This window comes from Streptomyces composti (genome assembly GCF_012034205.1).
GTDB lineage: Bacteria > Actinomycetota > Actinomycetes > Streptomycetales > Streptomycetaceae > Streptomyces > Streptomyces composti.
In genome coordinates this window covers 113,586-166,826 of the sequence record NZ_JAATEM010000016.1, presented here as the reverse complement: position 1 = coordinate 166,826, position 53,241 = coordinate 113,586, and the positions used below count along the sequence as shown (strand labels likewise).

Annotated in this window: 50 protein-coding genes, 3 pseudogenes and 1 riboswitch (1 of these 54 cut by a window edge); of the genes and pseudogenes, 26 read left to right on the top strand and 27 right to left on the bottom strand. The window is 73.3% G+C overall.

Annotated features, from left to right (window positions below):
• Window positions 1–88 precede the first annotated feature (88 nt).
• Window positions 89–766 carry a pentapeptide repeat-containing protein gene (locus tag HCJ93_RS15375; protein WP_167996252.1) on the top strand — a complete coding sequence of 226 codons (678 nt, stop codon included), beginning with the start codon at window positions 89–91 and terminating at the stop codon, window positions 764–766.
• A 24-nt stretch (window positions 767–790) separates the two neighbouring features.
• On the opposite strand, the gene HCJ93_RS15370 is transcribed toward HCJ93_RS15375, so the two are convergent.
• Window positions 791–1,291, bottom strand: coding sequence for a hypothetical protein (locus HCJ93_RS15370; protein WP_167996251.1), 501 nt, complete (start codon window positions 1,289–1,291; stop codon window positions 791–793).
• A gap of 117 nt (window positions 1,292–1,408) precedes the next feature.
• Between HCJ93_RS15370 and HCJ93_RS15365 the strand changes: the two genes are divergently transcribed.
• Entirely contained in the window at window positions 1,409–2,797 is a 1,389-nt protein-coding gene (locus tag HCJ93_RS15365; protein WP_167996250.1) for a M1 family metallopeptidase, read from the top strand.
• A 137-nt stretch (window positions 2,798–2,934) separates the two neighbouring features.
• Here HCJ93_RS15365 and HCJ93_RS15360 read toward each other — a convergent pair whose 3' ends face one another.
• On the bottom strand, window positions 2,935–3,510 hold the full coding sequence (locus HCJ93_RS15360) for a TerD family protein (protein WP_167996249.1): 576 nt from the start codon (window positions 3,508–3,510) through the stop codon (window positions 2,935–2,937).
• A gap of 145 nt (window positions 3,511–3,655) precedes the next feature.
• On the opposite strand from HCJ93_RS15360, the gene arfB reads away from it, so the two are divergent.
• Window positions 3,656–4,126, top strand: coding sequence for an alternative ribosome rescue aminoacyl-tRNA hydrolase ArfB (gene arfB / locus HCJ93_RS15355; protein WP_167996248.1), 471 nt, complete (start codon window positions 3,656–3,658; stop codon window positions 4,124–4,126).
• Between the two features lie 89 nt (window positions 4,127–4,215).
• Here arfB and HCJ93_RS15350 read toward each other — a convergent pair.
• Both HCJ93_RS15350 and HCJ93_RS15345 read right to left on the bottom strand, forming a co-directional pair.
• Window positions 4,216–4,688, bottom strand: a pseudogene (locus HCJ93_RS15350) (GNAT family N-acetyltransferase).
• 79 nt (window positions 4,689–4,767) lie between these two features.
• Window positions 4,768–5,352, bottom strand: coding sequence for a flavin reductase family protein (locus HCJ93_RS15345; RefSeq protein WP_167996247.1), 585 nt, complete (start codon window positions 5,350–5,352; stop codon window positions 4,768–4,770).
• A gap of 351 nt (window positions 5,353–5,703) precedes the next feature.
• On the opposite strand from HCJ93_RS15345, the gene cdgB reads away from it, so the two are divergent.
• Both cdgB and HCJ93_RS15335 read left to right on the top strand, forming a co-directional pair.
• On the top strand, window positions 5,704–7,392 hold the full coding sequence (cdgB, locus tag HCJ93_RS15340; RefSeq protein ID WP_167996246.1) for a diguanylate cyclase CdgB: 1,689 nt from the start codon (window positions 5,704–5,706) through the stop codon (window positions 7,390–7,392).
• Window positions 7,393–7,510: 118 nt separating this feature from the next.
• Window positions 7,511–8,458 (top strand): carbohydrate-binding protein, encoded by a 948-nt coding sequence (locus HCJ93_RS15335; protein WP_167996245.1) that lies wholly within the window; start codon window positions 7,511–7,513, stop codon window positions 8,456–8,458.
• Between the two features lie 80 nt (window positions 8,459–8,538).
• On the opposite strand, the gene HCJ93_RS15330 is transcribed toward HCJ93_RS15335, so the two are convergent.
• The 4 genes from HCJ93_RS15330 to HCJ93_RS15315 form a co-directional block, all read right to left on the bottom strand.
• On the bottom strand, window positions 8,539–8,841 hold the full coding sequence (locus tag HCJ93_RS15330) for a peptidase inhibitor family I36 protein (RefSeq protein ID WP_167996244.1): 303 nt from the start codon (window positions 8,839–8,841) through the stop codon (window positions 8,539–8,541).
• 129 nt (window positions 8,842–8,970) lie between these two features.
• Window positions 8,971–9,900 (bottom strand): 1-phosphofructokinase family hexose kinase, encoded by a 930-nt coding sequence (locus HCJ93_RS15325; RefSeq protein ID WP_167996243.1) that lies wholly within the window; start codon window positions 9,898–9,900, stop codon window positions 8,971–8,973.
• Between the two features lie 120 nt (window positions 9,901–10,020).
• Window positions 10,021–11,166, bottom strand: coding sequence for an N-acetylglucosamine-6-phosphate deacetylase (gene nagA / locus HCJ93_RS15320; RefSeq protein ID WP_167996242.1), 1,146 nt, complete (start codon window positions 11,164–11,166; stop codon window positions 10,021–10,023).
• Window positions 11,166–12,110 (bottom strand): ROK family protein, encoded by a 945-nt coding sequence (locus HCJ93_RS15315; protein WP_167996241.1) that lies wholly within the window; start codon window positions 12,108–12,110, stop codon window positions 11,166–11,168. The genes nagA and HCJ93_RS15315 overlap by 1 nt, the downstream gene beginning before the upstream one ends.
• A gap of 120 nt (window positions 12,111–12,230) precedes the next feature.
• Between HCJ93_RS15315 and HCJ93_RS15310 the strand changes: the two genes are divergently transcribed.
• Together HCJ93_RS15310 and HCJ93_RS15305 are read left to right on the top strand one after the other, a co-directional pair.
• Window positions 12,231–13,493 carry an extracellular solute-binding protein gene (locus HCJ93_RS15310; protein WP_167996240.1) on the top strand — a complete coding sequence of 421 codons (1,263 nt, stop codon included), beginning with the start codon at window positions 12,231–12,233 and terminating at the stop codon, window positions 13,491–13,493.
• An 82-nt stretch (window positions 13,494–13,575) separates the two neighbouring features.
• Entirely contained in the window at window positions 13,576–13,821 is a 246-nt protein-coding gene (locus HCJ93_RS15305) for a DUF3263 domain-containing protein (RefSeq protein ID WP_167996239.1), read from the top strand.
• 45 nt (window positions 13,822–13,866) lie between these two features.
• On the opposite strand, the gene otsB is transcribed toward HCJ93_RS15305, so the two are convergent.
• From otsB to HCJ93_RS15290, 3 genes are all read right to left on the bottom strand, one after another.
• Window positions 13,867–14,745 (bottom strand): trehalose-phosphatase, encoded by an 879-nt coding sequence (otsB, locus tag HCJ93_RS15300; RefSeq protein ID WP_167996238.1) that lies wholly within the window; start codon window positions 14,743–14,745, stop codon window positions 13,867–13,869.
• Window positions 14,742–16,136 carry an alpha,alpha-trehalose-phosphate synthase (UDP-forming) gene (locus HCJ93_RS15295; protein WP_167996237.1) on the bottom strand — a complete coding sequence of 465 codons (1,395 nt, stop codon included), beginning with the start codon at window positions 16,134–16,136 and terminating at the stop codon, window positions 14,742–14,744. The genes otsB and HCJ93_RS15295 overlap by 4 nt, the downstream gene beginning before the upstream one ends.
• 114 nt (window positions 16,137–16,250) lie before the next feature.
• On the bottom strand, window positions 16,251–17,195 hold the full coding sequence (locus HCJ93_RS15290; protein WP_167996236.1) for a glucosyl-3-phosphoglycerate synthase: 945 nt from the start codon (window positions 17,193–17,195) through the stop codon (window positions 16,251–16,253).
• A gap of 136 nt (window positions 17,196–17,331) precedes the next feature.
• A riboswitch (SAM riboswitch) is annotated at window positions 17,332–17,479 on the top strand.
• 18 nt (window positions 17,480–17,497) lie between these two features.
• On the opposite strand from HCJ93_RS15290, the gene thrC reads away from it, so the two are divergent.
• The 4 genes from thrC to groL all read left to right on the top strand — a co-directional run bounded on the left by thrC (window position 17,498) and on the right by groL (window position 21,798).
• Window positions 17,498–18,802, top strand: a complete 1,305-nt coding sequence (thrC, locus tag HCJ93_RS15285; RefSeq protein WP_167996235.1) for a threonine synthase — start codon at window positions 17,498–17,500, stop codon at window positions 18,800–18,802.
• Between the two features lie 90 nt (window positions 18,803–18,892).
• Window positions 18,893–19,168 carry a MoaD/ThiS family protein gene (locus HCJ93_RS15280; RefSeq protein ID WP_167996234.1) on the top strand — a complete coding sequence of 92 codons (276 nt, stop codon included), beginning with the start codon at window positions 18,893–18,895 and terminating at the stop codon, window positions 19,166–19,168.
• A gap of 440 nt (window positions 19,169–19,608) precedes the next feature.
• Complete coding sequence (locus HCJ93_RS15275; protein ID WP_004986573.1) at window positions 19,609–19,812, top strand: cold-shock protein; 204 nt, start codon at window positions 19,609–19,611, stop codon at window positions 19,810–19,812.
• 363 nt (window positions 19,813–20,175) lie between these two features.
• The gene (groL, locus tag HCJ93_RS15270; RefSeq protein WP_167996233.1) at window positions 20,176–21,798 is read left to right on the top strand and encodes a chaperonin GroEL; all 1,623 of its coding nucleotides are present in this window, start codon (window positions 20,176–20,178) and stop codon (window positions 21,796–21,798) included.
• A 104-nt stretch (window positions 21,799–21,902) separates the two neighbouring features.
• Here the strand turns inward: groL and HCJ93_RS15265 are convergent, their stop codons facing one another.
• Complete coding sequence (locus HCJ93_RS15265) at window positions 21,903–22,316, bottom strand: hypothetical protein (RefSeq protein ID WP_167996232.1); 414 nt, start codon at window positions 22,314–22,316, stop codon at window positions 21,903–21,905.
• 196 nt (window positions 22,317–22,512) lie between these two features.
• Here HCJ93_RS15265 and HCJ93_RS15260 point away from each other — a divergent pair, with 196 nt between their 5' ends.
• Window positions 22,513–23,640, top strand: a complete 1,128-nt coding sequence (locus HCJ93_RS15260) for an NADH:flavin oxidoreductase (protein WP_309141410.1) — start codon at window positions 22,513–22,515, stop codon at window positions 23,638–23,640.
• 139 nt (window positions 23,641–23,779) lie between these two features.
• The gene (locus HCJ93_RS15255; protein WP_167996231.1) at window positions 23,780–25,333 is read left to right on the top strand and encodes a carboxylesterase/lipase family protein; all 1,554 of its coding nucleotides are present in this window, start codon (window positions 23,780–23,782) and stop codon (window positions 25,331–25,333) included.
• Window positions 25,334–25,359: 26 nt separating this feature from the next.
• Here HCJ93_RS15255 and HCJ93_RS15250 read toward each other — a convergent pair whose 3' ends face one another.
• On the bottom strand, window positions 25,360–25,929 hold the full coding sequence (locus HCJ93_RS15250; RefSeq protein WP_167996230.1) for a hypothetical protein: 570 nt from the start codon (window positions 25,927–25,929) through the stop codon (window positions 25,360–25,362).
• A 69-nt stretch (window positions 25,930–25,998) separates the two neighbouring features.
• Here HCJ93_RS15250 and HCJ93_RS30180 point away from each other — a divergent pair.
• Together HCJ93_RS30180 and HCJ93_RS15245 are read left to right on the top strand one after the other, a co-directional pair.
• A pseudogene (locus HCJ93_RS30180) lies at window positions 25,999–26,226 on the top strand (MmcQ/YjbR family DNA-binding protein); the annotation flags it as partial.
• A 250-nt stretch (window positions 26,227–26,476) separates the two neighbouring features.
• A complete protein-coding gene (locus HCJ93_RS15245) occupies window positions 26,477–26,587 on the top strand; it encodes a helix-hairpin-helix domain-containing protein (protein ID WP_309141409.1) in 111 nt (36 codons plus the stop codon).
• A gap of 42 nt (window positions 26,588–26,629) precedes the next feature.
• On the opposite strand, the gene murQ is transcribed toward HCJ93_RS15245, so the two are convergent.
• Both murQ and HCJ93_RS15235 read right to left on the bottom strand, forming a co-directional pair.
• The gene (gene murQ, locus HCJ93_RS15240) at window positions 26,630–27,565 is read right to left on the bottom strand and encodes an N-acetylmuramic acid 6-phosphate etherase (RefSeq protein ID WP_167996229.1); all 936 of its coding nucleotides are present in this window, start codon (window positions 27,563–27,565) and stop codon (window positions 26,630–26,632) included.
• A 118-nt stretch (window positions 27,566–27,683) separates the two neighbouring features.
• Window positions 27,684–28,631, bottom strand: a complete 948-nt coding sequence (locus tag HCJ93_RS15235) for a MurR/RpiR family transcriptional regulator (protein WP_167996228.1) — start codon at window positions 28,629–28,631, stop codon at window positions 27,684–27,686.
• A 55-nt stretch (window positions 28,632–28,686) separates the two neighbouring features.
• Here HCJ93_RS15235 and HCJ93_RS15230 point away from each other — a divergent pair, with 55 nt between their 5' ends.
• Together HCJ93_RS15230 and HCJ93_RS15225 are read left to right on the top strand one after the other, a co-directional pair.
• The gene (locus HCJ93_RS15230; RefSeq protein WP_167996227.1) at window positions 28,687–29,118 is read left to right on the top strand and encodes a DUF8819 family protein; all 432 of its coding nucleotides are present in this window, start codon (window positions 28,687–28,689) and stop codon (window positions 29,116–29,118) included.
• Window positions 29,115–29,432, top strand: coding sequence for a DUF4031 domain-containing protein (locus HCJ93_RS15225; protein ID WP_167996226.1), 318 nt, complete (start codon window positions 29,115–29,117; stop codon window positions 29,430–29,432). The genes HCJ93_RS15230 and HCJ93_RS15225 overlap by 4 nt, the downstream gene beginning before the upstream one ends.
• On the opposite strand, the gene HCJ93_RS15220 is transcribed toward HCJ93_RS15225, so the two are convergent.
• Together HCJ93_RS15220 and HCJ93_RS15215 are read right to left on the bottom strand one after the other, a co-directional pair.
• Entirely contained in the window at window positions 29,399–30,481 is a 1,083-nt protein-coding gene (locus tag HCJ93_RS15220) for a GNAT family N-acetyltransferase (RefSeq protein ID WP_206317445.1), read from the bottom strand. The two genes, HCJ93_RS15225 and HCJ93_RS15220, sit on opposite strands and share 34 nt — an antisense overlap.
• A gap of 10 nt (window positions 30,482–30,491) precedes the next feature.
• Window positions 30,492–31,154 carry an HD domain-containing protein gene (locus tag HCJ93_RS15215; RefSeq protein WP_167996225.1) on the bottom strand — a complete coding sequence of 221 codons (663 nt, stop codon included), beginning with the start codon at window positions 31,152–31,154 and terminating at the stop codon, window positions 30,492–30,494.
• 81 nt (window positions 31,155–31,235) lie between these two features.
• On the opposite strand from HCJ93_RS15215, the gene HCJ93_RS15210 reads away from it, so the two are divergent.
• The gene (locus HCJ93_RS15210) at window positions 31,236–31,913 is read left to right on the top strand and encodes a maleylpyruvate isomerase family mycothiol-dependent enzyme (RefSeq protein WP_167996224.1); all 678 of its coding nucleotides are present in this window, start codon (window positions 31,236–31,238) and stop codon (window positions 31,911–31,913) included.
• A 93-nt stretch (window positions 31,914–32,006) separates the two neighbouring features.
• Entirely contained in the window at window positions 32,007–32,696 is a 690-nt protein-coding gene (locus HCJ93_RS15205) for a copper homeostasis protein CutC (protein ID WP_167996223.1), read from the top strand.
• Between the two features lie 151 nt (window positions 32,697–32,847).
• On the opposite strand, the gene HCJ93_RS15200 is transcribed toward HCJ93_RS15205, so the two are convergent.
• Complete coding sequence (locus tag HCJ93_RS15200) at window positions 32,848–34,920, bottom strand: HelD family protein (protein ID WP_167996222.1); 2,073 nt, start codon at window positions 34,918–34,920, stop codon at window positions 32,848–32,850.
• Window positions 34,921–35,213: 293 nt separating this feature from the next.
• Here HCJ93_RS15200 and HCJ93_RS15195 point away from each other — a divergent pair, with 293 nt between their 5' ends.
• Together HCJ93_RS15195 and HCJ93_RS29525 are read left to right on the top strand one after the other, a co-directional pair.
• Window positions 35,214–35,417 (top strand): hypothetical protein, encoded by a 204-nt coding sequence (locus tag HCJ93_RS15195; RefSeq protein WP_206317444.1) that lies wholly within the window; start codon window positions 35,214–35,216, stop codon window positions 35,415–35,417.
• A gap of 244 nt (window positions 35,418–35,661) precedes the next feature.
• Window positions 35,662–35,817 (top strand): hypothetical protein, encoded by a 156-nt coding sequence (locus tag HCJ93_RS29525; RefSeq protein WP_240967617.1) that lies wholly within the window; start codon window positions 35,662–35,664, stop codon window positions 35,815–35,817.
• Between the two features lie 81 nt (window positions 35,818–35,898).
• On the opposite strand, the gene HCJ93_RS15185 is transcribed toward HCJ93_RS29525, so the two are convergent.
• Window positions 35,899–37,542, bottom strand: coding sequence for a DNA repair helicase XPB (locus tag HCJ93_RS15185; RefSeq protein WP_167996220.1), 1,644 nt, complete (start codon window positions 37,540–37,542; stop codon window positions 35,899–35,901).
• A 629-nt stretch (window positions 37,543–38,171) separates the two neighbouring features.
• Window positions 38,172–40,778 carry a helicase C-terminal domain-containing protein gene (locus HCJ93_RS15180; RefSeq protein WP_167996219.1) on the bottom strand — a complete coding sequence of 869 codons (2,607 nt, stop codon included), beginning with the start codon at window positions 40,776–40,778 and terminating at the stop codon, window positions 38,172–38,174.
• A 119-nt stretch (window positions 40,779–40,897) separates the two neighbouring features.
• Here HCJ93_RS15180 and HCJ93_RS15175 point away from each other — a divergent pair, with 119 nt between their 5' ends.
• Together HCJ93_RS15175 and HCJ93_RS15170 are read left to right on the top strand one after the other, a co-directional pair.
• Entirely contained in the window at window positions 40,898–41,974 is a 1,077-nt protein-coding gene (locus HCJ93_RS15175) for a hypothetical protein (protein ID WP_167996218.1), read from the top strand.
• A gap of 89 nt (window positions 41,975–42,063) precedes the next feature.
• Window positions 42,064–42,720: an HAD family hydrolase gene (locus HCJ93_RS15170; RefSeq protein ID WP_167996217.1), complete on the top strand. Its 657-nt coding sequence runs from the start codon at window positions 42,064–42,066 to the stop codon at window positions 42,718–42,720.
• Here HCJ93_RS15170 and HCJ93_RS15165 read toward each other — a convergent pair.
• A complete protein-coding gene (locus tag HCJ93_RS15165) occupies window positions 42,699–42,947 on the bottom strand; it encodes a hypothetical protein (RefSeq protein WP_167996216.1) in 249 nt (82 codons plus the stop codon). The genes HCJ93_RS15170 and HCJ93_RS15165 overlap by 22 nt on opposite strands.
• Before the next feature lie 163 nt (window positions 42,948–43,110).
• Between HCJ93_RS15165 and HCJ93_RS29865 the strand changes: the two genes are divergently transcribed.
• Window positions 43,111–43,491: a cold-shock protein gene (locus HCJ93_RS29865; protein ID WP_167996215.1), complete on the top strand. Its 381-nt coding sequence runs from the start codon at window positions 43,111–43,113 to the stop codon at window positions 43,489–43,491.
• A gap of 28 nt (window positions 43,492–43,519) precedes the next feature.
• Here the strand turns inward: HCJ93_RS29865 and HCJ93_RS15155 are convergent, their stop codons facing one another.
• The 4 genes from HCJ93_RS15155 to HCJ93_RS15140 form a co-directional block, all read right to left on the bottom strand.
• Window positions 43,520–44,383, bottom strand: a complete 864-nt coding sequence (locus HCJ93_RS15155; protein WP_167996214.1) for a 1,4-dihydroxy-6-naphtoate synthase — start codon at window positions 44,381–44,383, stop codon at window positions 43,520–43,522.
• Window positions 44,373–45,122, bottom strand: coding sequence for a futalosine hydrolase (locus HCJ93_RS15150; protein WP_309141408.1), 750 nt, complete (start codon window positions 45,120–45,122; stop codon window positions 44,373–44,375). The genes HCJ93_RS15155 and HCJ93_RS15150 overlap by 11 nt, the downstream gene beginning before the upstream one ends.
• Complete coding sequence (locus tag HCJ93_RS15145) at window positions 45,092–45,565, bottom strand: DUF2771 domain-containing protein (protein WP_206317442.1); 474 nt, start codon at window positions 45,563–45,565, stop codon at window positions 45,092–45,094. Before HCJ93_RS15145 ends, HCJ93_RS15150 begins: the two co-directional genes overlap by 31 nt.
• 64 nt (window positions 45,566–45,629) lie before the next feature.
• Complete coding sequence (locus HCJ93_RS15140) at window positions 45,630–47,039, bottom strand: MFS transporter (protein WP_167996212.1); 1,410 nt, start codon at window positions 47,037–47,039, stop codon at window positions 45,630–45,632.
• 304 nt (window positions 47,040–47,343) lie between these two features.
• Here HCJ93_RS15140 and HCJ93_RS15135 point away from each other — a divergent pair, with 304 nt between their 5' ends.
• A complete protein-coding gene (locus tag HCJ93_RS15135) occupies window positions 47,344–48,264 on the top strand; it encodes a DUF3027 domain-containing protein (RefSeq protein WP_167996211.1) in 921 nt (306 codons plus the stop codon).
• Between the two features lie 29 nt (window positions 48,265–48,293).
• Here HCJ93_RS15135 and HCJ93_RS15130 read toward each other — a convergent pair.
• A pseudogene (locus HCJ93_RS15130) lies at window positions 48,294–49,153 on the bottom strand (hypothetical protein); the annotation flags it as partial.
• Window positions 49,154–49,407: 254 nt separating this feature from the next.
• Here HCJ93_RS15130 and HCJ93_RS15125 point away from each other — a divergent pair.
• A complete protein-coding gene (locus HCJ93_RS15125) occupies window positions 49,408–52,536 on the top strand; it encodes a sacsin N-terminal ATP-binding-like domain-containing protein (protein WP_167996210.1) in 3,129 nt (1,042 codons plus the stop codon).
• Between the two features lie 90 nt (window positions 52,537–52,626).
• Here HCJ93_RS15125 and HCJ93_RS15120 read toward each other — a convergent pair whose 3' ends face one another.
• Window positions 52,627–53,241, bottom strand: the 3' end of a protein-coding gene (locus HCJ93_RS15120; protein ID WP_167996209.1) for an HAD-IC family P-type ATPase. 1,788 nt of this gene lie beyond the right edge of the window; 615 of the gene's 2,403 nt are visible here — the last part of the coding sequence; its start codon lies beyond the right edge, outside the window; its stop codon occupies window positions 52,627–52,629.

Sequence of the window (53,241 nt, the reverse complement as noted above, 5' to 3'; positions counted from 1 at the left end):
TAGGACCGCTCGAGCGCCCCGGAATGTGACATGGGTGGTGAAGTCGCAGGTCACGGGCGTTGTCAGTGGCGGGGTGCAGCATGGGGGCATGGCGAGGAGAGCGGCGGGCGGTACGGGAGTGAAGGGGGCGCGGCGGCCCGAGCTGCGGCTGCCCGCGCTGGAGCGGTTCGAGGGGAGCGGGCTGGAGCCGGACGGGGACTACGACGGGCTGGAGTTCCGGGAGGCGGACCTGTCCGGGCAGGACGGGGGCGGTGCCCGGTTCATGGACTGCGCGCTGACCGGGTGCGCGCTGGACGAGACGCGGCTGTCCCGGGCACGGATCCTGGACTCGGTGCTCGCCGGTGTCCGGGGTGTGGGCACCGGGCTCGCGGAGGCGACCCTGCGCGACGTCGAGCTGACCGACGCGCGCCTCGGCGGCACGCAACTGCACGGCGCGGTGCTGGAGCGGGTGCTGGTCCGGGGCGGGAAGATCGACTTCCTGAATCTGCGCGCGGCCCGGCTGAGAGACGTCGTTTTCGAGGGCTGTGTGCTGGTCGAGCCGGACTTCGGCGGCGCCCGGCTGGAGCGGGTGGAGTTCGTGGACTGCGCGCTGAAGGGCGTGGATCTCACCGGGGCCACGCTGACGGACGTCGATCTGCGGGGGGTGGCGTCGCTGGAGATCGCGGGAGGTGTGGACCGGCTGGCGGGGGCGGTGATCAGCACGGGGCAACTGCTGGATCTGGCACCGCTGCTGGCCGGTCAGCTGGGGATCAGGGTGGAGGGGTGAGGGCGGCGGTGTGGTGGGGACCGGTCATGTGACGCGGGGATAGCGGGCCTGGAGGGTCCAGATCGCCGGGTTCTCGCCGAGGTCGTCGTGCAGGTCGACCAGGTCGGCGATCAGGTCGTGCAGGAAGTCCCGGGCCTCGCGGCGGAGTTCGGCGTGGGAGAAGGTCAGCGGGGGCTCGGCGGCGGGCAGCCATTCCGCCTCGATGTCCACCCAGCCGAAGCGGCGCTCGAAGAGCAGGCGGTCGGTCGACTCGGTGAAGTCCAGCTCCGCGTGCTGCGGGCGGGAGGCGCGGGAGCCGGCCGGGTCCCGGTCGACGCGCTCCACGATGTCGCACAGCGCCCACGCGAAGTCGAGCACCGGCACCCATCCCCAGGCCGTGGAGATCTCCCGGTCCGACTCGGTGTCGGCGAGATAGACGTCCCCGCAGAACAGGTCGTGGCGCAGGGCACGGACGTCCGCGCGGCGGTAGTCGGTCTGCGGGGGGTCGGGGAAGCGGTTGGAGAGGGCGTAGCCGATGTCGAGCACGCAGGCGATGGTGTCATGCCGCCGCCGTGCCGCCGACCGGGCCGGCCCGCGGCAGCAGCTTCCGGACACCCCCTGGAGTACCGGTGGATCCGGCCGTGCGGCTCTTAGGATCGGAAAGTGCGTGCTCACCGGTCCCTGATCGCCGTGCTCGCCCTGCTCGCCGGGTGCGGCGGCGTGGACGGCACCCCGGGGGCCTCCGGGCTGCGCGACCCGTACTTCCCCAAGGCGGGCAACGGCGGCTACGACGTCACGCACTACGACCTCCGCCTGGCCTGGGAGCCCCGCACCCGGCAGCTCACCGGCACCGCGACGCTCACCGCCCGCACCACCCGCAGGCTCTCCTCGCTCAACCTCGACCTGACGGGCCTGGAGGTGGAGCGCGTCACCGTGGGCGGGGCCGAGGCCCGCTGGAACAGGGCGGGGCAGGAGCTGACCGTGCGTCCCGCCGAGGAGCTGCGGCAGAACCGCACCTTCCGGCTGACGGTCCGCTACTCCGGCACCCCGCGCACCCTCACCGACCCGGACGGCTCCGAGGAGGGCTGGCTGCCCACCGCGGACGGGGCGCTGGCGCTGGGTGAACCGGTGGGCTCCATGGCGTGGTTCCCCGGCAACCACCACCCCTCGGACAAGGCCACCTACACCGTCGCCGTGACCGTGCCGCGGGGGCTGACGGCGGTGTCCAACGGGGAGCCGGCCGGGCAGCGCACCCGGGACGGCCGTACGACCTTCAGGTGGCGGACCGCCGAACCGATGGCGAGCTATCTCGCCACCGTCGCGATCGGCCGCTACGACATCGCGCGCGGCCGGACGCCCGGCGGCGTGCCGCTGCTCACGGCGGTCGATCCGGCGGTGGCGGAGGCGAGCCGGGACGCCCTGGCCGAGCTGCCCCGCGTGCTGGACTGGGCGCAGCGCCGGTTCGGGCGGTATCCGTTCTCCTCGGCGGGCGTGATCGTCGAGCGGCCGGAGGACTCGGGCTACGCCCTGGAGACCCAGACCCGCCCCGTCTTCCCGGGCGCCCCGGACACCGGTCTGCTGGTGCACGAGCTGGCGCACCAGTGGTACGGCGACTCCGTCACCCCCGAGTCCTGGCGGGACATGTGGCTGAACGAGGGGTTCGCCACCTACGCGGAGTGGCTGTGGCAGGAGGACCACGGCGGGGACACCGCCCAGCAGACCTTCGACGCGCTCTACGAGGGCGCGTACTTCCCGGACGCGGAGTCCGCCGAGGCGTTGTGGTCCTTCCCGCCGGCCGAGCCGCCCGACGCGGCGCACATCTCGGACGTGCCGGTCTACTGGCGGGGCGCGATGGTGCTGCACCGGATCCGGCAGACGGTGGGCGACGCCGGCTTCTCCGCCCTGATCCGCGGCTGGGCCCGCGAGCACCGGCACGGCAACGCGGACACCGCGGACTTCATCGCTTTCGTCGAACGCCGCTTCCCGGAGCGGGACTTCACAGCCGTCTGGTCCGACTGGCTGTACGGGGAGGGCAAGCCGCCGCGACCGTGAGACGGCACCCGGGACCCGCACATCCGCCGGGAGCCGGCCGGACGTCGCACCTGCGCCGGAGCCCCCGGCCGCAGCAGGGCGGCCGGGGGCTCCGGGACGTGCGCGTGCGAACTGCGGTGCGCGTGCGGACGCCTGGGTCAGACGTTCACGCCGAAGTCCTGGGCGATGCCGACCAGGCCCGAGGCGTAACCCTGGCCGACGGCGCGGAACTTCCACTCGGCGCCGTTGCGGTAGAGCTCGCCGAAGATCATGGCGGTCTCGGTGGCCGCGTCCTCCGACAGGTCGTAGCGGGCGATCTCGGTGCCGCCGGCCTGGTTGACGATGCGGATGTAGGCGTTGCGGACCTGCCCGAAGTTCTGGCCGCGGTTCTCCGCGTCGTAGATGGAGACCGGGAAGACGACCTTCTCGACATCGGCCGGGAGGGCGGCGAGGTTGACGTTGATCGCCTCGTCGTCGCCCTCGCCCTCGCCGGTGCGGTTGTCACCGGTGTGGACGATGCTGTTGTCCGGCGTCTGCTTGTTGTTGAAGAAGACGAAGTGGGCGTCGGAGTAGACCTTGCCCTGCGGGTTGACCGCGATCGCCGACGCGTCGAGGTCGAAGTCCGTGCCGGTGGTGGTGCGGACGTCCCAGCCGAGGCCCACGGTGACAGCCGTCAGGCCCGGTGCCTCCTTGGTGAGCGAGACGTTGCCACCCTTGGACAGGCTTACAGCCATTGTTGGGAGTTCCTTCCCTCGTGTGCGTACGGCAAAAAAGCTACAGCTACCCCCTTGAACGCGGACAGGCGTTCACGTGGTTCCCGCCGCTTTACTTTCTTTACCTACGAAATTCGGGTGACGTGACCCGCTCACGGGCGCGACCATGGACGGCATGTCCGGTCTCTCCCGCAGGCCCGGGGGCCTGGCGCCCCGGCATCTGACCGTCCGCGGCTCCGTATCGCTGCCCGAGTCGGAGCTGATGTGGCGTTTCTCGCGTTCGTCCGGGCCCGGGGGACAGCATGTGAACACCAGCGACTCGCAGGTGGAGCTGCGCTTCGACCTGGCCCGCACCGAGGCGCTGCCCGAGGTGTGGAAGCGGCGGGCGCTGGAGCGGCTGGCCGGACGTCTGACCGACGGCGTGATCACCGTCCGGGCCTCCGAGCACCGTTCGCAATGGCGCAACCGGGAGGCCGCCGCCGCGCGTCTGGCGGCGCTGCTCGCCGAGGCCACCGCGCCCCCGCCCAAGCCCCGCAAGCCCACCCGGGTGCCGCGCGGGATCGACGAGCGCAGGCTGCGGGAGAAGAAGCGCCGCTCCGAGACCAAGCGGGGCCGCTCCCCACGCGGCTGGATCTGACCCGGACGGTCGCAAGCGGCCGGGGCCGGCCCGCGCACGGCCCTCGGCGCCGGAGCCGACGGTGATGAAGGTCCAGCCGCCCGGCGCGCTCAGCGCACCCGCAGCACCCCCACCGTCTCCCCCTCCGCGACCTCCCCGTTGGGCCGGAAGCCGAGGCGCAGGTAGAAGGCCTCCGGCCCGTGCTCCCCGGGGTGCCAGGTCACGTACAGCTCCTCGGTGCCGCGGCGGCGCAGCCCGGCGGCGACCGACTCCACCGCGACCGGCCGTACCCCTTGCCCTGCTCCCCGGCCGCGATGTCCAGCCGCCACAGACCCGAGCGGAAGCAGCTGCCGTCCTCGAACCAGTCGACGTCGAAGAAGGCCATCAGGAAGCCGACGGCGCGGTCGCCTTCCATGATCAGGCGGGGCCAGGCGACACCGGGGTGGACGTATGCCTCGGCGAGGGACTTCACCACCGGGGCGACCGCGAACTCCTGCTCGGGCCGGACGCGTATGCCGAGCGCGGCGTCCAGATTCTTCGCGGTGATCTCTTCGAGGCGGGGCGCCGTCGTGGTCGTCGTCACGCCGGGCAGGGCAAGGGCCCGGGAGCCGGCCGGGAAAAGGAATTCCGCCCGCGGAAAGGAGAGCACGCGCGGGCCGCGCTCAGCCCAACTGCCGGTAGCGGGACCGGAAATAGACCAGTGGGCCGCCCTCGGCGCTCGGCAGCTCCGCCGCCAGCACCCGGCCGATCACCAGGGTGTGGTCCCCGGCGGTCACCCGCTGCTCGGTGCGGCACTCCAGCGTCGCCAGGGCGCCGCTCACCAGCGGGGCGCCGCTGTGCCGGCCGCGCACATGGTCGAGGTCCGCGAAGAGCAGGCGGTCGCTGACCCGGCCCTTCATCGCGAAGCGTCCCGCGACCTGCCGCTGGTGCTCGGAGAGGACGGAGACCGCCCACAGCGGCTGCTCCTCGAGCAGCTCGTCCATCCGGGACCCCTCGCGCAGCGAGACCAGCACCAGCGGCGGGTCCAGTGACACCGACAGGAACGCGGTCGCCGTCATGCCCACGTCCTCGCCCGCCGGCGCCCGCGGGTCGTCCGGGTCCAGCGGCGGCTCCACGGCGGTCACCAGGACCACGCCGGAGGCCAGCCGGGACATCGCGGCACGGAACTCGTCGTTGCTCACCCCCTCAGCATGCCGGGCGGCGGGCGGAGCGGTGATCGCTGAGTGGGAAGAGGGAGTGTCGGGCACGCCGGAAACGCTAGTCTCCGCTTCATGGCCCATGCATCGGACCCCGGTCCGAGCCTGGACCTAGGACCAGCGGCCGACCAGCAGAACCGGACAGCACCGCACACCGCCCGCGGGACCGGCACGGGCCGTGCACAATCGGCACACAATCCACCCTCGGGAAGCCTCGGGGAACCACGCACGAACCTGACAAGTGTTCACACTCCGCTGTGACTTGAGTCACAAGGGGGAGGAATTGTTGACCCTGTGTACCGAGTGGGCAGCGCGCTGTGATTCAGTGGCGGGGAAGCCTGCCAGGACGATACGCCGATGAGCACCCTTGATTCGCCACGAGGTCTCGGGGGGAGGGCGAGCATGGAGACCGAGTCGGAACCCTATGTCCGTCTTGCGTCCCTGCGGCAGCTGCACCAGGTCATGGCCGACATGAACACGGCCCGCAGCCTGGCGGACACGTTGCAGACCGTCGCCGACGGCGCCGTGAACGCCCTCGGCTACGAGCTTGCCTGCGTCAACCTCGTACGCCCCGACGGCGATCTCGTGGTCGCCGCCTTCTCCGGCAACCCCGCCGCCGAGGCGCTCATCACCGGGCGCGTGGGCTCCCGCGCCTCCTGGGAACGCCGCCTGTCCATGGGCGAACGCTGGGGCGACCTGGTGTTCATACCCCACACCGAGGGCTGGGTCCTCGACGACGACGACGTCCCCCAGTGGTACACCGACGGTCCTATGCCCCGCTTCGAGGACGAGTGGCACCCCTCCGACCGCCTCTTCGCCCCGATGTACGCGCCCGGCCCGCAGGGCGCCGGCGCCTCCGGCGAACTCGTCGGCGTGCTCTCCGTGGACCGCCCCCGCAACGGCCGCCGGCCCGGCGCCTGGGGCCGCGAGGCCCTCCAGATGTACGCCTTCCAGGCCGCCATCGCGATCAGCAACGCCCGCCTGCGCGCCAACATGCAGCGCGCCCTGGTCCGCCTCGAGCGCGAGCAGCAGGCCCTGCGCGCCAGCGAGGAGTCCTTCCGGCAGGCCTTCGAGTACGCGCCCTCCGGCATGGCCATCGCCGAGATGGGCGGCGAGCAGCACGGGCGGATCCTGCGCACCAACGACGCGCTCTGCCGGCTGCTGGGCCGCCCCGCCTCCGCGATGCGCCGCTACTCCTTCTCCGACCTCGTCCACCCCGAGGACATAGGCACCCTGCTGCGCACCTCCGCCGAGGGCGGACGCGCCGAGCTGCGCCTCGGCCGCCGCGACGGCACCTACGTCTGGGTGTCGCTGCGCAACTCCGTCGTCGCCGACGCCGCCGACGGCCCCCGCTTCCTGCTCACCCACGTCGAGGACATCGAGGAGCGCAAGCGCCGCGAGCTCCAGCTCGCCCACCGCGCCTCCCACGACTCGCTCACCGGCCTGCCGAACAGCGCAGAACTGCGCGCCCGGCTCTCCGCCCGCCTGTGCAGCCAGCGGCCGCAGCCGACACTGCCCGCCGCGGTCGGCTCCGCCATGGAGCCCTACGAGTCCTTCGACTCCGCGGACGCCGCCTACGGCCCGCCCGACTTCGACCGGGGCCACGACTTCGACTTCCCGCCCGGGGCCGACGAGTACCAGGGCTACGACCACCATGTGCACACCGTCGCCCCCGGCGACCGCGACGACGGAACCAAGGGCCTGGCGGTGCTCTTCTGCGACCTGGACGGCTTCAAGTCGATCAACGACCGGTTCGGGCACAACGCGGGTGACGCGGTTCTCATCGAGGTCGCCCGCAGGCTCAGCAACGGGGTACGGGACGGCGACACCGTGGCCCGGCTCGGCGGCGACGAGTTCGTGATCCTCGCCGACGGGCTCGGCCGGGCCGACGCCCAGGACCTCGCGGTGCGGCTGCGCAACGAGATCATCCAGCCCATCAGGGCCGAGGGACGGGCCGTCAGGGTGGGCGCCAGCTTCGGCATCGGATGGGCGCACTGCGGCATGACGGCGGACGAGGTGCTGAAATCCGCCGACGAGCGGATGTACGTCGAGAAACGATCTCGTCCCAAACAGCACCGGCGTGCAGGCTGAGACGCAGGTCAGCGGGTCGATGCGGTCTGAGTCACCCGTTCGGGTGCGCCGAAGCGGGTAGGCTCGCCATCCTCACCACCCGCATCCGCACCCGATCCGCAGCTAGGAGCACCAAGGGATGACGCCCGGCAACAACGGCGCGAGCACGCCCGAGGACGACGACCCGTTCGGCTACCTCTACGCCGACGGCCAGGCCAACGGGGCCCAGCCGCCGTCCGGTGGCTACGGCTACCCGAACTCGGTCAACCGCGTGCGGGCGGTCGGCACACGCCAGTACGGCCAGCAGGGCACCGGTCCCGCCGCGCAGATACCGCAGCAGCAGGGCGCCTACGGCCAGCCGAACCCGCACTACGCCGCCCCGGAGACGCTGCCGGGGGGCGCGCCTCCGGCACACACCGCGCAGCAGCCGTACGGCGGCGGCACCGGCGGCGGCCGGGGCCGCGGCCCCAACACCAAGGGCCTGCTGATCGGCGCGATCGCGGTGGTCGCCGCGGTCGTCATCGGCATCGGCGTCGCCATGATCGGCGGCGACAAGGAGGAGGGCGGCACCGGCAACGAGGCGGGCTCCACCCCGAGCCAGTCCCAGCCGGAGGACCCGACTCCGTCGGCGAGCGAGAGCGGGAAGGACAACGAGGTCGAACTTCCCAAGATCGATGCGAAGGCACTCCGCCTGGAGGGCGGGGCGGTCACGGCGTCGGACATCAAGGGCGCGAAGGCGGACGGGGGAGTCTACGTCGCGGGCTTCAACAAGGTCGGCGCCAAGGTCGTGTGGACCATCAATGGCATCGAGAAGGCCGGCACCTATCGCTTCTACGCCCGCTACGGCATCCCCGGCGTGGATGCCAATGCCACCCTGGTGGTCAACGGCAAGCCCGAATCCCGCCCGCTGAACATGGAGAACTTCGGTCGCACGCCCAAGGGGGACTGGGAAAAGGGCTGGCAGACTACCTGGGCCAACGTGAACCTGACAGAGGGCACGAACACCATCGAGGTCGTCTGCAACCAGGGCAACCGGTGCAACGCCAATCTCGACCAGTTCTGGCTCGCGGAACAACCACCGAACTGACGGATGAAGCAGCTGTGGCTACCGGATCTGCGGCGGCCACAGCCGATGTCTCACGCAACGGACCTCGGGCCTGATGTAGGTCACCCCCAGACGGCCATGCTCTTCACTGGCCACGGGGTCTTCTCCGAGTAGTGGCCCGGCTCGATGTCGAAGCGGGATCCGTAACAGGAAGCGTCCTTGCAGAGCGTGACGACCTTGTTGCTCTGGTCGGAGACCGACCGGCCGCTGCGCGGACAGCAGCCGCTGTCCTTGCCATAGGTGTGTTTCGTGCCCCCGAACCCGGGCTTGCTCCACGTGCAGATCTTGCCGCTGGCGCACTTGGTCGCGGCAGTGGCCGTTGTTGCGGTCAGCGGCAGCGTGGCGAGCACAGCTGCGCCGGCCAAGCCAAAAGGCGTGTGCGCATGATGAGTTGTTCCCCCTGTGCGGGGTGCTGCGGTCGTTGGCCACCCTTTCGATCTTGCTGAGCCGGGGCACGTCGGTCTACGGGCACTTCGTCATACGCCGGATGGCGCTCAGGCTGCGCTCGCCTCGCCCGTCACCGTGACCCGGCCCAGCAGTTCCTCGTACGCCTCCCGGTCGAACTCGCCTGCGGCAGGGGACAGGACCGTCGCTGCGGCCAGGGCGGTCGCGCGGGTGAGGCGGTCCGGCCAGGGGAGGTTTTCGGCCAGGCCGGAGAGCAGGCCCGCGACCGCGGAGTCGCCCGCGCCCGTGGGGTTGCCGCGCAGGGACGCAGGAGGCGTGGCGCGCCAGCGGCCCTCCGGGGTCACCGCCAGCAGGCCGTCGGCACCCAGGGAGGCCACGACGGTGCCCGCGCCTCTGCGGCGGGCGTCCTGGGTGGCGCGCAACGGCTCGTGGGAGCCGGTGAGTTCGGCCAGTTCCTCGGCGTTGGGCTTGAGGATGTCGGGGCGGCCCGCCACCCCGCGGCGCAGCGCCGCCCCGCTGGTGTCCAGCAGGGCCGGGACGCCGGCCGCGCGTGCGGTGCGGATCAGGCCCGCGTAGGCGCCCACCGGGATGCCGGGCGGCAGGCTGCCGCACAGGGCGACCGCCGAGGCGCCCGCGAGGAGGTCCTGGTAGACCTCCTGGAAGGCCGACCATTCGGCCTGGGTGATGGTGGGGCCCGGCTCGTTGAGCTGGGTGGTGCCGCCGGAGAGGTCGTCGACCACGGCTATGGTGCGGCGGGTCGTGCCGGAGACGGGGACCAGGGCGTCGGTCAGATTCGGTACCTGCATCAGGCGGTCGCGCAGGATCCGGCCGGCGGTGCCGCCCGCGAACCCGGTGACGGTCACCCGGTGTCCGAGGGCCGCGAGGACCCGTGCCACGTTGACGCCCTTGCCGCCGGGACGTTCGGTCACCTCGGAGACCCGGTGGGAGGCGTGCGGTCGCAGGGACGGTACGCGGTAGGTGATGTCGAGCGCGGTGTTCAGCGTGACCGTGAGGATCACCGGGACGACCTCCCCCTCGTGCCTGCGCCTTGCCTGGGCCCCGGAGACACGATCATGCCAAACAGACGGCGACCGGCCCACCCCTCGGACCGGCCACCGTCGCCGGGGCCACGGGACAGGTCAGCCCAGTCGGGGATCCACCACCCATTCCCCCCGGCGCATCACGCCCCGGACGGTGAACTCGGCGTCCAGGACGACCAGATCGGCGTCCTTGCCGGGCTCCAGGGAGCCGACGCGGTCGTCCAGGCCGAGCAGGCGGGCCGGGGTGGCGGAGATGGCGGTGACGACGTCCTCGACGGGCAGGCCGTCCACGGTCACCGCGCGTTTGAAGGCGCGGTCCAAGGTGAGCGTGGAGCCCGCGATGGAGCCGCCCTCGACCAGCCGGGCCACCCCGTCCGCGACATCGACCTCCAGCGTGCCGAGCATGTAGCGGCCGTCGCCGAAGCCGGCCGCGTCCATCGCGTCGGTGATGAACGCGACCCGGTCGGCGCCCGCGTGGCGGAACGCCAGCTGGAGCGCGGCCGGGTGCAGGTGGGTGCCGTCGTTGATCAGCTCGACGGTGACCCGCTCGTCCTGGAGCAGCGCCGCGATCGGGCCGGGCGCGCGGTGGCCCAGCACCGGCATCGCGTTGAACAGGTGGGTGGCGACCGTGGCGCCCGCGTCGATCGCGGCCACGGTCTGCTCGTAGGTGGCGTCGGTGTGCCCCACGGCGGCGATCACCCCGTGTTCGACCAGCAGCCGCACCGAGTCCAGGCCGCCGGGCAGTTCGGTCGCCAGGGTCATCATCACGGCGTGCCCGTGCGCCGCGTCGATCAGCTTGCGGACCTCGGCCGGGTCGGGGTCGCGCAGCAGTTCCTCGTCGTGCGCGCCCTTGCGGCACGGCGAGATGAACGGGCCCTCGAAGTGGATGCCGGCGATGTCGCCCTGCTGGGCCAGCTCGGCCAGCATCCCGGCGTGCCGGGCGAGGAAGTCCAGGTCGCCGGTGACGGCGGAGGCGACCACCGTGGTGGTGCCGTGCTCGCGGTGGGTCCGCACCGCCTTGAGGACGTCCTCGGGCGTGCCGCCGGTGAAGGACGCACCGCCGCCCCCGTGGTTGTGGATGTCGACGAAGCCGGGCACCAGCCAGTGGCCGGACAGGTCGACGGTCTCGGCGTCGCCGGGGGCCGTGTCCGTGATCCGCGTGCCCTCGACGATCACGCGGCCGTCGTCCACGGTCCCGGTGGGCAGTACCACCCGGGCACCGGTCAGAACCTTGGTGGGGGCCATCAGGTGGTTACCTCCGAGGGGTCGGTGGATGCGAGGAGATCCCAGGCGAGGAGTCCCGCGCCCAGGCATCCGGCGGCGTCCCCGAGGGCCGCGGGGACCAGCGACGGCAGTTTCTGGAAGGTGATCCGCCGCCGGACGGCCTCCCGCAGCGGTGTGAACAAGGTTTCTCCTGCTTCGGCGAGCCCGCCACCGATGATCACGGTGCGCGGGTCCAGCAGGGTGAGCGCGGTGAGCAGCCCGTCGGCGAGGGCGTCGACGGCCTCCTGCCAGATCGCGCGGGCCCGCGCGTCGCCGGACTCGACGGCCTTGGCGCAGTCGGCGGCGTCGGCGCCCGGGTCGCCGCAGGCCGCGGCCCAGGCCTCGCTCACCGCCGCGGCGGAGGCGTACCGCTCGAGACAGCCGCGCTGCCCGCAGGGGCATGCGGCGCCGTCGGGCCGTACGACGATGTGGCCGATCTCGCCCGCGAAGCCGTGCGCGCCCGCCTCGACCCGCCCGGCGATGCCGATGGCGCCGGCGATGCCGGTGCCCAGCGGCACGAAGAGGAACCGGTCGGCGCCCCGCCCGGCCCCGATGCGGCCCTCGGCGAGCCCGCCGGTGCGCACGTCGTGGCCGAGGGCCACCGGCACCCCGCCGAGGCGCTCGCCGAGCAGCGCGCGCAGCGGGACGTCGCGCCAGCCGAGGTTGGCGGAGTAGACGGCGATGCCGCGGGTGTCGTCGACGATGCCGGGGACGGCGACGCCGGCGGCCGAGGCGGGCACGCCGAAGCGGTCGGCGCCGTGGGCGCGCAGTTCGGCGGCGAAGTCGAGGATGTCCGCGACGACCGCGTCCGGGCCGCGTTCCCGCCCGGTGGCCCGGCGAGCCCGGTGCAGCAGCTCGCCGTCCGCCCCGACCAGGGCGGCCTTCATCCCGGTGCCGCCCACGTCGAGGGCGATGACATGTTTCACGCAGAACAGTGTGACCCCCGGACCCGCGAGAGGTCTAGTCCACTCGCGTGGTGTAGACCATAATCCGGTAATCGAAAGACTTTCGGATGGCGCGGGGCGCCGGATGTGGGGCGGGCAGCAGTGCAGCGACGGGTCGGGAAGAGGACGATCGCGGTGGTGGCCGCTCTGGGACTGACGGGAGTCCTCGGCGGCTGCGGCGCCGGCTCCGGCTCCTCCGACGTCACCCTGCACCTGGTCGCCGCCGACTACGGCACCTCGGCCGCCAACAGCTCCCGCAAGTACTGGGACGCCCTGATCGACAAGTACGAGGCCGACCACCCCGGCGTCAGGATCGAGGCCGACGTCTACTCCTGGAACGACGTCGACCGCAAGGTCAAGGAGATGGTCGACGCGGGCGATCCGCCGGACATGGCGCAGATCGGCGCCTACTCCGACTACGCCGCCGAGGGCCTCCTCTACCGCGCCGACGACCTGCTCTCCATACCCGTCCAGGCCGACTTCGTCTCCCAGCTGGCCGAGGCGGGCCGGGTCAACGGTGTGCAGTACGGCATGCCGTTCGCCTCCTCCACCCGCGTGCTCTTCTACAACAAGAAGCTGTTCGCCGAGGCCGGCATCACCCCGCCCCGCACCTGGGCGCAGCTGGCCGCCGATGCCGCGGCGCTGAAGGCCAAGGGCGTGAAGTACCCGTACGCGCTGCCGCTCGGCCCCGAGGAGGCGCAGGCCGAGACCATGCAGTGGCTGCTCAGCGGCGAGGGCGGCTACACCGACTCGGTGGGTTCCTTCAACATCGACTCCAGCAGCAATGTGGAGACCTTCACCTGGCTGAAGGACGAGCTGGTCGGCAAGGGCCTGACCGGACCCGTCCCACCGGGCAAGCTGAACCGGGCCGACGCCTTCAAGGCGTTCGCCGCCGGCGACGTCGGCATGCTCAACGGCCACCCCTCCCTGATGGCGATGGCCGAGAAGAACGACGTCGAGTACGGGATGGTGCCCACCCCGGGCAGGGAAGGCCGCAGCTCCGCCACGCTCGGCGTCGCCGACTGGATGATGGCCTTCAAGAAGAACGGCCACCGCGAGGAGATCGGCGACTTCCTCGACTTCGTCTACGGCGAGGAGCAGGTGCTCGCCTTCTCCCGTGACTACAACCTGCTGCCGGTGACCACCTCCGCGTCCCGGACCATGGCCGAGGCCGAGCAGGACAAGCACCTCAAGCCGTTCCTGGACCAGCTGGTCACCTCCGAGCTGTACCCGGTCGGCGACCGCGCCTGGGCGGCGGTCAACGCGGCCCTGAAGAAGCAGATCGGCAAGGCGGTCGCCCCGGGCGGAGACCCGGAGACCGTGCTGAGCAACCTGCAGGCGACGGCGGTCCGGGCCGGGCAGTGACGCCGCGCCCGGCGCCGCCCGGCACGGGGGCGGCGGCGCCGGCGGCGCCGGTGTTGTCAGCGGCACGGGTTACGGTGCGGGCATGGACGAGGAACCGACGGCCGGCGGCCTGGGCAGCCGCGAGCGCGGCATCCTGGCGCTGGAACGCCGCGGCTTCTCCGGCCCCGGCGCCAAGGAACGCGTGATACGCGAGGAGCTGGGCCTGTCTCCCGTGCGCTACTACCAGCTCCTCAACGCCCTTCTCGACGACCCGCGCGCCCTGGCCCACGATCCGGTGACGGTGAACCGCCTGCGCCGGGTGCGGGAGCGGCGGCGCGCCGAGCGCTGACCGGGCACGACCAGCGGGCACGCGCCCGGGACACGGCCGGTGCGCTCAGCCGGTCCGCCGGGCGAGCGCCCGCAGCAGGCCCACGACCCCCGCGGGGCCGTCGACCACCAGGTCCGCGCGCTCCCGCAGCTCGGTCACCTCGTCGCTGCCGCTGCACACCAGCAGGCCGGGCACGCCGTCCGAGCGCAGCGTGTCCACCGCGGAGAAGGCCGGCAGATCGCCCAGGTCGTCACCGGCGTAGAGGACGCAGCCGGCGCCGATCTCGCGGGCGTACTCCCGCAGGGCGACGCCCTTGTCCATGCCCGGCGGGCGCAGCTCCAGCACCAGCCGGCCGGGCTCGACGATCAGCCCGTGCCGCGCGGCCAGCTCGCTCAGCGGGTCCCGCAGCGCCTCGAACGCGGTCTGGGGCTCGGCGGCACGCCGGGTGTGCACGGCCACCGCGCGCCCCTTCTCCTCGATCCAGGCCCCCTGCGCGGCGCCCACGCCGTCCAGCAGCCCAGGAAGCTCCGCACGGGCGGCAGCCACGCCCGGGTGCGGCGGGGGAGCGGTGATCTCGCCGGTGCGGGCGTCCCAGCGCTCGGCGCCGTAGTGCCCGAGGACCACCAGGTGCTCCAGGCCGCTCACGCCCGCGAAGCCACCGAGGCGCACCGCCACCTCGGGCGGGCGCCCGGTGATCACGGCCACCGAGGCCACTTTCGGCGCCAGCCCGGCCAGCGCCGGCACGGCCTCGGGGTGGGCCCGCGCCTGCTCCGGGTCGGCCACGATCGGCGCGAGCGTCCCGTCGAAGTCCAGCCCGATCAGCGCCTTGCCCGGCCGCGCGAGCAGCGCCTGAAGGCCCTCGCGCCCGGCCCGGGTGACGGGCTCGGGGACGGCGCCCTCCCCGTCCGGGGTCCCGGGGCGGCGGCCGGCCGCGTCCTGGCTCACGAGCCCTCCCGCAGCGCGTTCAGCTGATCCAGGAACCACCGTGCCGGAGGCAGTGCGGTGGCGGCGGCGGCGAGCCGCTTGCAGCGCTCCGCGCGGTCCGCGGGGGACAGCGTCAGCGCCTCGTGCAGGGCCTCGGCGGTGGCGGAGATGTCGTAGGGGTTGACGGTGATCGCGTCCTCGCCCATCTCCTCGTGGGCGCCCGCCTCACGGGACAGCACCAGGGCGGCACCCTGGTCGGAGAGGACCGGGATCTCCTTGGCGACCAGGTTCATCCCGTCGCGGATCGGGTTGATCAGACCCACGTCCGCGAGCCGGTAGGCGGCCAGCGAGCGGGCGAAGTCGTCCTTGACGTGCAGCACCACCGGGCGCCAGCCCTCCGTGCCGTACTCCTCGTTGATCGCCTCGGCGACCCGCTGCACCTCGGCGGTGTAGTCGCGGTAGACGGCGAGATCCTGCCGGGAGGGGTAGGCGAAGGCGACGTGCACCACCCGCTCGCGCCACTCCGGGTGGTCCGCGAGCAGCTGCCGGTAGGCGAGCAGACCGCGGACGATGTTCTTGGACAGCTCGGTGCGGTCCACCCGCACGATGGCGCGGCGGCCCTCGCCGATCTCCCGCCGCAGCTCGGCCATGCGCTCCTCGACGTCCGCCCGGTGGGCGCGCTCGCGCAGGAAGTCGGGGTCGGCACCCAGACCGTGCACGCCGATCCTGGTGTCGCCGAGGCCGCCCGCGAAGCGCTCGCAGCACGCGGTGAAGGCGTCCGCCCAGCGGCGGGTGAGGAAGCCGAGCCGGTCCGCGCCCAGCATGCCGCGCAGGATCTGCAGGGCGACGTCGTCCGGCAGCATCCGGAAGTACTCCGGCGGCGCCCACGGGGTGTGCGAGAAGTGCCCGATCCGCAGGTCCGGGCGGAGCTCGCGCAGCATGCCCGGCACCAGCGTCAGGTGGTAGTCCTGCACCAGCACGGCCGCGCCCTGCGCCGCCTCCTCGGCGAGCGCCTCGGCGAACGCCCGGTTGTAGGTCTCGTACGAGGCCCACTGCCGGCGGAACTCCGCGTCGAACACCGGCTCGAGCGGCGTCTGGTACAGCATGTGGTGCACGAACCACAGCACCGAGTTGGCGATCCCGTTGTAGGCGTCCGAGTGCACCTCGGCCGGGATGTCCAGCATCCGCACGCCGTCCTCGCCGAGCCCGCGGCGCACGGCCTCGCGGTCGCCGTCGGACAGCGCCGAGCACACCCACAGCGCACCCGCGTCCGGTCCGATCGCCGACAGCCCGGAGACCAGCCCGCCGCCGCCCCGTTTGGCGCGCAGCGAGCCGTCGTCGTCCTTCACGTAGGAAACCGGCCCCCGATTCGAGGCCACCAGCACCTGAGCTGCACCGAACGTCGAAGCCATAAAGCTCAACCTAGCCCGGCCCCCGGACAGTCAAACGTGGAGCCCGGCCGTATACGAACGTCACGCCGGTTCCCCGTCGCCCCCGGCGTTTCCGGGGGCCCGGGTCCCGGGCGCTCAGGCGACCCGGCGCTCCCGGTACTCCGTGATCTCCGCCATGGGCGGCCGCTCCTCGGTGTCCACCGGGTAGGTGCGCGGCTCGAAGGTGCCGCCGGTCCGCTCGAACTGGGTCAGCGCGGGGCGGATCAGATGCCCGCGGGCCAGCCGCAGCTGGGCGGTGCGGTAGATCGCGGCGGACATCCGGCCGAGCGCCTGCCCGTCCTGGTGCCGGTGCCTGCGCACCCCCACGTCCACCTGCGCCAGGGCGTTCAGGCCCACCAGGTGCAGGGCGTCGATGAGCAGGCCCAGTTCCACGCCGTAGCCGACCGGGAAGGGCAGCCGCTCCAGCAGCGAGCGGCGGGCCGCGTACTCGCCGCCCAGCGGCTGCACGAAGCCGGCCAGCCGCGGCCAGTGCAGGTTCAGCAGCGGCCGGGCCATCAGCTCCGTCACCCGTCCGCCCTGCCCCGCGGCGGCACCCAGCGGCCGGTCGTACATCGCCTTCACGAACTGCACGTCCGGCTCGGTGAGCAGCGGGCCGACGATGCCGGAGACGAAGTCGGCGGAGAAGTCGCGCAGATCGGCGTCGACGAAGCAGACGATGTCGCCGCGGGTGACCAGCAGCGAGCGCCACAGCACCTCGCCCTTGCCGGGGACCGCGGGCAGCCGGGGCAGGATCTCGTCCCGGTGCACCACCCGGGCACCGGCCGCCGCGGCCACCTGCGAGGTGCGGTCGGTGGAGCCGGAGTCCACCACCACGATCTCGTCCACCAGGGGCGCCTTCAGCAGCAGCTCGTCCCGGATGACGGAGACGATGTCGCCGACCGTCTCCTCCTCGTTCAGCGCGGGCAGCACCACGCTCACCGTCTGCCCGGTGGCCCGCTTGGCGGCCAGGATCCGGTGCAGCGGCCGGTCGGTCACGGACCAGGAGCGGTCGATCAGCCAGCGCTCGACTTCTTCCAGCACGGTCGTCGGCTCCTCACTGGTCGTGATCCATCTCGCGGTTCGGACGGCTGTCTCAAGTGTCCTGGCTGTCGGTTACAGTCTTGAACAACGCGCGTGACCATCGCATGCCGGGGTCGCCGCGCGGACAACTGAACACCGCTCATCCAGAGGGGCAGAGGGACACGGCCCGATGAAGCCCCGGCAACCCTCCAGTCGGTTCTTGTCACACGGACGTGGCGAGGCTCCCGGCTAGGGAAGGTGCCAAATCCGTCTCACGGCGAGATGCGTCGTGAGGAAGATGAGGAGAAAGGGCCTCGCCTCACATGGCTGTGCAGACTGTTGCAAGCTCCACGGACTCCACGGGTACCGCGTCCGCCCGGAATGTCGACCTCGGCCCCGCAGCGGCCCTGAGCTGTCGCGAGTGCGGCCACCGCGTCCCGCTCGGCCCGGTCTTCGCCTGCGAGGAGTGTTTCGGCCCGCTCGAGGTCGCCTACGACTTCTCCTCCTACGACACCGAGCAGCTCCGCGAGCGCATCGAGGCCGGCCCCGCGAACATCTGGCGCTACGCGCCCCTGCTGCCCGTCCCCGCCGACGTGGCGGACAAGCCCAACCTCAACCCCGGCTGGACCAAGCTGGTCAAGGCCGACAACCTGGCGGGCGAGCTGGGCATCACCGGCGGGCTGTACGTCAAGGACGACTCCGGCAACCCGACGCACTCCTTCAAGGACCGGGTGGTCGCCCAGGCCCTGGAGGCGGCGCGCGTCTTCGGCTTCACCACCCTGTCCTGCTCCTCCACCGGCAACCTGGCCGGCGCGGTGGGTGCCGCCGCCGCCCGGGCCGGCTTCCGCTCATGCGTGTTCATCCCGCACGACCTGGAGCAGGGCAAGGTCGTCATGGCCGCGGTCTACGGCGGTGAACTGGTCGGCATCGAGGGCAACTACGACGACGTCAACCGCTTCTGCTCCGAGCTGATCGGCGACCCGGCCGGCGAGGGCTGGGGCTTCGTCAACGTCAACCTGCGGCCCTACTACGCCGAGGGCTCCAAGACGCTCGCCTACGAGATCTGCGAGCAGCTCGGCTGGCAGCTCCCCGACCAGATCGTGGTGCCGATCGCCTCCGGCTCCCAGCTCACCAAGATCGACAAGGGTCTGCGGGAGCTGATCGGGCTGGGCCTGGTCGAGGACAAGCCCTACAAGATCTTCGGTGCCCAGGCCGAGGGCTGTTCGCCGGTGTCGGCCGCCTTCAAGGCCGGGCACGACGTGGTGCGTCCGCAGAAGCCGGACACCATCGCCAAGTCGCTGGCGATCGGCAACCCGGCGGACGGGCCGTACGTCCTGGACATCGCACGCCGCACCGGCGGTGCGGTGGAGGACGTGACGGACGAACAGATCGTCGACGCGATCAGGGTGCTGGCGCGCACCGAGGGCATCTTCGCGGAGACCGCCGGCGGCGTGACCGTGGGCGTCACCCGCAAGCTCGTCGAGAACGGGGTGCTGGACCCGTCGAAGACCACCGTGGTGCTCAACACCGGGGACGGTCTGAAGACGCTGGACGCGGTGGCCGGTACCGGGCTCACCGCGACGATCCGGCCCAGCCTGGAGTCGTTCCGCGAGGCCGGCCTCGCCTGAGCGCCGCCCGACGTACGTCTGCGGGCCGGTGCGGGCCGGCCACGCAGTTCCCCGCGCCTTTGAGGCGTCAGTCGACCGGAGGTCCACACCATGAGCGTCACCGTCCGCATCCCGACCATCCTGCGCACCTACACGGGGGGCAAGGCCGAGGTCACGGCCGAGGGGTCCACCCTCGCCGAGGTCATCGAGGACCTGGAGAAGAACCACACCGGGATCGCCGCCCGGGTCCTGGACGACCAGGGCAAGCTGCGCCGGTTCGTCAATGTCTACGTCAACGACGACGACGTCCGCTTCGAGCAGGGACTCGAGACCGCCACTCCGGACGGTGCCGGCGTGTCCATCATCCCGGCCGTCGCGGGCGGCTGATCCCCGCCAGGCATTACCCTCGGTAACATCGATTACCGAGCGTTCACCGTGTTGCCCCCTCCGTGAGAGATGCGGAGGGGGCAATTCCATGGGGTTGAGCGCGGTAGAGTTGGGGAACGCGCTCCCGATCCGGCGATCGGGCACCCTGAATTCCCGCCGCCAGTCCGACTGGAAATGGCCAAAGTGCGGGCGCTTTTCGCGGCTTTTGCGGCATTTGTGCGGTCCGACTTGCCCTGAATTCGGGTGAATTCTTGCCACATTCCGGACCGGCGCCGTCCAGATTTCTCGTCCGATTGACCTGTTGCAGACGGCAGTTGGACAGATACATTCAGCCGCGGTCGACGCGTTCCGGCGCACGCCCCCAACCGTTGGGGGGTGAGGTCTGACCCGGATCCGCGAAGTGTGGATCTGTGCAAGGGCCAGTAATAGGGGAGTTAGGCATGGCTCAGGGCACCGTCAAGTGGTTCAACGCGGAGAAGGGGTACGGCTTCATCGCGGTCGACGGTGGTGCGGATGTTTTCGTCCACTACAGCGCGATCCAGATGGACGGCTACCGCACCCTGGAAGAGGGCCAGCGGGTCGAGTTCGAGATCTCGCAGGGCCAGAAGGGCCCGCAGGCCGACATGGTTCGCGTCACCGCCTGAACGCTTACCAGCCGCAGGCATCGTTCGCTGACGAAGGGCTCGCACCCCGCCGGGTGCGGGCCCTTCGCCCGTCCCGGGGCGGGCCCTCCGGGGCATGCCGGGACCAGGGGATACGGGGCGCGCGACGCCCCGCCGAGCGCCGCGGGGAGCCCGTCCGAACCCCGGAGGGCGCTTGCACTCGCATGGGTCGAGTGCTAATCATTGGGCGTTAGCACTCTGAAGGTGAGAGTGACAGCGGAAGGACCGGGTCGGTGAGGCCCGCAGGCCGGGTGGGGCAAGGAACCACAAGGCGTGCGAGCCGTCCGTCGCGGGCGCGGGCGCGGTCCGAAGGAATCACCCCCAGTCCTGGAGGGACCACTTCACATGGCCAAGATCATCGCGTTCGACGAGGAGGCGCGGCGCGGCCTCGAGCGCGGCATGAACCAGCTCGCGGACGCCGTCAAGGTGACCCTCGGCCCCAAGGGCCGCAACGTCGTCCTCGAGAAGAAGTGGGGCGCCCCCACGATCACCAACGACGGTGTCTCCATCGCCAAGGAGATCGAGCTCGAGGACGCGTACGAGAAGATCGGCGCCGAGCTGGTCAAGGAAGTCGCCAAGAAGACGGACGACGTCGCCGGTGACGGTACGACCACCGCGACCGTGCTCGCCCAGGCCCTGGTCAAGGAAGGCCTGCGCAACGTCGCCGCCGGTGCCAACCCGATGGCTCTGAAGCGCGGCATCGAGAAGGCCGTCGAGGCCGTCTCCGCCGCCCTGCTCGAGCAGGCGAAGGACGTCGAGACCAAGGAGCAGATCGCCTCCACCGCGTCCATCTCCGCCGCCGACACCCAGATCGGTGAGCTGATCGCCGAGGCGATGGACAAGGTCGGCAAGGAAGGCGTCATCACCGTCGAGGAGTCGCAGACCTTCGGTCTGGAGCTGGAGCTCACCGAGGGTATGCGCTTCGACAAGGGGTACATCTCGGCGTACTTCGCCACCGACATGGAGCGTATGGAGGCCGTCCTCGACGACCCCTACATCCTGATCGCCAACTCCAAGATCTCCAACGTCAAGGACCTGCTCCCGCTCCTCGAGAAGGTCATGCAGTCCGGCAAGCCGCTGCTGATCATCGCCGAGGACGTCGAGGGCGAGGCCCTGTCGACCCTGGTCGTCAACAAGATCCGCGGCACCTTCAAGTCCGTCGCCGTCAAGGCCCCGGGCTTCGGCGACCGCCGCAAGGCCATGCTCGGCGACATCGCCATCCTCACGGGCGGCGAGGTCATCTCCGAGGAGGTCGGCCTCAAGCTGGAGAACGCCACCCTCGACCTGCTGGGCAAGGCCCGCAAGGTGGTCATCACCAAGGACGAGACCACCATCGTCGACGGTGCCGGCTCCGCCGACCAGGTCCAGGGCCGCGTCAACCAGATCCGCGCCGAGATCGAGAACAGCGACTCCGACTACGACCGCGAGAAGCTGCAGGAGCGCCTGGCCAAGCTGGCCGGCGGTGTGGCCGTCATCAAGGCCGGTGCCGCCACCGAGGTGGAGCTCAAGGAGCGCAAGCACCGCATCGAGGACGCCGTCCGCAACGCCAAGGCGGCCGTCGAGGAGGGCATCGTCGCCGGTGGTGGCGTGGCCCTGCTGCAGGCCTCCCAGGTCTTCGAGAAGCTGGAGCTCGAGGGCGACGAGGCCACCGGTGCCAACGCCGTGCGCGTGGCCCTGGAGGCCCCGCTGAAGCAGATCGCCGTCAACGCCGGCCTCGAGGGCGGCGTCGTGGTGGAGAAGGTCCGCAACCTCACCCCGGGCCACGGTCTGAACGCCGCGACCGGCGAGTACGTCGACCTGATCAAGGAAGGCATCATCGACCCGGCGAAGGTGACCCGTTCCGCGCTGCAGAACGCCGCCTCCATCGCCGCGCTCTTCCTGACCACCGAGGCCGTCATCGCCGACAAGCCGGAGAAGGCCGCCGCGCCGGCCGGCGGCGGCATGCCGGGCGGCGACATGGACTTCTGATCGGCCTCGGCACCGATCGGACGTCCCGCGTTCCACGCCGAGGGCGGCACTCCCCGCGAGGGGGAGTGCCGCCCTCGGGCGTTCCGCGGCCGCCGGGCCGGGTGTCAGGGGGTGTTCTCGGCCGGGGCATGGGTGCCGAAGCGCAGGAAGCCCGCGATGCGAGGGCTGAAGGCCGGCTCGCCCTGCTCGCCCAGCACCGAGCGCAGGCCCTCGGCCACATCGGCGTCCGGCTCGCCGAACACCTCGAAATGCTCCACCCTGCAGTGCTCCATCACGTCCTGGATGTAGGGGTCGGCCAGCTTCCAGTGCAGACGGACCGCGTCGGAGTCCCGGTAGAGCTGGAAGCTGTGGGCGAGCATCCGTTCCTCGTCCACGAAGGTCTGCACCATGAGCTGCGGCCCGTGCCGCTCGGCGAAGTCCACCGCCCGGGCGATGGCCTCGCGGAAGGCCTCCAGATGGCCCTCGGTGATGCGCATGGTGTTCCGGAAGAGCAGCATCGTCGCGTCGTTGTCCGTCATGCCTCCGACCCTCCGACCTCAACTCCGGTTGAGGTCAAGGGGTACGCGGCGGGCGGACCGGGCGAGGGGTGGGCGTGTGGTTCGGATCACAAGGTGGGCCGGAATGGCCATCTCCCTGCGCTGGTTCTCCTTCACGTGCGCTGATTGCATGCACGCGCACATACCAGTCGGTACCTCCCCCGTCAAGGAGCTCCACGTGACCGTCACCATCGCCGACTCCGCCTCCCGGGCCGCCGACGTGCTGTCCCGTCCGGTGACCATCAACGGTCTCACCGTGCCGAACCGCATCGCCATGGCGCCGATGACCCGCATGTTCTCCCCGAACGGCGTTCCCGGGGAGGACGTGGCCTCGTACTACGCCCGCCGCGCCGCCGCAGGTGTCGGGCTGATCATCACCGAGGGCACGTACGTCGGGCACCCCTCCGCCGGGGGCAGCAGCCGGGTCCCCCGCTTCCACGGCGAGGAGCAGCTGGCGGGCTGGGCCAAGGTGGCCGAGGCGGTGCACGAGGCCGGCGGCAGGATCGTGCCGCAGCTGTGGCACATCGGCATGGTGCGCCAGGAGGGCCAGGGCCCGTTCCCCGAGGCGCCGGCCGTCGGACCCTCCGGACTGCGCATCGACGGCACCGAGGCCGGCCGCACCATGACCCAGAAGGACATCGACGACGTCATCGCCGCCTTCGCCGAGGCCGCCGCCGCGGCCGAGCGCATCGGCTTCGACGGGGTCGAGCTGCACGGCGCCCACGGCTACCTGATCGACCAGTTCCTGTGGGCCGGCACCAACCGCCGCACCGACGCCTACGGCGGCGACCCGGTCGCCCGCGCCACCTTCGCCGCCGAGATCGTCGCGGCCGTCCGGGAGGCGGTCTCGCCCGGCTTCCCGGTCATCTTCCGCTACTCGCAGTGGAAGCAGGAGGCCTACGACGCCCGGCTCGCCGAGACGCCGGAGGAGCTGGAGGCGGTCCTCGCCCCGATCTCCGCGGCCGGTGTCGACGCCTTCCACGCCTCGCAGCGCCGCTACTGGGTGCCCGAGTTCGAGGGCACCGACCTCAACCTCGCCGGCTGGACCAAGAAGCTCACCGGCAAGCCGGCCATCACCGTCGGATCGGTGGGCCTGGACGGGGAGTTCATCGAGGCGTTCCAGGGCACCGGCGCGGCCCTCGGCAGCATCGACAACCTGCTCGACCGCCTGGAGCGCGACGAGTTCGACGTGGTGGCCGTCGGCCGCGCCCTGCTCCAGGACCCCGAGTGGGCGGCCAAGGTGCTCTCCGGCCGGTTCGACGAGCTGACGCCGTACGACGCGGCCTCCCTGAAGACGCTCAGCTGACGCGTTCCGCTCGCGCGGGCGGAAGGGGGCGGGCGTAAGGTCGGTCCTGCATGCATGACCGACCGGTAGGTATGAACGCCCCTGCCGCGAGGGCCGCTTCTCCCCTCGCGGCGCCCGCCCGCTCGCGCAAGGAGTGCCGATGACGACGCCCCAGCCCCGGCCGCCGGCCGGTGAGACCGCCCGCCCCGAGCCCGTCGTACGGACCGGCGCCGGTGCCGTGCGCGGACGGTACGAGGGCGAGCTGGCGGTGTTCCGCGGCATCCCGTTCGCCGAACCGCCCGTCGGCGAGGCCCGCTTCGCCGCGCCCCGGCCGGTGCGCGGCTGGGACGGCGTGCGGGAGGCGTACGCCTTCGGACCGCCGCCCCCGCAGGACGCGGCGCTGCTCGGGCGGGCCGTCGTGGACCGCCTGCCCGCCGGCGACGACTGGCTGACCGTCAACGTCTGGACACCCGAACCGGATCCGGCCGCCCGCCGGCCGGTCATGGTGTGGATCTACGGCGGCTCCTTCCGGCTGGGCCACTCCGGCAGCCCCGGCTACGACGCCCGCCGCATCGCACAGGACGGCGACGTCGTCGTGGTGACCCTCAACTACCGCGTGGGAATGGAGGGTTTCGCGCACATCGAGGGGGCGCCTGCCAACCGCGGACTGCTCGACCAGGTGGCCGCGCTGGAATGGGTGCGGGACAACATCGCGGCGTTCGGCGGCGACCCCGGCCAGGTCACGGTGTTCGGGGAGTCGGCGGGCGCCGGTTCGATCGCGGCGCTCCTGGCGATGCCCCGCGCCGCGGGACTGTTCCGGCGGGCGATCGCGCAGAGCGTGCCCGGCACGTACTTCTCCGACGCCCTCGCCCGCGACCTGGGTGCCGCGCTCGCCGCCGAGACCGGGCTGCGGCCGACGGCGGCGGACCTGTCGACGGTGGACCCGCGCAAGCTGACCGCCGCCGGGGAGACGCTGGGCCCGAAGATGCCCCGCCTGGTGGACCGCTGGGGGCAGGCCGCGCCCACCCGGACCCCGTACGCGCCGGTCGTCGACGGCGAGGTGCTGCCGAGCACGCCCTGGCAGGCGCTCGCCGAGGGCTCCGCCCGGGACGTGGAGCTGGTCACCGGGCACAACCGCGAGGAGTTCCGCCTCTTCATCGCCCTGGGCGGCCGGCTCGGGCAGATCACCGCCGAGCAGGCGGACCGGGCGCTGCGCAGGTACGCCCCGGGCCCCGGCGGCGCCGACGCCTACCGCGCCGCCTTCCCCGGGGCCTCGCCGGGCGAGCTGTACGAGCGGGTGCAGACCGACTGGGTGTTCGCCATGCCCACCCTGAAGCTGGCCGAGGCCCAGCTGGCCGGCGGCGGACGGGCGCACCTCTACGAACTCACCTGGCCGGCACCCGGCCTGGACGGCGCGCTCGGCGCCTGCCACGGCCTGGACATCCCGCTGCTCTTCGGCACCTTCGAGGCCGACCTGGGGATGCTGATGTTCGCCGGGGAGCGGCCCGGTGAGGACGCCAGGGCGCTGTCGTCCCGGTTCCGGGCCGCCTGGACGGCGTTCGCCCGCACCGGCGACCCGGGCTGGCCCGCCTACGACACCGAGCGGCGCCTTGTGCAGGTACTGGACGCGGAGCCGCGCGTCGCGCCCTACCCGGAGGAGACCTCCCGCCGCCTGTGGGACGGCTACGAGTTCCGGCCGCTCCCGCTGCTCTGAGTGCGGCCGTCAGGCGCTCCCGGGGACTACAGCCCGCCCATCGGCTCGATGTCGGTGCGCACCGGGGTGCCCCACACCCGCAGCACCTCGTAGTCGGTGAACTCGTGGACCAGCCGGTACGCCGCGGCCGGCCGGGGGCCGCGGCGCTGGGCCGCGAGATACAGCTCGGCCTCGCGGCGGTCCCGTCGTGGGGTGCCGCACAGCTGCCAGGCCTGCCCGTTCCACGCCTCCGGCAGCCACCGCTGCTGCGGCTGCGGGCGGTCGCCACGCACCCCGTAGCGGGACGGGGCCGGATCGGGCGACCGGTACCGCGGGGCGGGTCCCGCGTACTCGGCGCGGCGGGCGGCGCGACGCCGGGTCTCGCACAGCAGGCACAGGTCCGGGGCGCTCTCGTCGACCGGGCCCGTGGGGTGCTCGGGGCAGCGGGTGCGGGGGACCTCGGTGGTGACGGTCTCGTCCAGCAGCTCCAGGGCGCGTCTGAGGTCGGCCCGTACCTCGTGCAGCCGGGCGTCCGGGGTGTCGGCGGAGAGCGCCTCGCCGTGCTCGCCGAGCACCCGCAGGGCCCGGCCCAGTGCGGTGAGCTGCGCGTGGTTCATGGCGTGTCTTTCGTGGTCGGCTTCGCTTCAGTATCGCGTCCGCCCCGACCGCTGCGGAACACTGGCCGGATGACCACATGGGAGCACCTGCGCACATACGCGCTGGCCCTCCCGGAGACGGAGGAGGGCACCCACTTCGGCATGGTCGCCTTCTCGGTGCGGGGCAAGGGCTTCGCCTCGGTGACGAAGGACGGCCAGGTGCAGCTGAACCTGCCGGATGACGAGACCGAGGCCGCCCTGGCGGCGCATCCGGCCGGTGAGCGCATCACCCGGGCCGGGAAGACGATCGGCTTCCGTGTTCCGCCGGCCGGCATCGACGACGACGCCCTGAACGCCCTGGTGCGGGTCGCCTGGTCCTGCCGGGCGCCCAGGAGGCTCGCGGCGCAGCTCGCCGCTTCCGAGGCCGCTTCCGGCGCCACACCCGAGCCCCCGTCCGAGGCTGTTTCCGAGGCCGCGTCCGGCGAGGGCCGTTGCGAGTCTGCCCGCCGGTATCGGGCGGCCGGCGACGCGGGCACTGCTCGGGGCGGGCCTGGCCACGCTGGACGACGTGGCCCGGCACACCGCGGACGAGCTGCTGGCCCTGCACGGCGTCGGTCCGAAAGCGGTGCGCGTTCTCACCGAGGCGCTTCAGCGCCAGGGCAGGTCGCTGCGCGGCTGACGGCCGACGCGTCGCTCGGGGAGCGGGGCGGACGGCCGTCGGTCAGCTCCCCGCCGCCTCCAGGGCCGCTCGCAGGTGGCCCTCGGTGTCCTTCAGGAGACGGGCGGCCGTGGCGGCGTCGACGCCGGTGAGGAGGGTGAGGATCGCGGGCTTGACCTCGCCGTCGGTGGCGGCCAGGGCGCGCTCGATCGCGGCGTCCTCCGCCCCGGTGGCGAGGGCGACGATGCGATGGGAGCGGGCGCGCAGCTTGGCGTTGGAGGCACGGACGTCGACCATCAGGTTCCCGTAGGTCTTGCCCAGGCGGATCATGGTGATCGTCGACAGCATGTTGAGCACCAGCTTCTGGGCGGTGCCGGCCTTCAGCCGGGTGGAGCCGGTGAGGAGCTCCGGGCCCACCACGACCTCGATGCCGTGCTCGGCGGCCGCGGCCAGCGCGCTGCCCGCGTTGCAGGACAGGCCCACCGTGAGCGCGCCCCGGGCGCGGGCCCAGGTGACGGCGCCGACGGCGTACGGGGTGCGGCCGGAGGCGGAGATGCCGACCACCGTGTCGTCGGCGGTGACGTCCAGCGCGGCCAGGTCCGCCTCGGCCAGCTCCCGCGAGTCCTCGGCGCCCTCCACGGAGGTGACCATGGCGTCGGGGCCCCCGGCGATCAGTCCGACGACCTGACCGGGAGCGGTGTTGAAGGTGGGCGGGCACTCGGAGGCGTCCAGCACGCCCAGCCGGCCGGCCGTGCCCGCGCCGGCGTAGATCAGGCGTCCGCCGCGTGCCATCCGGTCGGCGATGGCGTCGATCGCGGCGGCGATCTCGGGCAGCCGCTCGGCCACGGCGGCCGGCACGGTGGCGTCCTCGCCGTTCATCAGGCGGGCGATCTCGAGGGTGGGCAGCCGGTCGATCTCGGCCAGCTCCGGCCGGTAGGCCTCGGTGGTGAGGGATGCCAGCTCCGTGCGGACATCACGCGGGTCGGATGCAGAGGTCATGGGCGGGGCGGCTCTTTCGGGTCTCTTCTCGGCGGGGGCGGTGCGACATCCCAGGGGGCGCGGGGACCTGTGCGGCCGGCCGCCACCCGTACGCGGCTCACCACGGCGTCCGGAGCCCCTACGGGCCCTTGCGGCCGGCCCGGTGCCGGTGCGCCAGCGCCTCGTACGAGGCGGACAGCGCCGGCGCGGCCGACTCGTACGTCCGCTGCGCCACCCCGACGAACAGGCAGTCGACGACCAGCAGCTGGCCGGTGCGCGAGGACATCGCCGCCGGGCGCAACTCGCTCTCCCGCGCCGTGGAGGTGGTCAGCACATGGTCGGCGTACTGGGTGACCGGGCTGTCCGGCCGGCCGGTGATCGCCACCGTGGTCGCCCCGCGCTCGAAGGCGACCCGGAGCGGTTCGATGACGTCGCCGGTGGAACCGGAGTGGGTGATCGCGATGGCCACGTCGCCCGGACGCAGCTGCACCGCGTTGGTGACGGCGAGGTGCGGGTCGCTGTGGGCGTGGGCTATGAGTCCTATGCGCAGCAGCTTCTGGGTGAGGTCCTGGGCGACCAGCCCGGAGGCGCCGACGCCGTAGACGTCGGTCCGGCCCGCCGAGGCGAGCGCGGTGACGGCGGCGCCCAGCTGCACGGTGTCCAGCCCGGCCGCGGTGTCGGCCAGGGTCTGCTGCTCGTCATAGGCGAGCTTGGCGACCACGTCGGCGATGGGGTCGTCCACCGCGATGTCGGTGGTGATGGCGGGCGCCCGGCCGGACTGCTGCTGGGCGGCGAGCCCGGCGAGGGCCAGGCGCAGATCGCGGTAGCCGGGGTAGCCGAGCAGGCGGGCGGTGCGCACCACGGTGGCCTCGCTGGTGCCGGTGAGCTCGGCGAGACCGGTGACCGTGAGCGCCGCGCAGCCCGCGGGGTCGTTCGCGACGGCCTCCGCGACCCGCTGCATGGAGCGGGTCATCGACGGGGCCAGCGTGCGCACCTTGGCCGCGAGGGCGGCGGGCGCGGGCGGTGCGGAGGCGGAACCGCCGGGGCCGCGCTCCCTCGCGAAAATTTCCTTCACTTCACTGGTCACAGATGAAAGATATTTTCGGTTTCGTGGTGCGGTCAAGAGTGCGCACAATAGGCATATGAGCCCCTCCGACCCGCACGGTACGTCCGGCGACGCCTCTTCCGCTGCCCGCGTCAGCCCCTTGGAACAGGCGCTGCACGCGGCGCGCGCCCTGGTGCTCGCCGATCTGGTGGCGGGCGAGGTGGCCGAGGCGGACGTGGTCTCCCTGGTCGAGGAGTCCGTGGCCCAGCGCCGCTGGTGGGTCGAGCAGTGGCCGGAGGGCTCGGCCTATCTCGCCGGGCTCGTCGCCCAGGACGTGCAGGACGCCCTGCTCGAGCGGTACGGCCGCTGGCCGCTGTGCCCGGTGTGCGGCTCCGGCGACCTGCACGCCCTGGAGGTGGAACCGGAGCTCGGGCCCGACCCGCACTGGGTGTGCACCAAGGCCGGTGTGAAGGTCGCGGCGGTCGGCGCGCTGGGCACGGCCACGGGCGGCGGGCCGGTCGCGTCGTGACGCTCTACATCGATCCGCCCGTCTGGCCGGGCCACGGCCGTCTCTGGTCCCATCTGGTCAGCGACCACTCCTACGAGGAACTGCACGCCTTCGCCGAGCGGCTCGGCGTCCCGCGCCGCGCCTTCGAGCGCGACCACTACGACATCCCCCGCCAGCGGTACGCCGACGCGGTGCGCGCCGGGGCGCGGGAGGTCAGCAGCCGCGAGGTGGTGCGGCTGCTGCACGCGTCGGGGCTGCGCAGGCGCAAGGGGGCGGTACGGACGGGCGGTCCGGGCGACGCTCAGGCGCGGAAGCCGTCGGTGCGGAACTCGTAGCCGAGGCGGGCGGAGTCCCCGCCGGCCCGGACGAACCCGGCCCGCTCCAGCACCCGTCGCGAGGGCACGTTGCCGCGCTCGACGACCGCCGCCACCTTCCGTACGCCCTCCTGCCGCACCGCCCACCCGGCCAGCGCGCGCAGCGCCTCGGTGGCGTAGCCCCGGCCGCGGGCGTCCGCGGCGAGGTCGTAGCCGATCTCCACCCGGCCGGTGTCGTCCGGGGCGCCGTGGAAGCCCATCGCGCCCACCGCACGGTCGTCCTCGAGGCGGACCAGCATGTACATGGTCCACTCCGGCCGGAAGGCGCCCTCCTGGTACTGCTCGAACGCCAGCCCGGCGCCCTCGCGCGTCCCCTCCCAGGGACCGGAGGCGACCCAGTCGAACCCGCCGTCGCCGCCCAGGGACAGATCCGCGGCGGCCGCCGGGGTGAGGCCCTCCAGGGCGAGCCGCTCGGTGCGCAGGACCGGGGCGCTGCACCACCGCCAGGAGGTGACCGGCTCGCGGCCCGGCAGTTCGCCGCGGCCGGTCGCCCACAGCAGCGTCCGCCACGGCGTGGGGCCCGGCCGGACATGCGGGAAGATCCGGGTCAGGACGAACTCGGCGAGCCCGGCCGGCGGCTGGTACGTGACGCCCAGGGCCTCGGCGATGTCGTGTGTGTGCAGCAGCACCTCGGCGACGCCCATCGCGGCGAACCCCTCGCGGTTCACCTGCTGGAACGGGAACGGGTGCCAGGCCCGCACCGCGCGCGGGGTGGTGCGCACGGCGGCGGCGAGCAGGGCACCGCCGGTGGCGATCACCCGCAGCACGCCCTCGTCGTCGGCGCCGTCCTCGAGGCTGATCCCGAAGGGCGCGTAGCCCTCGCGGTGGCGCCCGGCCAGCTGGCCGGCGTACCCGAACAGGTCCTCCGCGATGTGCACGGCCGTCTCCCGGCAGGTCCACTCCAGCCGCCCGGCCCTGACCTCCCCCCAGTCGTGTCCGGTGACCGCCCCCAGGGCCGCCACGCAGTCCGCGACGGCCTCCTCCACCTGCTCCGCTCCCGTGACCCGCATGAGACGCAGGCTACGAGGGCGGCGGCACCGGCTGCGACAGCATGTCCAGCTCCCCGCGCATGTTGTGGCGGGCGGTGGCCTCCCAGTGCTCCCGGCCGTAGGGCGTGCGGAACAGACGCGGCAGCTCGAGGAGCTGCCGCAGCACCGCGGCCCGCCCCTCGCGGAAGGCGTCCGCGGGCACGAAGTGGTACTCCTCGCGGACGGCCGCCGTGTAGTGGGCGTAGGCGGACGGCGGCGTTCCGAGGACCGCCAGGTCGGCGTCGCACAGCACCTGCCCGTCGCGGTCGTCGTCCGCGGGGTCGTGCGTGACCGTGAGCCGCACCAGCCGTGCCACTTCGGCGACCTTGCCCTCCGGCACCCCGGCCTCGGGCAGCGCCCGCTCCGCGAGCCGCGCCGACCGCTCCTCGTTCTCCGACCGCTCCGGCAGATACACCGCGTCGTGGAACCAGGCCGCCAGCCGCACCACGTCGGGGTCGTCGGCGTACGCCTGCAGCTCGTCGACGTGGTCCAGCACCGCCGTGAGATGCGCGACCGTGTGATAGTGCCGCTGCGGCTCCCGCCACCGCTTGAGCAGGTTGTCGGCGTAGGGCCCGGGATCGGGCCCGTCGGCGCCACCGCGGGCACCTTCGAGGGCTCGGGCGAAACGGGCGCGCAGGGCGTCGGTGTCGGACATGGCCCCATTGTCGTGCCCCCGGTCCGTTCCGGCCGCGACGACCGGGAAGATCCCGCGCGGCGGAAGGCCTAGCGTAGGGGCATGACGACTCCTGCGGATGTGCAGAACGTACGTGACCCCGAGCTGCCCGGGCGGCTGCTGACCGTGGAGCGGGACGCGCTGATCCCTCTGCTGCGCAGCAGGGCGGAGGAGGACTTCGCGCTGCCGGTGGCGGCCTGCCCCGCGTGGACGGTGCGGGATGTGCTGGCGCACTGTTCGGCCGCGCTGACCCGGGTGGTGGAGAACCGCTTCGAGAAGGGTGTCTTCTCGCCCGAGTCCAACGACCGGGACATCGCCGAGCGGGCCGGGTGGAGCAACGCCCAGGTCGTGGACGAGCTGGAACGCGGGATGACCGAGGCGGGCCCGGTGTTCGCCGAGGCGGGCGGTGCGCTGGACCTGATCGCGCTGGGCGAGTGGGTGCACGCCGGTGATGTGCGGGTGGCCTTCGGCGAGCCCGGCGCGTACGCGGGCACGGGGCTGCCGTACGCGCTGGCCCTGCTGGCGCAGGTCACCACGGAGCGAGGGCATGTGCCGGTGCACGCCGACCTCGACGACGCGGACGAGCCGCTGCGGCTCGGGGACGTGACGGGGCAGCGCCCGCCGGCCCGGTTCATCGGGGACGGCTCGACGCTGCTGCGCCTGTACGCGGGGCGTCCCGCGGACCGGCCCTACGAGCTGGCGGGGGTGGAGGCGGCGGAGCTGAACATCCTCGGTGACTGACCGGGCGAGGGGCGTAGTCTAGATTGGACTAGACCTCTCGGGCCCTGCGGCCCGGAGCCGCCGTAGCCGCCCGACGCCGAGGAATGAGGTTCCATGAGCAAGCGTGCAGTCCTGGAGGTGATCGCCCTCGACGTCGAGGACGCGGTCGCCGCCCGGGCCGGAGGTGCGGACCGCCTCGAACTGGTCACCGACATGGCGGCGGACGGGCTCACGCCCTCGCCCCGGACGGTGGCCGCGATCCGCGCGGCGGTCGGCCTCCCCCTGCGGGTGATGCTGCGCCTGGCGGACGGCTTCGCCGCGGGGGACGTCGACCGGCTGGTCGGGGTCGCGGGGGAGCTGCGGGCGGCCGGCGCCGAGGAGTTCGTGCTGGGTTTTCTGCACGCCGACGGGACCGTGGACCTGGACGCGGTGGAGCGGGTCGTCGCGGCGCTGGACGGGTGCAGGTGGACGTTCCACCGGGCCATCGACCGCGCCGCGGACCGCGACGCGCTGCGCAAGCAGCTGGACGGGCTGCCGGGGCTGGACACGTACCTGACCGCCGGGTCGGCGGACGGGGTGGACGCGGGACTGCCGACGCTGGTGCGGGAAGCGGGGTTGCAGGGGGAACCGGGGTATGAGCAGCAGCTTCTCGTGGGCGGCGGCCTGCGGCTCGACCACGTGCCGGCGTTGAGGGCGGCGGGCATCGAGGCGTTCCACATCGGCGGAGCCGCGCGTCCTGAAGGGTGGGGCGGGCCGGTCTCCGCGGAGGCGGTCGCCGGCTGGAGGGCAGTGCTGGACGCGTGAGAGGGCGCGGGTTCTCCGTGCCTTCCCGGGAGCTGGGCGGACGGGGGCTGGAGGCGCCCGCGCGGTGCGGAGCCGCACGGGGGCACGGGCCCGCGCCGCCCAACGGGTCGCCGTCCCGCTCGCGGGGCCTGTGGCGCGCCGGGGCGGCCGATCAGGCCGTCAGCTGCTCCGGCAGCGGGGCGGTGTGGGTGATGATCAGGCCGGAGACCGCTCGGGTGAGGGCCACGTAGAGGCGGCGCAGGCCGGTGGGCTCGTCCGGTTCGGCGTCGACCACGGCCGAAGGCTCGTCGAGGACCACGTAGTCGTACTCCAGGCCCTTCGCCAGGGAGGCGGGGACCAGGGTCAGGCGGGTGCCCTCGGTGGTCTCCTCGCCCGGGGACAGATGCGGCAGGCCCGCCCTCGCGAGGGCCTCGGACAGCCGCGGGATGCGGGGGTCGGCGGCGATCAGACCCACGGAGCCCTCGTTCCGCAGCAACTCCTCGCAGGCGGAGACGACTTGGGAGTCCTGGCTGACGCCGCGGATCTCGAAGAGGCCCGGGTTCTCGCGGATGGAGGTCACCGGGGTCAGGCCCGGTGCGATGTGCGGGAGCAGGCGGGAGGCGTAGCCGATGACGTCCGTGGGGACGCGGAAGCCGGCCGTGAGCTCCTCGACCGCCGCGTCCGGCTTGCCCAGGTGGGCCAGGGCCTCCTGCCAGCTGCGGGTCGCCCACGGGGTGGTGCCCTGCGCCAGGTCGCCGAGGACGGTGGCCGAACCGGTGGAGCAGCGGCGCCCGACCGCCCGGTACTGCATGGGGGAGAGGTCCTGCGCCTCGTCGAGGACGACATGGCCCAGGGACGGCGTGCGACGGATCAGATCCGCCGCCTCGTCGATCAGGACCGCGTCCGCCGCGGACCACTTCGCCGACTTCACCGAGCGGGCCGGCTTCGGCCACAGGATCGCCTTGCGCTCGTCCTCGTCGAGCAGCCCGGCGGAGTGCTCGGCCAGGAACTCGGCGTCGCCGAGCAGCCGCAGCACCAGCTTCGCCGGGTCCACCTGCGGCCAGATCGCCTTCACCGCCGCCTTCACGGCGCTGTTGCGGGCCACCGCGTCCTGCACCCGGTCGTCCGGCGCCTCCCCGGCCCGCTCCATCCGCACCAGCACGGCATGCGCGATGCGCTGCGGCAGTGCCTCCCGGGCGGCGCCGTAACGGATGTCCCGCTCCAGCAACTGCCGGACGATCTCCTCGAGTTCGTACGCCGGGACGCGCCAGCGGCGGGAGCCGCGGACCACGACCACCGGTTCCGTGGGCATGGTGACGTGGGAGTAGAGGGCGCGGCGCAGCACCTCGGCCATGCGTGCGTCGCCCTTGACGGTCGCGGCCCGGGTGTCGTCGGTGGCGCGCACCTCGACATGGGCCACCAGGTCGTCCACCGTGGCCTGCGCGACGGTCAGTTCGCCCAGCGCGGGCAGCACCTGCTCGATGTAGTGCAGGAAGGAACGGTTGGGGCCGACCACCAGGGTGCCCGTGCGGGCCAGGCGCTCGCGGTGCGCGTAGAGGAGGTAGGCGACCCGGTGCAGGCCGACGGCGGTCTTGCCGGTGCCGGGGCCGCCCTGCACACAGACGCTGCCCGCCAGGCCGGACCGTACGATCTCGTCCTGCTCGGGCTGGATGGTGGCGACGATGTCCCGCATCGGGCCCACGCGCGGGCGCTCGATCTCCTGCTGGAGCAGCCTGCTGGTCCGCGCCGCCTCCGCCGGGTCCGACAGGTGCTCGTCCTCGTAGGCGGTCAGCTCGCCGCCGGTGTAGCCGAAGCGGCGGCGCAGCGCGATGTCCATCGGGTCCTTCTTGGACGCCCGGTAGAACGGCTGGGACACCGGCGCGCGCCAGTCGATCACCATCGGGTCGCCGTCCGCGTCGTGCACGTGACGGCGCCCGATGTAGAAGGACTCGCCCCGGGCGCCCTCCGCCTGCTCGGCGCCGGGGGCGTGCAGATAGTCGAGGCGGCCGAAGAACAGCGGGGTGTCGCTGAGGTCGGCCAGCGCCTTGATGCGCTGCTCGATCTGGCGCTGGAGCACCTGGGCGTTGACCCAGTTCGCGGTGACGTCGCTGATGTCGAGGGCCTCGACGTCCTCCCGCATGGCGCGCAGAGCGGCTCGGGACGCGGCGAGATGGGCGCGCTCACGGGACAGGGGGCCGGCGCTGGACAAGGGGGTGCCTCCGAGGGACCTGTGCGAGGTGGGCATGCGAGATGCCGGCCGGTTTCCGTCCGGTCGGCGGCACTCCGGTGAGGGGAGGCGGGCAAGGGCGGTGATTCTAGGGACGCAACGGGGCGGCCGCCAAATGAATTTCCGGCGCCCGGTGCCCTCCCGGTTCCCTTCCCGGTGCACCCCTTTTCGCCGGCCGACCCCTAGGGGGCGGGTACATCCCCGCGGCGGGCGGCGGCCCTTTCCCGTCGGCCGGGAGACGTACTCGCGAGCCCGGCAATGGGGCCTTTGGACCGATGCTTCGCAGGGGCCGGCGGAGCCACCATGGAGACATGAGTGCAGCAGCCATCCACCCAGTCACCCCACCGGGCCGGCCACCGGCCGGCGCCACCCCCCTGCGCGGCGAACACCACCACTGGCTCGGCGACGCCCTCCGCGCCGTCAGGGTCTTCCTGCGCGCCGCCTTCGACGTCGTCGTCCTCGGTGAGTACGCCGAGGAGTCCGGCGTCCGGCGCAAGGACCCCACCCGCTCCTGAGCACACCGGTGCCTGAGTACTGCCGCCCCTGCGGAGTGAGTACGCCGACCGGTGCCCGGGCACCGGCCCGCGGCTTCACTGGCGGTATGAGCCGGTCGAGCCCTCACCCGATCACCGCGAACCCCGCGGTCCCGCACCCGGCTGCCGGCGACCACGATCGCCGAGCCTGGGCGGCGCCGGCTGTCGCGACCGCGATCCTGTCTTCCTCGGCCCGGCCGCACTGTTCTTCGGCGGGCTCTCTCCCATGGCGACCGACTCCTGCGGCCCCGACGACTGCTCGCAGGCGCTCATGACCCGGCTGGCCCTGATCGAGGGCACGACGGTCCACGGCGGTCTGCTGACCCTCGGGGCATGGCTCACCTCGTGGGTGCCGCCCAGGACGCACCGCTGGTCGATGTGACGGGCGCCGGCGGCGGCCCTGTCGCTGATGCCGTCGCCGTTCCAGATGATGCTGGTGACGAGCCTGCCGGAGGGCTGACGCTCAGCTCTCCGCCAGGAGTTCGTCCGCGTCCATGATCCGGTAGGCGTAGCCCTGTTCGGCGAGGAAGCGCTGGCGGTGGGCGGCGAAGTCCTGGTCGATGGTGTCGCGGGCGACCACCGAGTAGAAGTGCGCCTGATGGCCGTCCGCCTTGGGACGCAGCACGCGGCCGAGCCGCTGGGCCTCCTCCTGGCGGGAGCCGAAGGTCCCCGACACCTGGATGGCGACCGTCGCCTCGGGCAGGTCGATGGAGAAGTTCGCCACCTTCGACACCACCAGGACGTTGATCTCGCCCTCGCGGAACGCGTCGAACAGCTTCTCCCGCTGCGCGTTGGACGTCTCGCCCTTGATCACCGGCGCGCCCAGGTGCTCCCCGAGCTCGTCGAGCTGGTCGATGTACTGGCCGATCACGAGGATCTGCTGGCCCTCGAACCGCCGGACGATCGCCTCGGTGACCTTCCGCTTGGTGTCCGTGGTGGCGCAGAAGCGGTACTTCTCCTCCATCTCGGCGGTGGCGTAGGCGAGCCGCTCGGAGTCGGTGAGGTTGACACGGACCTCCACGCAGTCGGCGGGCGCGATGTAGCCCTGCGCCTCGATCTCCTTCCACGGCGCGTCGAACCGCTTGGGGCCGATCAGTGAGAACACGTCCGACTCGCGGCCGTCCTCACGCACCAGCGTGGCGGTCAGGCCCAGCCGGCGCCGGGCCTGGAGGTCGGCGGTGAACTTGAAGACGGGCGCGGGCAGCAGATGCACCTCGTCGTAGACGATCAGACCCCAGTCCCGGGAGTCGAACAGCTCCAGGTGCGGGTAGACACCCTTCCGCTTGGTCGTCAGCACCTGGTACGTGGCGATGGTGACCGGACGGATCTCCTTCTTCGTCCCGCTGTACTCGCCGATCTCGTCCTCGGTGAGGGAGGTGCGCCGCACCAGCTCGTGCTTCCACTGCCGGGCCGAGACGGTGTTGGTGACCAGGATCAGCGTGGTCGACTTCGCCTGCGCCATCGCACCGGCCCCGACCAGGGTCTTGCCCGCGCCGCAGGGCAGCACCACGACACCGCTGCCGCCGTGCCAGAAGTTCTCCACCGCCTGCTTCTGGTAGGGCCGCAGCTTCCAGCCCTCCTCGCGCAGCTCGATGGGGTGCGCCTCGCCGTCGACGTACCCGGCGAGGTCCTCGGCGGGCCAGCCCAGCTTCAGCAGCACCTGCTTGATCTGCCCGCGCTCCGAGGGGTGCACGGCCACCGTGTCCGGATCGATCCGGGCGCCGACCAGCGGGGCGATCCGCTTGGAGCGCAGCACCTCCTCCAGGACCGGCCGGTCGGTGGTGGTGAGGACCAGCCCGTGCGCCGGGTGCTTGACCAGGCTGAGCCGGCCGTAGCGGTCCATGGTCTCGGCGATGTCGACCAGCAGCGCGTGCGGCACCGGGTAGCGGCTGTACTGCACCAGCGCGTCGACGACCTGCTCCGCGTCGTGGCCCGCCGCCCGCGCGTTCCACAGGCCCAGCGGGGTCACCCGGTAGGTGTGGATGTGCTCGGGGGCCCGCTCCAGTTCGGCGAACGGCGCGATGGCGCGGCGGCAGTCGTCGGCCTGCTCGTGGTCGACCTCGAGGAGCAGGGTCTTGTCGGACTGGACGATCAGCGGACCATTCACGCGCGGCTGCCTTTCTGCGACGGGCTCGGCACGGGCACACACGGCCAAACGTCCAGTCTGCCTGATCGTCCGCCCGCCGGGGGCGGGGCGGACGAGCTACTTCGGCGCGGGCAGCGTGAGGTTGTTCACCGGCGAGCAGGACGCAGGCGGCGGCGGTGCGGAGGGCGAGGGCGAGCGGGAGCCGCACGGGCGGCCCGTCCCGTGCCGCAGAAGCCTGGTACGGGGACGGGCCGGTCCCGGGGACAGGGACCGGCCGCGAGAAACGAGAGAACGAGAACGGAGCAGGCGCGGAGCGCGCCAGAGAGTCACGCCACCGCCGGGACAGCGACCCGGCGAGCGGCACGTCGCATGAGATGTCTTTCTGTCGTGGTGCACACGAACGGGCCCGGCCGACCCCCGGTCGGCCGGGCCCGGCCCGTTCAGGGACACCCGGTGACTGCCCCGCGGCCGGCCCCGGAAGGCGGACACGCCGCCGAGTTCGCCCGGTCGTAGGAGGTCTCCGGCGTGGCGTGCATGAAGTCCGCCGTACACCCGCAGGTGTGAGGTCCACCGGCTGCCGACGGGCTCGGCGGCGTGCGCGCCCCGGCCCCTTCGGTCGTCTCCGGCCCGTTCGGTCGTTCCCGGCCCGTTCAGTCGTCCTCGGCCAGTTCCGCCACGCCGGTGATCCGGTGCAGCGGATACGTCCGCACCTCGTCGGCGGTGTGGTCGTACGCCGTGACGAAGCCGCCCTCGACGCGGATCGGGGCGACGACGCGCTGGCTGGCGGCGCCCTCGGCGTTGACGTAGCCGATCCACAGGGCCTCGCCGGTGAGGACGGCCGCCTGCATGGCGGCGAGGGTCTCGGCGGCCGTGGTGCGCGGCAGCCCGCCGCTGCCGCCGTCCCCCGAGCTGTCCGGGGCGATCTGCCTGCGCGGGGCGGTGGAGGCGCGGTCGCCCGCGCGGATGGCGCGGATCGCCGCCGTCAGCAGCGTGTCGTCGGGGACGGGAGGCCCCTCCGGCACCGGTTCGGGTGCCGAGCGCGGCGGGGTGCGGTAGGCGTGGGCGCGGCTGATCAGTACATCGCCCTCCGCCGACTCGGCGGCCGGCGCGAACCCCATCGCGCGCAGCCCCTCGAGGAGCGTGGCCGGGTCCGTCTGCGCCGCGAGCACGGTCGGCGCGAGCCGGCGCAGGCCCAGTCCCGCGGCCCGCCGGTCGGCGAGAATCTCGTTCAGCATCGCGTCGTCGTCGCAGCGGACGTACGCGGAGGCGGCGCCGACCCGCAGCTGCCCGTGCCGCCGGGCGACGTCGTCGATCAGGTACGTCAGCGGCTGCGGCACCGGGGTGCGGGAGTGCGCGGCGAGGAAGGCGTGCAGATCGGCGGCGGTCCGCCCGGCGTCCAGGGCGCGCCGCACCGAGCCCGGAGTGAACCGGTAGACGGTCGCACCGCCCTTGGACTCCACGTCCGCCAGTACGCCCAGCATGTCGGCCAGCGGCCGCTGCAACGGTCCGGGCGCCACCGCGGTCAGGTCGGCCTGCAGCAGCACATGGTCCAGCGGCTCCGGCAGCTGGGGCGCCAGCAGCCGGGCTGCCGCGGCGGAGGCGGCGGCCTGCTCGGCCGGCGGCAGGGGCGCGAGCGGCGGGGCGGGCCGGTGATGCACCGGCAGCTTGTCCCCCGGCCCCTCCGGCTCGGCCTCCGGCTCCGGCGGCGCGGGCGCGCCGATCAGCGCCCGCCCGTGCGAGGACAGCGCCCCGCGCCCGGTGATCCCCAGCAGTTCCGTCTCGGAGAGGGTCCAGCGGGCGATGCGGCTGCGCAGGTCGTCGCCCGCCTCGCCGCCCCCGGCGCCGCTCCCGGTGTTCTGCCCGCCGCGGCCGTTCTGCCCGCCGCGCAGCGGGCGCTCCCAGTGCAGCCGCGCGAGCACCGACTCCGGCACCGGCGCGGCACCCGCCGGAAGCCCGGCCAGCAGGGCCAGCACCCGGTGACGCACCTCCACAGCCGCCGAGCGGTCCAGACCCGGGCCGAGCGCGGAGAGCGCGCGGTCCTTCGCGTCCCGGCCGCCGACCAGGCCGGAGACCCGGGTGGCCGTCAGCCAGGCGGTCGCCAGCCGGGCCCAGCGTTCGGCGGCCGGCTGCTCGCGCCACTCGTCGTACGCCGGGGTGGCCGCGTACCGCTCGTCCGCCTCACCGTCGGAGGCGATCAGGCCCGCCGCGTACGCCAGCTCCACCCAGAACGCGGCGACCGGCTCCGGCACGTCCAGGGCGACGGCGGTGCGCTTGAGGTCCCGCACGCTCAGACCCCCGGCCCGCAGCACCGAGGGACCGCCCTCGTCCCAGTCCTTCAGCAGCTCCTCGACGGTGGCCAGCGCGGTGTACGCCTGCGCGGCCGCCGCCGCGTCCACAGCCTGTGGACGGTGCGCCGCCGCGGTCTCCACCGGAGGCGGCACGGGCTCCGGCGTCCGGTGCGCCCGGCCGCCGCGCAGATGCAGCGCCACCTCGCGGGGCAGTACGACCGTGCCGGGCGCGGTCGGCAGCAGCAGACCCCGGTCGAGCAGCCAGCGCAGCCTGGGCGCCGGGTCGGCGGTGACCTGCCCGTACGGCGGGCCCCACACCAGCCGTTCCAGCACCTGGAGCGACTCGGCCGGCGCGTCGGCGAGCAGCGCCGCCATCCGCCGGCGGTCGGTGAACAGCTCGGTCAGCGCGGCCACCGCGGACACCGAGTCGTGCGTGGACGGCAGCCCCGCGGCCGCCAGGATCTCCTGGATGCGCCCCGGAGACATCCCGGCGGTGGCCTCCTGCACGGTCGGCCCCAGACCCGTCGGGGACGGGTGCTGCGGCGACGGGGACAGCAGCTCACGGGCGGTGCGCACCAGCCGCAGCCGGTCGTCGCCGCCCCACACCAGCGCCTGCTCGCGCAGCGTGCCCAGCGCGTGCGGCAGCGCGGCGGCGACCGCCGGGTCGCCCTCGTCGCCCGCCATCAGGCCGAGCAGTTCCTCGTACGTCGCCGGGTCCGACGCCACGGCGAGCGCCTCCGCGGTCTGCAGCGCGAACCGGTCCAGCCGCTCCAGCGCGCGCACCACGGAGGCGCGGGTCCCGGCGCGGGTGGCCAGCTGGGTCAGGTCGGTCGGCACGGGCGTGATGAGGTCCGGCCTGCTGCGCAGCAGCGCGGCGAGGGAGGCGTCGTCCCGCCCCCTGAGCGCCTCAGCCAGGGAACGGGGGGCCGCGGCCGACGAGGCCGGCACGGGCTTGTCCTCGGTGCTCATCCGACTCACGGTAGCGGGTGGCCACGCCGTGGGGGGCCCGGGAGCTGGGTCGGCCGGTGCGACTCGCGATACGGTCGTGCGACCGGGTGTCCCAATACTTCAGCCCCGGAGGGGACTTCGTGGGGATCGAGAGTGACCAGGTCGTCTACGAGTATCTGAGCCGGGTCGGCGACGTGGCGCAGCAGCGGCAGTTGCCGTCGTCGGACCGCATGCGGCTGGTCGCCCGGCTGCGGGACGAGATCGACCGGCGGCGGGCCAGGGCGGTCGTCGACTCACCGGCCGCGGTCCGCCGGATCATCTCCCGCCTGGGCACGCCGGACGAGGTGGTCTCCGCGGTCGCCGAGGGGGCGCAGGATGCCGCGAAGCCGGCGGCTCCGGAGGCGCGGGCGGCGGTGCCGCTGCAGCGGGACCGTGAGCGGGGTGAGCACGGCGAGGAGGCCGGGCGGGGCACGTTCGGCAGGGGTGTGCTCCGGAAGGTCGTCCCCCGCACCCGCCCCGCGGACCTGCCGGACGCCGCTGCGGAGGCGCCGGCCTCCTCCACCACGGCCGCCACCCCGGCCGCGCGGGAACAGCGAACGCGAACGGACGGGCCCTCCCCGCCCCACCGGGCCGGCATGGATGAGCTGGGGGACGCCTCGCGCGGCCCCGACTGGTGGCAGGCCCGCGGCCCGCTCGGGGTGGGTGACGAGGTCCCCGGCTTCACCGGCGGGATCGAGATCCCCGAACTCCTCAGGCCGCCGCAGCCGAGGGAGCCGGAGGAGAAGCAGGCGGAGACGGAGACCGAGGGCGAGCTCGAGGCGCAGGCCGAGGTCGCCGCGGCTTCCCGGCGCCGGCGCCTGCGCCTGCTCTCCCGCGAACGGGGCTGGCAGAACCCCATGCTCCTGCTCGCCGCAGGCCTGCTGATCGCCGGGACGGTGCTCGGCAACCTCTTCGCTCTTCTCTTCGGCTGGCTGATCGCCTACGCCTCGCGGCGGCTGACCCCGGCGGAGGTCAAGTGGGCGGTCGTCATCCTGCCGGGCCTCGCGCTCACGTCGGGCGTGGTGTGGCTGTGGGGCAGGGCCGACCGGCGCTGGGGCGAACCGATCGCCGAGGGCGCGATGAACGAGGCGATCGCCGGAACCTGGCCCTGGGTCGTCCGCGGCGCCGCCCTCGCCTCCGCGCTCTTCCTGATCTGGCGCTCCCAGCGCCGCAGGTGACCCGGGCCGTGCGGCCCGCGCCGGCCCGCACGCGCGCCGGTGCGCCTCCGCCGGAAGGGCGGCCGGAGCCGACCTGGACAATGGCACCCATGGCTTCCACCGACGTGCACGTCCCCCCGCCCGGTCCCACCGTGGGATTCGATCTCGACATGACGCTGATCGACTCCCGCCCGGGGATCCACGCCTGCTACGTCGCGCTGGCGGAACGCACCGGCACCCCCATCGACGCCGACCTCGCCGTCACCCGCCTGGGCCCGCCCCTGACGGAGGAGATGGCCAACTGGTTCCCCGCCGAGCAGGTGGAGGAGATGGCCGCGCTGTACCGGTCCATGTACCCGGCGTACGCGATCGAGCCCACGCTCGCCCTCAGCGGCGCCCGTGAGGCGATCAGCGCCGTGCAGCGGGCGGGCGGCCGCGCCCTCGTCGTCACGGCCAAGCACGAACCGAACGCCAAGCTGCACCTGGAGCACCTCGGCCTCGAGCCGGACGCCGTGATCGGCGACCTGTGGGCCGAGCAGAAGGCCGTGGCCCTGCGCGAGCACGGTGCGAGCGTCTATGTGGGCGATCACGTCGGGGACGTGCGCGGAGCCAGGGCCGCCGGCGCGGTCTCGGTCGCCGTCGCCACCGGACCCTGCAATCCGGACGAGCTCCGCGCGGCCGGTGCGGACATCGTTCTGGCCGATCTGCAGGAATTTCCCCGGTGGTTTTCGGACTACTGCGAGGACTATCGTCCCGCCCGGGCCTGACGCCGTCCCGCCGCGACCGAGCGCAGAACCCCCGCGCCCGCCATCAGGAATCCGACCGCCATGAGCATGCTCAATCCGAACATGTACGTCGGAAAGGGCTCCGTTCCGAGGAACAGCGGGGCCACCGTGACCAGTGTGGCCACGGCGCCGATGAAGAAGACGACGGCACCGGCACGGACCAGGCCGTCACCGGGCGCGGCGGAATTCGCTTGGGTTTTGTCACGCACCCGACCAGGGTAGTTCCCAGCGCGTGGGGAACAACCGGGTGACGTCTTGTCACCGGCCTGGAGACCATTAGCCTTGGTACCGGCGGGTCACCAGGCCCGCCCGAGTGCTATCAAGAGCCGTTTCAGAAGCAGTTTTCCGACGAGTACGAGGACGAGGACGGACGTGCCTACCGGCAAGGTCAAGTGGTTCAACAGCGAGAAGGGCTTCGGCTTTCTCTCCCGTGACGACGGCGGCGACGTCTTCGTGCATTCCTCGGTCCTCCCCGCCGGAGTCGAGACACTCAAGCCGGGTCAGCGCGTGGAGTTCGGCGTGGTCGCCGGGCAGCGCGGCGACCAGGCCCTGTCCCTGACGCTCCTGGAGACCCCGTCGGTCGCGGCGGCCCAGCGCAAGAAGCCCGACGAGCTGGCCTCCATCGTGCAGGACCTGACGACGCTCCTGGAGAACATCACCCCGATGCTGGAGCGGGGCCGCTACCCCGACAAGGCGGCCGGCAAGAAGATCGCCGGCCTGCTGCGCGCGGTCGCCGACCAGCTGGACGTCTGAGGCACGGTGCACGGCCCGGAACGAAGACCTACGGAAAACGCAGGGCGTCGGGGCCGAGGGGCGGTACCAGTCCCTCGGCCGCCGCACGGGTGAGCAGCCCCCGCACGGCCGCATAGCCGTCCTCGCCGAGTGCCGCGGTGAACTCGTTCACATACAGCCCGATGTGCTGGTCGGCGACGGCCGGATCCATCTCCTGGGCGTGCTCCATCACGTAGGGGCGGGAGGCGGCCGGGTCGTCCCAGGCCATCCGCACCGAGGCGCGGACGGCGTCGGCGAGCCGCGTCAGCGCATCCGCGCCCAGCGACCGCCTGGCGATGATCGCGCCCAGCGGGATCGGCAGCCCGGTGGTGTGCTCCCAGTGCTCGCCCATGTCGGCGAGCTTGTGCAGCCCGTAGTTCTGGTACGTGAAGCGCGCCTCGTGGATGACCAGGCCCGCGTCGACCTTGCCGTCCCGCACGGCCGGCATGATCTCGTGGAACGGCATCACCACGATCCGGCCCACCCCGTCCGGCAGCACGTCCGCCGCCCACAGCCGGAACAGCAGATACGCCGTGGACTTCTCGCTCGGCACGGCGACGGTGCCGCCCGCCAGGGCGGCGCCCGGCTCCCGGGTCAGCACCAGCGGCCCGCAGCCGCGGCCCAGCGCGCCCCCGCAGGGCAGCAGCGCGTAGTCGTCCAGGACGTACGGCAGCACCGCGTAGGACACCTTCAGCACGTCGAGCTCACCGCGTTCGGCCATGCCGTTGGTGATGTCGATGTCGGCGAAGGTGACGTCCAGCGCGGGCGCGCCGGGGACGCGGCCGTGGGCGAGCGCGTCGAAGACGAAGGTGTCGTTGGGGCAGGGCGAGTACGCGATCCGCAGCCGCTGCCGCTGGTTCTGCTCACTGCTCATGCGGGTTCCAACTCTGCAGGACGGGCGCGAGCTTCCCGAAGCCCTCGGTGAGGGCGCTCAGGGCGTCGCCGATGCGCCAGGCGGCACGGTCGCGCGGGCCGACGGGGTTCGACACCGCCCGCAGCTCCAGCACCGGCACGCCGTGCGCGGCGGCGGCCTCGGCGACCCCGAAGCCCTCCATCGCCTCGGCCAGGGCCCGCGGATGGCGGGAGCGCAGCTCCTCGGCGCGGGCGGCGGTGCCGGTCACCGTGGAGACGGTCAGGACGGTGCCGGTGAGCGCACCGGTCGCGGCGGCGACCTCACGCACCAGGGCGGCCGGCGGTCGGTGGGTGACGGTGCCGAAGCCGAGGCCGGTCACCGGCACGAAGCCCTCGGCGGTCTCGGCGCCCAGGTCGGCGGCGGTGATCTCGTCGGCCAGGACGAGGGAGCCGACGGCCGCCCGCGGGGCGAAGCCCCCGGCGATCCCGGCGGAGACCACCAGGGCGTAGGGACGGCCGTCCAGCGCCGCGGCGGTGAGCGCGGCGGCGGTGGAGGCGGCGGCGAGCGCCGGGCCGACCCCGGCGGCGAGCAGGTCGGGGCCGCCGGTGATCCGGTGCAGCGCCGCACCGGGCAGGGCGCTCTCGCGCACCCGCCCCGGGAACGCCCGGGCCACCGCGTCCCGTTCGGCGGGGACCGCGGCGGCCACGAGGATGCGTGCGGACGTCGTGATCAGGCGTCCTTCTTCAGCCGGAAGGACCACAGGCCGGTGGCGTCGCCCTCGCCCTCCTTGATCGACACGAGGGTCGAGTCGCCCTGGGCGCCGTACTGCTCGTTGAAGAACACGCTGCCGGGGATGGTCCGGTACGTCTTGGTGCTGGAGTCGGTCAGCGGGCGGCCGTTCATCAGGATGGTCCAGCCCTCGTCGGCGATGTCCGGGTCCACACCGAAGCGCACGGTGGCGTCCGGATCGACCTTGATCTCCTCGACGCCCTTGTCCTTCAGGCACTTGTTGATGTCGTCGGGCCTGAGCGTCCCGCCCTCGCCGCCGCAGGTGGCCTCGGAGCTCACCGAGGAGTCGCCCACGGTGATCGTGGCCAGCGGCGTGGGCTTGTCACAGGCCGACAGGACGAGCAGTCCGGCGGATACGGCGCCGGCGGCGGCGACAGCGCGGCGGCGTCGCACAGCGGATTGCAACCTGGTCATGGCACGAAGGCTATAGGGCGCATCCGGTCCGCTTCCCACGCGGGGGTGCGGCGTGGCCGGAGCGTTACGCCACTCGCGCCCGCCGGGTACCCCCGTGCCGGGCCGAACCGATCAGCGCCCGGACGGTGAGCAGCCAGCCCGTGCCGACGATCCCCGCGCCGACCGCGAGGCCCAGCGGGCCGATCAGCGGCATGAGGATGCCGATGGCGCCGCCCAGCACCCACGACATCTGCAGCGTCGTCTCGGAGCGGGCGAACGCCGAGGTGCGCACCAGCTCCGGCACGTCCCGCTGGATCAGCGCGTCCAGGGACAGCTTGGCCAGCGCCTGCGCGAACCCGGCGATCGCGGCGAGACAGGCGACCAGGAACGCGCCGAAGAACACCGCGGCGGTGATCGCGGCCCCCGCGACGCAGGCCACCACGGTGACGATGATGATCTCCGGGGCGCGCGATCTCAGCCAGGCGCCGACCGCCGTGCCGAGCGCGTTGCCGGTGCCTGCCGCCACGCCCACTATCCCCAGCGACACGGCGGCACTCTGACCGGTCATCGGATGCTCGCGCAGCAGGAACGCCAGGAAGAAGATCAGAAAGCCGGTGAGGCAGCGGATCGAGGCGTTGGCGCCGAGCGCGTTGATGACGGCCGGGCCGACCGTGCGCAGCCCCGGCCGCTTGACCGGCTTCAGGTGCGGTCCGTGCAGATGCCGGGCGTCCGCGGCGAGCAGGGCGGTGTCCTCGCCCTTGGCGGAGTCCACCTTCGGCGGCAGGGTGAACGACAGCACCGTCCCCGCGACGAAGATCACAAACGCGCCGTAGAGCGGCCAGCGAGGCCCGATCTGCTGCAGCCCGGCGCCGATCGGCGCGGCGATCCCGGTGGCGAGCAGCCCGCCGAGGGTGACCCGCGAGTTCGCCTTGACCAGGGAGAACGTGGGCGGCAGCAGCCTCGGCACGACCGCGCTCCTGACCACCCCGTACGCCTTGGAGGCGACCAGCACGCCGAGCGCCGCCGGATACAGCTGGAGGCTGCCGCTGACGACCGCCCCGGACAGCACCAGCGCCAGCAGCGCCCGGGCGAGCATCGCGCCGGCCATCGCCGCGCGGCGGCCGTGCGGCAGCCGGTCGAGCAGCGGGCCGACGACCGGGGCGAGCAGGGTGAAGGGCAGCATGGTGATGGCGAGGTAGAGGGCGACCCGCCCGCGGGCCTCGTCCGTCGGCACGGAGAAGAAGACGGTCGACGCGAGCGCCACGGTGATCATCACGTCGCCGGCGCCGTTCACGCCGTGCAGCTCGATCAGCTTGCCGAGGCCGGACTCCCCGGCGCCGTGCGCATGGGTGGCCTTGCGGATCCCGCGCGCGGCCCCGGTGAACGGGAGATGCAGCGCGCGGCCGACCGCACGGAGACGGCCCGCCCGCCTTGCCTTGACCCCTTCCGGCCCACCGCTCCCGGTGGCGCCCCGGGGTGTCCTCGCGGTAGCCACGACGCCATAGTGCCCCGTCGCGGCGCTCTCTAGTGCTCCGTCGGCCCGGACGCGGCGGCGGTGGGGCTGTCCGGCGCAACGGCGGAGGCGGACGGCGGCGCGCGGGACGGCGAGATCAACCGTCGGTGTAGGCCCAGCGGACGCGAGAAGGTAGCGTGCGTATCTCAGCCATCCCGCAGAATGGATGGAGGCGCGCCCGAGCACGATTCGGCGCGGATGTCGACGCGGTCCAGCGGTCCGCTCCGTCCGCCCCCCGCGCTTGAGCGGCGCACTCGTGAGACGGCGTAGGAGAGAAGCGATACCTGTGAGCGCAGCAACGCGAAGCCGGACCCCCGACCGTCTGTGCGCCGAGGCGGTCGACCTCGCGCGCGCCGCAGCCGAGGAAGCCGCCGCGCCCGGGGTCGTGGGCGAGTACGAAGGCTGTGTCTCCGAGGGCGACCGGGTCGTCACGCACTTCTTCGAGTGCAAGGAACTCGGCTACCGCGGCTGGCGCTGGGCCGTCACCGTCGCCCGCGCCTCCCGCGCCAGGATCGTCACGGTGGACGAGGCGGTGCTGCTGCCCGGCCCCGACGCGCTGCTCGCACCCGAGTGGGTGCCGTGGAGCGAGCGGCTGCGCCCCGGCGATCTCGGCCCCGGCGACCTGCTCCCCACCGACGCGGAGGACCTGCGGCTCGAGCCCGGCTACACGGGCGTGGACGAGGTCCCGCCCAACTCGGTGCTCTCCGGGGAGTTCGCCGACCTGGCCGAGGCGGAGGACGCGGAGGTCACCCCGGGCACGCCCGCGCACCAGCCCGCCCCGGCGCGCGGGTCCATCGCCGCGGTCGCCGAGGAACTGGGCATGGGCCGCGCCCGCGTCCTGTCCCGCTACGGCCTGCACAGCGCGGCCGACCGCTGGGAGGAGGCCTTCGGCCCCAAGACCCCGATGGCCCAGGCGGCCCCCGCCTCCTGTGTCAGCTGCGGCTTCCTCGTCCCCATCGGCGGCTCCCTCGGCCAGGCCTTCGGCATCTGCGCCAACGAGTACTCCCCGGCCGACGGCCGCGTGGTCTCCCTCGCCTACGGCTGCGGCGGCCACTCCGAGGCGGCGGTCATGCCGAAGCCGCCCCGCCCGGCCCCGCCGGTCATCGACGAGACCCGGATCGACCCCTTCCCCCTCCGCCCGTCCCCCGACTCCGGCTCCGTCCCCGCCACGCAGGACGAGGACTCGGCGGAACTGGGCCACTCGTAGCCGCCCCGGGGCGCAGGCTCACTCGTCCCGAAGATTCCCTCCGCCTCGGCCGCGGTCACCGCTCGTGCGAGCCATTGGCGGAAAATCTCGGGGTCGTGGCAGTCCAGGACGCGGCTGCGTACGGCGTCGGGGATGTCGAGACCGCGCTGCTCGAGGACGAGCAGGACATCCTGGGCGCGTCCCTCGGTGCGTCCTTCCTCGCGGATCTCCTCGGCGATGTACGACTTGTAGAAGGACAGGTCCACGGCCACCAGGTTCCTCCAGAGATCCTTGGCCGGGCTTCTGCCAGGCCTTGAGCGGTGAATTCGATGATGGGATCCGCGACGGCCTCCGGCGCGTTCTGCAACCCTGCGGACAGGGCCTTCAGTATCCCGTTGACGGCCGGTTCGGCGGCGTGCGTGATGGCCGACAGGCTGGTCAGGACGAGATCGGCGCGGGCTTCCTCCGGGTCGGTGATGACCGGCATGTTGTGCGGGCCGGCGACCAGGGGGCGCAGGGTGAGCGTGGGCACCTGGGCGGGCCCGCTGCTGACCTGCTGTCCGGCCCACTTGGCGGTGGTGTGGTCCTGGCAGACCACCAGGAGGGCGGTGGGCAGCCGGTACTTCGTCCACAGGTACGAGACGTAGTAGGCCCAGCTCGCCTGCTTCTCCGGGTGCTTCTTCCCCTGGGCCTCGACGGCCAGGAGGAAGGATCCCTGCTCGGCGGTCTCCAGGCGAAGGAGCGTGTCCACCCGGCGTTCGACGGGGCTCGCCTCGGTGAGGTCGGTGGGGAGGATCGCGGCGCCCACCGGAGGTGGCATGTCGACACCCAGGAAGCGCGAGACACGGCTGAAGAGGCCGGGGTCGTGCTGGAAGACGCGATGCGTCGCTTCGTGCGGTGGGCCGACCATGCGCTTCCTTGCCTATTGCATATGCCAGGGGGAACTCGGCGCGAGCGTAGGGGAGTTGTCCGGGGTGGTGTGCGGGGGATCGCGGGAGGTTCACCCGTGCGAGTGAGGGGTGCTCGCCGGGCCCGGCGGCCACCAGGGCGGACCCGGCAGGGGTGCTCGCCCGTCCGGCTGCCCCGCGGATCTTGGTGGGTGTGGTCGCCGGGGCGGTACCTTCGACCACACGCGCCGATGTGGGCCCCGGAGGAGAGATCAACGTGAGCATGTTCGTGCGGCCCGCCGCAGAGGGGGCCGATCCGTTCGGGACGGCCCGGTTGCGGCGAGGGGTGCTGGACGCCTGGGCCACCAGCCCCGCGCGGTTCCGGGAGGACGCCAACGCCGAGGAGGACCTGGTCCTCGGCGGCTACCGGGACCGGCTCGTCGTCGAGCTCGCACAGAACGCCGCCGACGCCGCCGCCCGCGCCGGAGTACCGGGCCGGCTCCGGCTGACCCTGCGGGACGGTGTACTGGTCGCCGCCAACACCGGCGCCCCGCTGGACGCCGCCGGTGTCGAGTCGCTGTCCACGCTGCGCGCCTCCGCCAAGCGGGACGAACCGGAGCGGGCCGTGGGACGGTTCGGCGTCGGCTTCGCCGCCGTGCTCGCCGTCTCCGACGAGCCCGCCGTCGTCGGCCGGCACGGCGGCGTGCGCTGGTCCCTCGCGGAGGCGCGGGAGCTGGCCCAGGAGACCGCCCGGCACAGCCCCGGCCTGGGCGACGAGATCCGGCGCCGTGACGGTCATGTGCCCCTGCTGCGGCTGCCCTTCGCCGCCGAGGGCATCCCGCCCGCCCCGTACGACACCGCCGTCATCCTGCCGCTGCGCGACGCCGCGGCCACCGACCTCGCCGAGCGTCTGCTGCACGCCGTCGACGACGCGCTGCTGCTCACCCTGCCCGGCCTCGAGGAGGTCGTCATCGAGGCCGGTGACGACCAGCCCCGCACCCTGCGGCGGCGCACCGAGGCCGGTCTCACCGTCGTGGAGGACTCCAGGGACGGGACCACCCGGTGGCGCACCGCCACCGCGCACGGCCCGACCGCCCCCGAACTGCTCGCCGACCGGCCCGTCGAGGAGCGGCTGCGCCCGCACTGGTCCGTGACCTGGGCCGTCCCCGCCGAACCCGACGGCGGCCCCGGCCGGCCCCGCACCAGCCCCGTCCTGCACGCCCCCACGCCCAGCGACGAGCCGCTCGGCATCCCGGCCCTGCTGATCGCCTCCTTCCCGCTCGACTCCACCCGGCGGCACGCCGCCCCCGGCCCGCTCACCGACTTCCTGGTCGAGCGCGCCGCCGACGCCTACGCCGAACTCCTCGCCGAGTGGCGGCCCGTGACCACCGGGATCATCGGCCTGGTGCCCGGCCCCCTCGGCAAGGGCGAGCTGGACGGGGCGCTGCGCCGGGCCATCCTGGAGCGGCTGCCGCGCACCGCGTTCCTGCCGCCGGCCGCCCCGCGCGGCGAGGGCGACGACGGCGAACTGCCGGAGGCGCTGCGGCCGCGGGACGCCGAGATCGTCGAGGGCGCGGGGGCGGACACCGTACGGGTGCTGGCCCAGGTGCTGCCGACGCTGCTGCCCGCCGGTCTGGAGCGGCGGGTGGAGCTGCGCACGCTCGGCGTCGCCCGCGTCCCGCTCACCGACGCGATCGACCGGCTGGCCGGCCTGGAGAAGGCTCCCGACTGGTGGCGGCAGCTCTACGAGAGCCTCGCCGGTGTCGACCCCGACCGGCTGTCGGGGCTTCCGGTGCCGCTCGCCGACGGGCGCACCACCATCGGGCCGCGACAGGTGCTGCTGCCGGGCCCGGACGCCGCCCGGATCGACCCGGAGGTGCTGGGCCGGCTCGGCCTGAAGGTCGCCCACCCGGACGCCGCCCACCCCCTGCTGGAGAAGCTGGGCGCGCTCCCGGCGACCCCGCGCGCCGTGCTCACCACCCCGCAGGTGCGGGCCGCCGTCGCCGCCTCGCTGGACGACGAGGGGCCGCTGAACTGGGAGGAGGACGGTCTCGACGCCGAGGAGCTGGCCGACACCGTGCTCGGCCTGGTGCGCGACGCGGGTCTCGAGCCCGGCGACGAGCCCTGGCTGGGCGCCCTGGCGCTGCCCGACGAGGACGGCGAGCTGTCCCCCGCCTGCGAACTGGTCTTCCCCGGCGGCCCGTTCGCCTCCGTGATGCGCGAGGGCGAACTCGCCGCCGTCGACGCCGAGCTGGCCGAACGGTGGGGCGAGCAGCCGCTGGCCGCCTGCGGCGTCCTGGTGAACTTCACCCTGATCCGCGCCACCGACGTCGTCCTCGACCCCGACGAACTCGAGCCGCGCGAGGGCGACTACCCCGAGCCGGACGACGCCGGGCTGCTGGACGCGGTGGACGTGTGGTGCGAGGACATCCTCGACCGCTTCCCCGACACCCCTGTGCCGCCGGTCGCCACCGAGATCGTCGCCGTCCGCGACCTGGACCTGGTCGACGACGACCAGTGGCCGCGCGCCCTGGCCCTGCTGTCCCGGCCGCCGCTGCGGGACGCGCTCATCCAGCCGGTGCGGATCCTGCTGCCGGACGGCACCCACGAGGTCGTGCGGCCCTACACCGCCTGGTGGCTGCGCGGCCACCCCGTGCTCGACGGACGCCGCCCGGCTGGACTGCGCGCCGCCGGCGGCGACCTGCTGCTGCGGGGGCTCTACGACGAGGCCGACGCCACCGGCTTCGACGACGAACAGGTACTGCGCGCACTCGGCGTGCGCACCTCCGTGGCCGCCCTGCTCGACGAGCCGGGCGGCGCGGCCGAACTCCTCGACCGCCTCGCCGACCCCGACCGCGAGGTCACCGCACCTCAACTGCACGCCCTGTACACCGCGTTGGCCGACCTGGACCCCGAGCAGGTGACCCTGCCGGACGAGCTGCGCGCGGTCGTCGACGGGGAGGTCCGGGTCGTGGACGCGGCCGACGCGGTGGTCGTCGACTCGCCCGACCTGCTGCCCTTCACCGAGGGCGTCCCGCTTCTCCCGGTCCGCCCGGCCCGCGCCGCCGAACTCGCCGAGCTCTTCCAGGTGCGCCGCCTGAGCGAGTCCGTCACCGGCGAGGTGCACAGCAAGGGCACCGAGCACGAGGTCCCGGACTCCGTCCGCGTCCTCCTCGGCCCGCGCACGCCCTCCAGCTACGTGGAGCACGAGGAACTCGTCGTCGACGGCGTCGAGATCGACTGGCGCCTCACCGACGACGGCGTCGTGCACGCCGCCACCCTCGAGGGCGTCGCCGCCGGCCTCGCCTGGGCCGCGGGGCAGTGGCCCCGCCGCTTCGAGGTGGCAGCCCTCCTGGAAGACCCGTCCCGCACGGAGGAACTGGCCCGCGACCGCTGGTTCGACTGAGGCCGGAACGAACGAGGGGCGCCGCCGTGAACACCGGCGGCGCCCCTCACCGCCACCCGGATGCCGACGCGGGCCGCGGTCCGACCGGGATCAGGCGGGGAAGCGGCGGTCCACCCACTTCCACAGGAACTCCAGGGCGACCGCCGCCACGACGGCCACGCCCACCGCGATCCACGGCAGCGTCATGCCGACCAGCCTCAGGGCGAAGAACTCCTGCAGCCAGGGCACCGCGAGCACCAGCAGGAAGGCTCCCGCCATCGCCGCGACCAGGGCGATCCGCCACCAGGTGTAGGGGCGGGCGATGACCGCCAGGACCCAGATGGAGATGAGGAAGAGGGTCAGGGTCGCCGCGCTGGTCTCGGCCTCCAGCGCGCCCTCGCCGGAGTAGTGGGAGCGGGCCAGCAGATAGGTCGCGAAGGTGGCGAGCGCGGCCAGTGCGCCGCCGGGCACGGCGTACCGCATGACCCGGCGGACGAAGTGGGGGCGGGCCCGCTCGCGGTTGGGGGCGAGGGCCAGGAAGAAGGCGGGGACGCCGATGGTCAGCGTGGACAGCAGGGTCAGGTGGCGGGGCAGGAACGGGTACTCCACCTGGGAGCAGACCACCAGGATGGCCAGCAGCACCGAGTAGACCGTCTTCACCAGGAACAGCGTGGCCACGCGCGTGATGTTGCCGATGACCCGGCGGCCCTCCGCCACCACCGACGG

Bases quoted from the DNA above. Each gene is read 5' to 3' on its own strand.
- nagA (WP_167996242.1), bottom strand. From the start codon at position 11,166: ATGGCCCCCACCAAGGTTCTGACCGGTGCCCGGGTGGTACTGCCCACC.
- murQ (WP_167996229.1), bottom strand. From the start codon at position 27,565: ATGACCTCTGCATCCGACCCGCGTGATGTCCGCACGGAGCTGGCATCC.
- thrC (WP_167996235.1), top strand. From the start codon at position 17,498: ATGGCTGTGCAGACTGTTGCAAGCTCCACGGACTCCACGGGTACCGCG.
- HCJ93_RS15200 (WP_167996222.1), bottom strand. From the start codon at position 34,920: ATGCCCACCTCGCACAGGTCCCTCGGAGGCACCCCCTTGTCCAGCGCC.
- HCJ93_RS15205 (WP_167996223.1), top strand. From the start codon at position 32,007: ATGAGCAAGCGTGCAGTCCTGGAGGTGATCGCCCTCGACGTCGAGGAC.
- HCJ93_RS15360 (WP_167996249.1), bottom strand. From the start codon at position 3,510: ATGGCTGTAAGCCTGTCCAAGGGTGGCAACGTCTCGCTCACCAAGGAG.
- arfB (WP_167996248.1), top strand. From the start codon at position 3,656: ATGGACGGCATGTCCGGTCTCTCCCGCAGGCCCGGGGGCCTGGCGCCC.
- HCJ93_RS15275 (WP_004986573.1), top strand. From the start codon at position 19,609: ATGGCTCAGGGCACCGTCAAGTGGTTCAACGCGGAGAAGGGGTACGGC.
- HCJ93_RS15220 (WP_206317445.1), bottom strand. From the start codon at position 30,481: ATGCGGGTCACGGGAGCGGAGCAGGTGGAGGAGGCCGTCGCGGACTGC.
- groL (WP_167996233.1), top strand. From the start codon at position 20,176: ATGGCCAAGATCATCGCGTTCGACGAGGAGGCGCGGCGCGGCCTCGAG.
- HCJ93_RS15375 (WP_167996252.1), top strand. From the start codon at position 89: ATGGCGAGGAGAGCGGCGGGCGGTACGGGAGTGAAGGGGGCGCGGCGG.
- HCJ93_RS15210 (WP_167996224.1), top strand. From the start codon at position 31,236: ATGACGACTCCTGCGGATGTGCAGAACGTACGTGACCCCGAGCTGCCC.
- HCJ93_RS15335 (WP_167996245.1), top strand. From the start codon at position 7,511: ATGACGCCCGGCAACAACGGCGCGAGCACGCCCGAGGACGACGACCCG.
- HCJ93_RS15230 (WP_167996227.1), top strand. From the start codon at position 28,687: ATGAGCCCCTCCGACCCGCACGGTACGTCCGGCGACGCCTCTTCCGCT.
- HCJ93_RS15195 (WP_206317444.1), top strand. From the start codon at position 35,214: ATGAGTGCAGCAGCCATCCACCCAGTCACCCCACCGGGCCGGCCACCG.
- HCJ93_RS15180 (WP_167996219.1), bottom strand. From the start codon at position 40,778: ATGAGCACCGAGGACAAGCCCGTGCCGGCCTCGTCGGCCGCGGCCCCC.
- HCJ93_RS15255 (WP_167996231.1), top strand. From the start codon at position 23,780: ATGACGACGCCCCAGCCCCGGCCGCCGGCCGGTGAGACCGCCCGCCCC.
- cdgB (WP_167996246.1), top strand. From the start codon at position 5,704: ATGGAGACCGAGTCGGAACCCTATGTCCGTCTTGCGTCCCTGCGGCAG.
- HCJ93_RS15170 (WP_167996217.1), top strand. From the start codon at position 42,064: ATGGCTTCCACCGACGTGCACGTCCCCCCGCCCGGTCCCACCGTGGGA.
- HCJ93_RS15155 (WP_167996214.1), bottom strand. From the start codon at position 44,383: ATGAGCAGTGAGCAGAACCAGCGGCAGCGGCTGCGGATCGCGTACTCG.
- HCJ93_RS15295 (WP_167996237.1), bottom strand. From the start codon at position 16,136: ATGGCTTCGACGTTCGGTGCAGCTCAGGTGCTGGTGGCCTCGAATCGG.
- HCJ93_RS15305 (WP_167996239.1), top strand. From the start codon at position 13,576: ATGGACGAGGAACCGACGGCCGGCGGCCTGGGCAGCCGCGAGCGCGGC.
- HCJ93_RS15215 (WP_167996225.1), bottom strand. From the start codon at position 31,154: ATGTCCGACACCGACGCCCTGCGCGCCCGTTTCGCCCGAGCCCTCGAA.
- HCJ93_RS15145 (WP_206317442.1), bottom strand. From the start codon at position 45,565: ATGACCAGGTTGCAATCCGCTGTGCGACGCCGCCGCGCTGTCGCCGCC.
- HCJ93_RS15265 (WP_167996232.1), bottom strand. From the start codon at position 22,316: ATGACGGACAACGACGCGACGATGCTGCTCTTCCGGAACACCATGCGC.
- HCJ93_RS15250 (WP_167996230.1), bottom strand. From the start codon at position 25,929: ATGAACCACGCGCAGCTCACCGCACTGGGCCGGGCCCTGCGGGTGCTC.
- HCJ93_RS29525 (WP_240967617.1), top strand. From the start codon at position 35,662: ATGGCGACCGACTCCTGCGGCCCCGACGACTGCTCGCAGGCGCTCATG.
- HCJ93_RS15280 (WP_167996234.1), top strand. From the start codon at position 18,893: ATGAGCGTCACCGTCCGCATCCCGACCATCCTGCGCACCTACACGGGG.